Source organism: Microbacterium sp. (genome assembly GCF_049661145.1).
Classification (GTDB): domain Bacteria; phylum Actinomycetota; class Actinomycetes; order Actinomycetales; family Microbacteriaceae; genus Microbacterium.
On the sequence record NZ_JBASZT010000236.1, the window covers coordinates 1 to 49,150 of the forward strand.

The following is a 49,150-nucleotide window of genomic DNA, read 5'->3' on the forward strand; positions in this document are numbered from 1 at the left end:
CGACCACAGCACGCGCAGCGCGACCACGGCGTACGCCGCGACGAGAGGGACGAACGCGAGCATCCCCGGTGCCGGGTGACGCACCCACGCCGGGGTGTGTCCGGCGGTCAGCCACCAACCCGCGAACGCGGCGACGCCGACGGCAGCGATCAGCAGGGTCGCGCGCTGCTCGCTCACCGGTGCGAGATCGGCTCGACGGAGGAGATCATCGAGGCCGGGGGGCGAGTGCCGGATGACGACGAGAGCGACCACGATCGCGGCGATCGCGGCGACCGCGATCACGCCGGCGACGGGCGCCGGCAGGCGCCACGCGCCGAGCAGGACCGCGAGCTTGTCGCCCGGCGAGGTGCGGACGCCCAGTTGTCCTCCCGTGAGCACGAAGGTCTTGGTCATGTGCAGGTGCTCGACGTACCCGCCCGCTCCGAGGGCGAGAAGTGCCGACAACTCGACGAGCACCGTCGGGGCGATCACGAGCGCTGCGGGCACGATCAGTGCACGTAGCCGTGCCCCCCAGCGTTGGCCGGACCGAAGCACCAGCAGGCCGACGACGAAAGCGGGCACCGCGAGCAGACTGATCACCTTCGCCTGGACGGCGAGCCCGACCAGCAGACCCGCGAGCCACCGCCGGCGCCGGACCGCGATGACCGCCCACGCGAGAAGAGCCGCGGCGGGAATCTCACCCAGCACATCCGTCGGGCCCTGGATGGGTGACGGCGGCGCCGACGCGTCGAAGGCGAGCGCGACGGCGACCGCGGCAGCACCTGCCCACCGGCCGCCGACACGACGACTGGCGACGAAGAGTGCGGCAAGCAGCGCCGCGAAGAAGACGAGCGATACCAGTCGGGCCCCGATGACGAGGTCGGCGCCGAGCGCCATGACGGCCGCGACCGGCAGCAGCACGACCGGCCCGGTGGAGATCCGCGGGTCGAACGGTGTGAGGACGCTGCCCGACAGCGTGCCGTCGCTCGTGTAACCGAGGCCGCCCAGGAGATTCACCGGCACGGTGAGGTTGAACGCTTCGTCCTCCCAGAGGGAGGCGCGAGTGAGGCTGGATGCCGCGGCGAGCGCGGCGACGGAGACGAGCGCCGCGGCCGTCACCCAGAAGGCCACGTCGATCGTGCGTCGGAGTGCGGCTGAGGATGCCCCGGCATCCACCGCCATCATTCCGCTCCCCCGGAGCGGTCCGTCCACCCGACCTCGACCTCGCGCAACGGAGCACCGGGGCGCAGCGAGAGCCGCCACACCTCCCCCAATGCCTCGCGCGCGAACGAGCGGAGCCGCTTCGGGGGCAGCTTCGGCTGTCCCTCGGCATCCCACATCGTGCCACCGGCCTCATCACCCCGGCGCGGCAGGCTTCTGACGCTGACATAGCGCACGCGCATTCCGGATCGCGCCTCGGCGAGCGAGAAGTGCACGTGCGGCACGATCGCGCCGACGCCGACAGCGTCGACGAGCGGGCGAAGCGCCGAGGCGCGGTAAGCCCGCAGGGGCGTGTTGATATCGGGGATGGCGCGGCCGGCGAACGGACGCACGAGTACGCGGAGGCCGGAGCTCAGGGCGCGACGGTACCACGGGTCCTCCCTGTCACGGCGCACGCCGTGCACGACGTCGGCGTGTGTGGAGACCAGTGCGGCGACGACCCGCGGAAAGTCCTCGGCGCGGAACTGCCCGTCACCGTCGACGTGCACGATGACGTCGGCCCCGGTCTCGAGTCCTGCGCGATACGCGGCGAGTGCCGTGGGACCGTGACCGCGGTTGGCGGGCTGGGTGCGCACCTGGACCCCGTCGAGACCCAGCGCGGTGACGACGGATGCCGTCGAGTCCGTCGACCTGTCGTCGGCGACGATGATGTCGATCTGCGGCGCAAGAGAAGCGACGGACTCGTGGATCTCGCGGATGAACCCGGCGATGCCGCCGGCCTCATTGTACGCGGGCATGACGACGGCCAGATGTCGGATCGTCACGTCACGCCTTTCCTGTGTCCCGCGCCACCGATGTGTGCACGCGGCCCGGGTCTGCCGACCTCAGGTCGCTGTGCCCGGGAAGCCGACGAAACCAGGGAGATCAGAGCGACCAGGGCAACCTCTGTAGCGTACTCGATCGGCCCGTGGTGCACTCGATCGGACGGGACCACCCTGTACCGTGGAGGATCATGTCGTTGTCCGTGCGCGCCCGTCGCCTGGCCGGTATCGGTGCACGGTTCCTGACGGTGGGAGCCGTCAGCACCTTCATCGAGATCGCCGCCTTCAACCTCCTGTATCTGACCTTCGGGTGGGACGTCGTCGCGGCGAAGATCGCCGCGTCGCTGGTGGCGCTCGTCAACGCCTATGTCGGCAACCGGCAGTGGACGTTCCGGCACCGCGACCGTCGCCGGTTGTGGGTCGAGATCGTCCTGTTCGTCGTCGTCAACGTCGGGTGCACCGTCCTGGGGGTGCTGCTCGTCTGGGGTGGCGTCGAGCTGGTCGCCGTCGCTCTCGGGCGTCCTGCCGGACCCGTCGCCGTCAACGTGGTGAACCTGATCAGCATCGTGGTCGTGGTCGTGGCGCGCTTCTTCTTCTATCACGCGCTCGTCTTCCGCACCCGGGCGCCATCCCCTTCGGTTGCGGACGACGCCCGCGCCTGACATCTGCGGCGACGGGTGGGTGTTTCTGGCGCGGTCAGCGCTCGTGGTGGTCGGCGTTGTAGGCGTCGAGGACCTCGCCGATCCCGGCATCCAGCTTCAGGACTCCCTTGTCGAGGTAGAGACCGCGGGTGCAGAAGCGGCGCAGATCCTTCTCGTTGTGACTGACGAAGAAGAGGGTGCGCCCTTCGGCGAGCAGTTCGTCGATACGCCGATAGCACTTCTCGCGGAACGCCTTGTCGCCGACGGCGAGCACCTCGTCGACGAGCAGAATCGGTTCATCGAGTTGGGACACGACGGAGAACGCAAGACGCACCTTCATGCCGTTGGACAGGTGCTTGTACGGCATGTCGACGAAGTCGGCGAGCTCGGCGAAGTCGATGATGTCGTCGAACCGGCGCGACACCTCCGCTTTGGACATGCCATGCAGCCCCGCCGTGAGGCGCACGTTCTCGCGCACGGTGAGATCGCCGACGAAGCCGCCGGTGATCTCGATGAGAGGCGCCACTCCCCCGTCTACATCGACGGCCCCTTCGTCGGGAAGCAGGACGCCGGCGACGAGCTTGAGAAGCGTGGACTTGCCCTGCCCGTTGCGCCCCACCACACCGATCGCGTCGCCCCGCGTGACCTCGAAGGTGACGCCGCGCAGCGCCCAGAACTCATCAGGTCGATTGCGGCGAGCGGCGCCCGCGAAGAGGTCCTTCAGGCTGCGCCGACCGCGGCGATTGCGGCGGAACCGCACACCGAGGTCCATGACGCGGATCGCAAGCTCTCCCGCCATCACAGCTCCTTCAGGACGGCGGACTCGAGGCGACGGAAAACGAGGATGCCGACGAGGAGGATGCCGACGCTCATGGCGGCGCCGACGGTCACCGCGGGCGCGTCCCACTCCTGCGGAAACAGGCCGATGCGGTAGAGCGTGAAGATCCCGGCGAGGGGGTTCAGCACCGCCAGGTCTCGGAAGACGCCCGGCAGGTCGGCCACGCCGTAGACGATGGGTGTCGCGTAGAACAGCGCGCGCAGGATGAGGCGCGTCGTGCGCTCGAGGTCGCCCCACAGCACGCACAGCGGTGCGACGAGCAGGCCGAGACCCACGAGCAGCACGACCTGGAGCAGCACGGCCACCGGCAGCAGCAGCAGGCCCCAGCCGGCGGTCGCGCCCGCGAACACGGCGAACGCGGCGAGGACAGGCAGCGAGAAGAGGAACTCGACGCCCTTGCTGAGGACGATGCGGTTCACCCAGATCGACCGGGGGATCGCGGTGGAACGAACGAGGCGGGCGTCCTTGCTGAATGCACGCGTGAAGTCCGTGACGGCGGAGTTGAACCATACCCACGGCAGCAGGCCGCAGATGAGGAAGACGATGTAGGGCTGCGCGCCGATATCGCCGCGCTGGAACACCTGTGTGAAGACGAACCAGTAGATGACGCTCATCACCAGCGGATCGAGCACCGACCACAGGTATCCGAGCGCGCTCGTCGCGTACCGCACCCTCAGGTCGCGCGACGACAGCAACCACAGCGAGTGGAGGTAGCGCCGGGCGGAGCCAGGAGCGCCGACGGCGGCGGTGGTCACGTGGTCGAGTCTAGTTGCGGGGTCCACCGAGGTAGGCTTGCTCCCTGGTCCGTCGACCGCACTTTCGCCGATACGTCCGGAGCTTTCCCGTGTCCCACGTCCTGCAGAACGTCGTGCTTCCTCTCGACCGCGATCCCGACCTCCTTCCGCTCTACGTCGACCCGGAGACCTGGACCTCGATCGATGAGGAACCGGTGCGCGTGTCCAACCGTGCCCGGCTCGGTAACGTCCTGGGACGCACGCAGGCACGCATTCTGGAGGGTCGGCGCGTCTCTTTCGGCACCTACTTCAACGCGTTCCCCGCCTCGTACTGGCAGCACTGGACGACGGTCCGCTCCGTCACGCTGACCGTCCGCACGACGGGGCCGGCGACGATCCTGGTGTATCGCTCGACCGGCGCCGGTGTCTCGCAACGCATCGACACGAAAGAGGTCGCGGGAGCTGCCTCGACGTCGTTCGCACTCACTCTCGACCAGTACAGCGACGGCGGATGGATCTGGTTCGATGTCGCCGCCGATGAGGAACCGGCCGTGTTCGACGGGGCCGAGTGGACCACCGAACAGGAGCCGGCGCGTACCGGCAAGGCGAGTATCGGAATCACGACCTACAACAAGCCCGGCTACTGCGTCGGCACGCTACGCGCCCTGGCCGATTCGCCCGAGGCCCTCGATGTGATCGATCGGATCTTCATCATCGATCAGGGCGATCGGCGGGTGGATGCCGAAGCGGACTTCCCCGAGGTGGCCGAGCAGCTCGGCGACGCCCTCGAGATCATCACGCAGCCGAATCTCGGCGGCTCGGGCGGATTCGCGCGCGCCATGGCGAAGACTCTCGACCGACCTGACAGCGACTTCGTCCAGCTGCTCGACGACGACGTGAAGATCGAGCCCGAATCGATCCGCCGGTCGGTCGTCTTCGGTCGGTTTGCGGCGACCCCCACCATCGTCGGTGCGCACATGTTCGACCTGCTCGACCGCCCGAAGCTGCACGCCTGGGCGGAAGTCGTCGACGATCGCCCCTTCATGTGGCGCACGCTCTACCAGGAGCGCATGCCGCATGACTTCTCGGTCGCGAACCTGCGTCAGTCTCCGACGCTCCACATGCGACTGGATGCCGACTACAACGGGTGGTGGATGTGCCTGATCCCCACGGAGATCATCCGGGAGATCGGCCTCGCCCTCCCGGCGTTCATCAAATGGGACGACGCCGAGTACTGCCTGCGCGCGCGAGATGCGGGCTACCCGACGGTGTCGGTTCCCGGCATCGCCCTGTGGCACGTGTCGTGGGTCGGCAAGGACGACTCCATCGATTGGCAGGCGTACTTCCACGCCCGCAACCGCATCGTCGCCGGCCTCCTGCACTCCCGATCACCGGACGGCGGCACGCTGCTGCGCCACAGCCGCCGCATGGACCTGAAGCACCTCATGATGATGCAGTACTACCCGGTGGCTCTGCGTCATCGGGCGTTGCGGGACATCCTCTCCGGCCCGGCACACATGCACGCGGGGATCGCGAGTGCCATGCCCGCCGCCCGTGCGCTCGCGAAGGACTTTCCCGAGACGGTCGTCCACAAGGAGACAGGGGTGCCGTTGCGTTCCCGGCACGGGCGCCAGGTGTTCAAGCGCAGCAGGCGGCACGAGTTCGACAGCCCCACGGGTCTGCGGCTGCGCTGGTTCACGGTATCCACCCTGGTGTCGCACTGGCTGCATGCGCCGCGACCCGAGAATCTCGCCCAACCCGAGGTCGAGTTCGGCAAGGAGGACGCGCACTGGTGGCGCGTGCCCTACTACGACAGCGCTCTGGTGAGCGCCGCCGACGGCTCGGGCAAGAACATCTACACGCGCGATCGCGCCAAGTACCGCGCCCTGCTGTGGGACTCGGTCCGGCTGCACCGGAGGCTGCGCCGCAACTGGAGCACGCTGTCGCAGCAGTACCGATCCGCGGCCGCCGGACTCACCTCGGCCGAGGCGTGGCACGTCACCTTCGGGGATCGCTCACCGCGGGAGGCGTGACGATCAGGACAGCTGGTTGTTCCACATGGCGAGCGCCGACCCGATCGCCATGTGCATGTCGAGGTATTGATAGGTGCCCAGTCGTCCACCGAAGTGCACGTCCTTCTCACCGCGTGCCAGTTCTCGATAGGAGAGCAACCGCGCCCGGTCTTCTGGCGTATTGACGGGATAGTAGGGCTCGTCGGCATCCGACGCGAATCGCGAGTATTCGCGGACGATCACCGTCTTGTCCGACGGGTAGCGGTCCGCGCGCTCGGGGTGGAAGTGCTTGAACTCGTGGATGCGCGTGTAGGGCACGTCGGCATCCGCGTAGTTCATCACGCTCGTGCCCTGGAAGTCCGCGACGTCGAGCACCTCCTGATCGAAGTCGAGCGTCCGCCAGCTCAAGCGGCCCGCGGCGTCGTCGAAGTAGCGGTCGACCGGCCCGGTGTAGACGACGGGGAGCCGGCCCACCGTGGCCGCCTTGTTCAGCGGCTGGGATTCGTCGAAGTAGTCGACACCGAGCTTCACCTCGATGTTCGGGTGGTCCGCCATCCGCTCCAGCCAGGCGGTGTACCCGTCGACGGGGAGGCCTTCCCACGTGTCGTTGAAGTACCGGTTGTCGTAGGTGTAGCGCACGGGCAGGCGGCTGATGATCTCGGCGGACAGTTCGGTCGGGTCCGTCTGCCACTGCTTGGCCGTGTAGTCGCGGATGAACGCCTCGTACAGCGGCCGGCCGATGAGGCCGATGCCGCGCTCCTCGAGGTTCTTCGCGTTTCGCGGGTCGAACTCGCCGGCAAGCTCGTGGATGAGGGCTCGGGCCTGACCCGGTGTATAGGCCGCCTGGAAGAACTGATTGATCGTGCCGAGGTTGATCGGCAGCGGGAACACGACCCCCTTGTGGGTGGTGTACACGCGGTGCACATAGTTCGTGAACGCCGTGAACCGGTTGACGTACTCCCACACCGATGCGTTGGAGGTGTGGAACAGATGCGCTCCATACCTGTGGACCTCGATGCCGGTCGTCGGCTCGTCCTCGCTGTACGCATTCCCGCCGATGTGCGAGCGCCGCTCTACGACGACCACCTTGCGGCCGGACGCCGCGGCACGTTCTGCGATCGTGAGCCCGAAGAACCCGGAACCGACAATGAGGAGATCCATGGTGGTGCTTTCTGTCGTGGGCGCGCGGGCAGGCGGGCGAACGCATCGCGGTCTGCCTTCGGTTCACGACATCCGCCCGGACAACGATCATCTAGACTAACTCACTGTTGTCATCGAGCCCGGAGGTCGAGATTGTCTGAGGCTTGGGCGACGGCGATTCCCTCTGTGTTGATCGGCGTCGCCCTGCTGGCCGCACCGGGTGCAGCGGTCGTCGCCGCAGGCTGGGGCGTGCGCTCCGTGAAGGTCTGGCTCCTCGCACCGGCGCTGTCCGTCGCCATCATCGCCGTCGCGGCCACTGCGGCCCACATCGTCGGCCTCGACTGGTCTCTCGTCCCGGTCATCATCCTCACCGCGCTCACCGCAGCGGTGGCATTCGGCGTTCGCCGGTGGACCGGCCGATCGGCCGACACCCCCTCGTCCGGCGCCTCGTCCCGCGCCTCGGCGGCGGTGACGGTGGCCGGCATCGCCGCCGCCGGGACCGTGATCGCGCTGCAGCTGATGAGCGTCTTCGGCGGTCCCGAGAACATCTCGCAGACCTTCGACAATGTCGTGCACTTGAACGCCATCGCGCTGGCTCTGGAGTCCGGCGATTCGTCCGGGTTCGGGATCGGCGCCACCTCCCAGATCGACTGGTACCCGAACGGCTGGCACAGCCTCGTCACCCTCGTCGCGCAACTGGGCGGCGGCAGCGTCGCGCTCGCGGTAGGCGCCGCGAACATCGCGATCTGCGCCGTCGCGTGGCCGGCATCGATCATGGCCCTGACCGCGGTCGCCTTCCGCGAGCGCCCCGCAGCCCTCGGCGCCGCCGCAGCGCTCTCGACCGGTTTCGGGGCCTTTCCGCTGCTGCTCCTCTATTTTGGAGTCCTCTACCCGAACGCGACGGCGTACGCGATCCTCCCCGCCGGCATCGCGGCGGTGTGGCTGTTGCTGCGGGCGCGCGGGAGAAACGCGCTGCGCCAGGCGCTCCTGCTGTTGGTGATCTGCGCCGGAATCGGGCTGGCACACCCCAACGCCATCCTCGCCCTGTACGCGACGACCGTCGCGTGCGTGCTCTGGTTCCTCGCGGTTCGTGGTTGGCGCGGCGGCACTCGCCGTCACGCCGTGCTGGTGGGCGCGTCGATGCTGGCCTTCGTACTCCTGGGCGCGGTGATGTGGCGCTATGCCCGAACGAACGCCGAGATGTCCGGCTGGAGCGCATGGCAGAGCACGGCGCAGGCCTTCGGCGAGGCGGCCCTGGTCTCCCCCCGCGGATATCCCATCACCGTCACGACGGCGGTACTGCTCCTCATCGGGATCGCGATGGTGATCCGGCGCCCCGCACGCTGGTGGCAGGTGGGACTGCCTTTCGCAAGCGGAGCGCTCTTGTTCATCGTCGCCAGCGGGCTGCCGGTGGGCACGGTCATCCGCGATCTGCTCACCAACCCCTGGTACAACGACTCCTTCCGTCTCGCGGCGCTGCTCCCCGCGGTCGGCGTGCCGGTCGCTGTCCTGGGTGCCGTCGCGCTCGTCGACCTTCTCAGCGGCGGGCTTCGGCGCGTGCGCACATCCGACCTGCTGCGACGCTCGCTGCTCGTCCTCGCCGTGGCCGCGCTGTTCACCGTCGCCACCGGCGCCAACGTCACCGCGGTGATGAAGGATGCTCGAGCCTCCTATCGGCTCGATGCGACCTCGGCGCTGCTCACCGCCGACGAGGCTGCCGTGCTCGGTCGGCTCGACGAGACGACACCTGCCGATGCGCTCATCGTGACCAACCCCTGGACCGGCGGATCGCTGGCATTCGCCCTCGCCGATCGACAGGTCACGTCTCTGCACATCTTCGGCACGCGCAGCCCCGACCAGGAGTACCTCGACGCACACCTGAATCAGATCGACAACGATCCGAAGGTGTGTCAGGCCATCGCCCGGGTGGGCGCCGACTTCGTCCTGGACTTCGGTGACCGTAACGTGTTCGACAGTCCGGACTCCGGGCTGGAGCGCGCGGGCCTCAACGACCTCACACCGTCCTCGCACCTGGTGCTCGTCGACTCCCAGGGCGACGACGCCCGGCTGTTCCGCATCGAGGGCTGCTGATCGAGACATGAGCCAGATTTCCTTACCCCACGGCGCGCCAGCGCCCCTGAAAAGCTGACTCCGCCATGCGATCGAGATCCATCGCCGTCGCTTACGACTGCCTGTTCCCGTACACGACAGGTGGCGGAGAACGGCAGTATCGGTCCTTCGCCCGCTGGCTCAGCGCCCGCGGCGACGACGTCGACTACCTGACATCCCGGCAATGGGATGCCGGCGACCAGCCTCACGACGAGCCGTTCGCTGTCGTGCCCGTCTCGGGTTCGCTGTCGTTGTACGACGCCGAAGGTGTGCGTCGCCCGGCCGCAGCGGTGGCCTTCGCGTTCGGCCTCTTCCGTTCCCTGCTCCGGCGCCGCCGCGCCTACCGTGCGGTGATCGTGAGCGGGCTTCCCGTGCTCAACGTGTTCGCCGCACGAGCGGCTCTGCTCGGCTCCGGCACCATCGTCGTCGTCGACTACCTGGAGGTCTGGGGACGCCGGCAGTGGCTCGCCTACACCGGCACGATCACCGGGTCCGTCGCCTGGGTCATGCAGCGGCTCGCCATCGCGCTGACGCCGATCGCGTCGGCGCACTCGCAGCTGACGGCACGCCGACTGCGTGCCGAGGGGTTCCGCCGACGACTTCTCGTCAGCCCCGGCCTCATCGATCCCGCCGGAACCGCCACCCCGGCGGCGCCGGAGGCCGCCGCCGAGCCGCCGTACGTTCTCTATGCGGGACGCCACATCCCCGACAAGCGCGTGGAGTCGATCCCGGCTGCGGTGGCGCTCGCGCGGGCAACGCTCCCCGAGCTGCGCCTCGTGCTGCTCGGTAAAGGGCCGAGCACACCGGCCGTGGACGCGGCGATCGCAGCCGCCGATGGTGGCGAGTGGACCGACCGTCCCGGCTTCGTGACGCAGGAGAAGCTCGACGCCCTCATGCGAGGCGCGGCCGTTCTGGTCAACCCGTCGCGACGCGAGGGCTACGGCCTGGTCGTCGTCGAAGCAGCCGCGCACGGCACTCCCACGGTCCTCGTGTCGGATGAGGGCAACGCGTCGACCGAGTTGATCACCCCCGGAGTCAACGGTTTCATCGCGCCCTCCGCGCGGCCCGAAGACCTGGCAGCCGCGATCATCGACGCTGCCACCCGGGGCCGCGACCTGCGCCGTTCGACGCGCGCCTGGTACGACGAGGCCGTTGAGACGCGTACCGTCGAACGTACCGTCGATGCCATCCGCAGCGCGCTCGAAGAGCGCACCTCCGCCTGAACGACCCAGCGCGTCTACGCCCGAATACCGAAGGATCATCGTGAACCAGCCGTCTAGCCCCGAGCTGACGATCCTCATGCCGTGCCTCAACGAAGCGGAGACCCTCGGCATCTGCATCCGCAAGGCTCAGGGGTTCTTGCGGCGGACGGGCATCGCCGGCGAAGTGCTGATCTCGGACAATGGCAGCACCGATGGGTCCCAGCAGATCGCCACCGAGCTGGGGGCGCGTGTGTCGCACGCCCCCCGACGCGGGTACGGAGCGGCACTCATCAACGGCATCGAGTCCGCCCGCGGGCGCTTCGTCATCATGGCCGATGCCGACGACAGCTACGACTTCGAGCATCTGGAGCCGTTCGTCGAACGCCTGCGAGCCGGGGCCGACCTCGTGATGGGCAATCGGTTCGCCGGTGGCATCGCCCCCGGCGCCATGCCACCACTGCACAGGTATCTGGGCAACCCCGTCCTGTCCGCGATCGGCCAGGTGTTCTTCCGCCCGGGCGTCCGCGACTTCCACTGCGGTCTGCGCGGCTTCAATCGCCAGCGCATCCTGGATCTGGACCTTCAGACGACCGGTATGGAGTTCGCATCCGAGATGGTCGTGAAGTCGTCCCTCGCGAAGTATCGCATCGAAGAGGTGCCCACGCCGTTGCAGAAGGACGGGCGCTCGCGGCCCCCGCATCTGCGCAGTTGGCACGACGGATGGCGCCATCTGCGGTTCCTGCTGATCTTCGCGCCGCGGTGGCTCTTCGTCTACCCGGGCGTGGCCGCGTTCCTGGTGGGCGCCATCGCCGTGGGGGTGCTCTCGTTCGGCGGCGTGCAGATCGGTGCCGTGGGGTTCGATGTGACCACGATGGTCTACGCCAGCGCGCTGTGTGTGATCGGCTACCAGTCCTTGCTGTTCTTCTGGCTGACCAAGCTCTACGCCACCCAGGAGGGGTTCCTTCCGGCCAGCAAGCGGTACCGGTCGATCGTCGCCGGCTGGAGCGCGGAGCGCGGGCTGCTCGCGGGCCTCGCGATCTTCCTCGTGGGCGTGGCCATCGGTGTGATTCAAGTTCTGCGCTGGGGCAGCCTCGATTTCGGCCCGCAGGACGCCGCCGCGGTCGTGCGCATCGCCATTCCGAGTGCTCTGGGCATCATGCTGGGGTTCCAGACCGTCATGATGAGCTTCTTCTCCGGTGTCCTGGCTATTCCACGGCGTGAGGTGCGCGATGAGGCGCTCATCGAGACCTGAGCGCGCGAGCGCGACGGTCGTCGTGGACCTCCTCTCGTATACGGGAGGGCGCGGCGGTACCGAGACGTACGTGCGTGAGATCGTCACGAGGCTGCCGAATCTGATGCCGGACTGCGAGTTCGTCGCCCTCACCGGCCGTGCCGGCACGGCGCCGATCACAGCGTTCTTTCCCGGCGCCGTACACACCGTGGACTGGGTGGGCTCCGATCGTGTGAGCTGGGCGCTCGGCGCCGTGCTTCGTGTCGACGGCGTCGCGAGATCACTCGGCGCATCAGTGCTGTGGTGCCCAGCGAACTTCGGCCCGATCCACCGCGGCGCCCCCCGCGTCGTCACCGTTCACGATGCGATCTATCATGAAGCCGCGGGTCCACTGCTGCCACGCATCGTGAGCGCGCTGACGTCGTGGTTGGCCGCTCGCGCCGCCACGAGCGCAGATGCCATCATCACCGTCTCACATGCAGCGGCGGAAGCGATCTCTCGGCATATGCGCGTGTCCCCCGACGCCGTCACAGTCATTCCGAACGGCGCCAGTGACCCTGTGCCGCCGCACGAACCGTGGAAGGTTCTGGCTCCCCTGCAGATCACACCGGGTCGCCAGATCCTTCTCAGCACCGGAAACCGCCTGCCGCACAAGAACTTCGCCGGCCTGCTGCGGGCTCTTGCCGAGATCCCCGAGGAGACGCGGCCGCTCACCGTCATCACCGGCAGTCGAGCGGGGGACCCGTTGCTGTCACTGCGCGACTCCCTCGGACTGGCCGGGGATGTCGAGTTGCTCGGCTGGGTCGACGACCCGCAACTCGAGTCGCTGTATGCCGTGGCCGCCCTCTACGTGTGCCCCTCCCTGCTCGAGGGATTCGGCCTGCCCGTCGTTGACGCTCTCCGACGTGGCGTTCCCGTCGTCGCCAATGACATCCCCGTTCTCCGCGAGGTCGGCGGTTCGGCCGCGCGTTACGCGGATGCGTCGAATCCGGGCGCGCTGGCGAACGCGATCTCACATGCGCTCGCCCATCCTCCACAGCCCGCCGAACGCGCCGCGGGACGCACCTGGTCGGAACGCTTCAGCTGGGATGCCGCCGCGGCTGCGACCGCCGGCGTCCTGTACCGCACGGCCCGCGCTCCCCGCCGATTGCGCGCTGCCCAGTGAGCGAGATGACGTTGCGCCGACGCCTCATCGGCTTCATGGTCCCGCCGGTGCTGGCCGCCGTCTCACCGCTGATCGCCCTTCCCCTCGTCGCGCGCTCCGCAGGGCCGGACGGTTGGGCCAGCGCGATCGCCGGCGAGTCGGTGGGAACGTTCGTCGCCATCGTCATCGGCTACGGCTGGGCCGCGATCGGACCGGCGCTGATATCGGTCGCCTCGACGGATGCTGAGCGCGCGCGCATCTACCGCGAATCCCTCGTCGTTCGTCTCGTCATCGCCGTGATCGGGTTACCCGCTCTCGCCGTCATCTGCTGGGCCGTCGCGGCTCCCGGCTCGGAATGGCTGACAGTGCTCATGGGCACCCAGGGAGCGCTGATCGCCCTGTCGTTCACGTGGTACTGCGCGGGGGTGGGTGATCCGCGGACGATCATCCTCTACGACGCGATCCCGCGGGTGGCGATGACGATCGCTGCCACTGCGGTGATCGCGGCGACGGGGCTCGTGGTGCTCTACCCCCTCGCCGGCATACTCGTCACGATCGGTGGCACGGCCTTCTTCACGGCTCGCCTGCTGCGACGCAACGTCGGCCCGTGGCCTTCGGTTCGCGAACTGCCACGGCTGCTGAGAGCAGGTTTCCCGGTCGCGCTCAACGACGCCGCGCTGAGCGCCTACTCGAGCGTCCCCGCACCGTTGGTCAACGTCACCGCGCCGGCGACCGCCGCGGCGGGATTCGCCTCCGCCGACAAGATGTTCAAGCTCGGCAGCGTCCTGCCCTTCACGCTGGCCGGCGCGCTGCAGCGGTGGGTCGGCGAGGTCACCGGGCCTGAGCGCGCGCGGCGCCTGCGCCTCTCGCTGTCGGCTCATGCCGCTCTGGGCCTGGCGGGATGCCTCGGTCTGACCGGCCTGGGTCATTGGGTGAGCCTGCTGCTGTTCGGCGAGGCTGCTGCGGCGACCACCGCCGTCCTGGCCGTCATGGGCGTCGTGTTCCTGTTCCTGTCGCTGCGCACGTGCATGACGCGCCATATCCTGTTTCCCGCGAGCGGTGCGCGGGTCGTGGTACGAGTGACGCTGATCGCATCCGTGGTGGGCGTGCCGGTGATGATCGGCGCGGCGATCGCTCTCGGCCCCATCGGCGCGGCCTCCGGCTACGCCCTGACCGAGGGCCTCGCGACACTGCTGCTCTGGGGACCGTGCGCAGCAACCATGCGCGACCTGCGTCGGAGTGAGCGGGCCGTCGCCGATACCGACCTGCCGAGAGCGAACCCGAGAGATGAAGAGAACCCCGATGGCTGAGGATGAAGCCTCCCGAACTCCCCGCGTTGGTGCTGTCGTGCTGACGTGGCGCGACCGGTCGCAGACCGCGCAGTGCGTCTCGGAGCTCTTGACGAGCCCCGCGATCGTTCGCGTCGTCGCCGTCGACAACGAGGCCGATGGGACCATCACCGCGGCGCTTCCGGCTGACGCCCGCGTGTCCGTGGTGGAGCTGGCGCACAACACGGGGTTCGCGGTCGGAGTCAACACGGGCATGAGGGCGCTACTGCAGGATCCCGCCATCGAGCTGCTCCTCGTCATCAACAATGACGCGACGATCACGCCGGCGGGAATCGCCCTCCTCACCGAGGCGCTGTCCACCACGCCGTCCCTCGGACTCGTGGGCCCGCGGATCGTGACCCCGGAGGGCCGGGAGTTCTCGGCGGGTGGCGTCGTGAATCGGATCACGTGGGGGATCCGCCAGCCGCGTCCCGGTGAAGTGCCGGACTTCTTGACATGGGCATGCGTACTCGTCCGCCGAGAAACGCTCGACACCGTCGGGATGCTGGACGAGCGCTTCTTCATGTACTGGGAGGATGTGGAATTCGGCATGCGCGCCAGCGACCACGGCGTCGCGTTCGCCGAGGTCGCCGGGGCGCGACTCGTCCACGCGGTGTCTTCGTCGCACGCCCGGGCCGGGTCGCGGATCCTGGCCTACTCGAGCCAGGCATTCCGTCACTTCCTTCGTCTGCGCGGGGGCGCCACCCGTATCACGGGATACCTCCGTCTCCTCGCCAAGGTCATGTCGCGGGTGCTGGTCGGCGATGGCCGCGGTGCGCGCTATGTCATCGCCGGGTGGCGGATCGGCCGCCGAACCCCCGACCCTGCCTACCCTGCTCTCGACGCGCTCCCGTAGGGGCCTTCGATGCGACCTCCGGCACAATGACCTCCGGCACAATGGTGACGTGCAACTCGGATTCGTCGTCACCACGCTCGGCCGCATCGAGCCGCTCCGGATTCTCCTGACATCGCTGGAAGGACAGCTCTCCGAGGGAGATGCCGTCGTCCTCGTCGCTCAGCAACGCCAGTCCGAGGTCGCCGAGCTGGCCGCGGACTTCGCCGCTCGCGGCGTCCCGGTGAGCGCGACGGCGTCATCGCGTGGTGCCTCTCGAGGACGCAACACGGGCGTCGCCGCACTGCCGCCGGGACCGTTCGCGGTCGCGTTCCCCAACGACAACACCGTCTTTCCTGCCGGCACAGTGCCCGCCCTCCGGGCCGCCGCCAGCGATGCGGGCTTCATCGCCGGCGGGTTCGGTTCGTGGGACGAAAGGGGTCCGAAGACGACTCTCCCGCTCCCCGGAGCGACCTTCGACCGGTGGAACGCCTGGACGGTGATCGAGATGGGCATGCTCCTTCGTCGCGATCTGTTCGATCAGGTCGGCGGATTCGACGAGAGCATCGGACCCGGAGCCGATACCCCGTGGCAGGTCGCCGAGGGCACCGATCTGCTGCTGCGGGCGCTGGCCGCCCGACCCGAGCTCGCGCAGCGGTTCGTCTGGCTTCCCCCAGAGGTGCACGTGGACGGCATTTCGACCGGATTCGGACTGTCGACCGCGGAGCGACGTCGCAAACTTCGTGCCTATGGACGGGGCACGGGCTACGCGATGACACGGCACCGATATCCGCTGTGGTGGCGGGCAGCGTTCATCGGGGCCGGCCTGCTGTACGGGGTGCGCAATCCGCGGCCGATCACCGTCGGAGACGGATGGCCGATGTTCGTAGGACGGCTCGAGGGCGTGCTGGGGAGGACGTTCGGGCAGCGCCGCTTGGTGTCCGCCACACGGTGACTCGGTGAGAGCCGGTAGGCTACCGGAGTGTCTTCCAGAGTTCTGATCACCGGGGGCGCAGGCTTCATCGGATCCCACCTTTCCGAGCGGTTGCTCGACGAGGGCAACGAGGTCATCTGCGTCGACAACTTCTTCACCGGAAGCCGACGGAACATCGAGCACCTGTTCGGAAACCCTCGTTTCGAAGTGATTCGTCACGACATCACCTTTCCGCTGTACCTCGAAGTCGACGAGATCTACAACCTGGCGTGCCCCGCCTCTCCCGTGCACTACCAGCACGATCCGGTGCAGACGACCAAGACGAGCGTGGTGGGGGCGATCAACATGCTCGGCCTGGCCAAGCGCCTGCGCGTCCCGATCCTGCAGGCCTCGACCTCCGAGGTGTACGGCGATCCGGCGGTTCACCCGCAGACCGAGGACTACTGGGGCAACGTCAATCCGATCGGACCGCGCTCGTGCTACGACGAGGGAAAGCGCGCTGCCGAAACCCTCTTCTTCGACTACCGCCGACAGCACGATCTCAGCATCAAGGTGATCCGGATCTTCAACACGTACGGTCCGCGAATGCACCCCAATGACGGTCGCGTCGTGTCGAACTTCATCGTCCAGGCGCTGCGTGGTGAACCGATCACCATCTACGGTGACGGATCACAGACCCGGTCCTTCTGCTACGTCGACGACCTCGTCGATGGAATGGTGCGCCTGATGAACACCGACCATGACGTGACCGGCCCGATCAACGTGGGGAACCCGAGCGAGTTCACAATGCTCGAGCTCGCGAACACGGTGAAGCAGATCACCGGCAGCGCCTCGCCCATCGAGTACCGCGGACTGCCGCAGGACGATCCCAAGCAGCGGCAGCCGAACATCGCGCTGGCGCGCGACAGTCTCGGCTGGCAACCGACCGTGCAGCTCCAGGCTGGTCTCGAAAGGACCATCGACTACTTCCGCAACGAGCTCGCCGTCTGACGTCGCGACACCGGCAATGGCGACCGGTCAGGTCATGAAAGGATAGGCGGATGGCCTCTCGCGTTCTCATCACCGGCGGAGCCGGGTTCATCGGTTCCCGCCTCGCCAACAGATTCGCCGACGCAGGGTTCGACGTCACCGTCCTCGACGCCCTGATCGCCCAGGTGCATGGCGACGACCCGGAGTCCTCGCCGCTGGTCGCCTCGTTGCACGACGCTGTGACGCTGATCCGGGGGTCGGTGTGCTCCTTCGACGACCTGCGCCGAGCGGCGAAGGACGCGGAGATCGTCGTTCATATGGCGGCGGAGACCGGCACCGGTCAGTCCATGTACGAGATCGACCGGTACACCCAGGCGAACGTGGGCGGTACCGCCAAGCTGCTCCAGGTGCTCGCAGAGGACGGCGGGACGGCGCGGCGGATCGTGGTCGCGTCCTCGCGCTCGATCTACGGCGAAGGCGCGTACCGAACCGCTGACGGACGCCTCGTCTATCCTCCGCACCGCGCGGATGCCGACATGGCCCGCGGCGACTTCGAGGTCTATCTACCGGACGGGCAGGCCGTCGCCTCCGTCCCGACGACCGAGGACGCCACGCTCCATCCCTCGTCGGTGTACGGCATCACCAAGCACGCCCAGGAGGCGCTGGTGATGACTGTCGCACCCACCCTCGGCATCGAACCCGTGACGCTCAGATATCAGAACGTCTACGGGCCGGGTCAGTCGCTGACCAATCCCTACACCGGCATCCTGTCGATCTTCTCCACCCTCATCCGACAGGGAAAGGAGATCAACATCTTCGAGGACGGGGAGGAGAGCCGCGACTTCGTGTACATCGACGACGTCGTCGATGCGACGTTCCTCGCGGCCACGAAGGACGGCGTCGGAGGCGCAGTGCTCAATGTCGGCTCCGGCGTGGGTACGACCGTCCACGAGGTCGTCGCGGCGCTCTTCGAGGCGTTCGGCCGGTCGGTTCCGACACGCGTCTCCGGCAACTACCGGCTCGGCGACATCCGACACAACGTCGCGGACACGACCCGGCTGCGAGAGCGCCTCGGTTTCGTGCCTTCGGTCTCGTTCACCGAGGGCGTGCGTCGCTTCGTCGAGTGGGTCGACGGGGAACCCATCGGCGGTGACGCGTACTCGTCGTCGCTACGCGAGATGGCTTCGCGAAACCTCCTCAAATGATGCTCACGGCCCAGCGGGAGACGGTGGCATCCTCCCGCAGATGGCAGGATGGAGGACTGTGAAAGGCATCATCCTGGCCGGCGGCTCCGGCACGCGGTTGCACCCGATCACGCTCGGCGTGTCGAAGCAACTGGTCCCGGTATACGACAAGCCGATGGTCTACTACCCGCTGTCGACCCTCATGCTCGCCGGCATCGACGACATCCTCGTGATCACCACCCCGCACGATGCGGCATTCTTCGAGCGTCTTCTCGGAGACGGATCACAGTTCGGCATCCGCCTGCAGTTCGCGCAGCAGCCCTCTCCCGACGGGCTCGCCCAGGCCTTCACGATCGGTGCCGACTTCATCGGCGACGACAAGGTCGCACTGATCCTGGGCGACAACCTCCTCTACGGACCCGGCCTCGGCACGCAGTTGAAGCGCTATTCGGATGTTGACGGCGGAGCTGTGTTCGCCTATTGGGTCGCTGAGCCATCCGCGTATGGCGTCGTCGAGTTCGACGACGCGGGACACGCCGTCTCCCTCGAGGAGAAGCCCGCTCGACCCAAGAGCAACTTCGCGGTTCCCGGACTCTACTTCTACGACAACGACGTCGTGGAGATCGCACGTGGTCTCGCGCCCAGCTCGCGCGGCGAGTACGAGATCACCGATGTCAACCGTGCGTACCTCGAGCGCGGCGCGCTGCACGTCGAGGTCCTTCCGCGGGGCACGGCATGGCTCGACACCGGTACCTTCGATCAGATGACCGATGCCGCCGAGTACGTCCGCACGATCCAGCGACGCACCGGCCTGTCGATCGGCGTGCCGGAGGAGATCGCCTGGCGTCAGGGATTCCTGACGGATGACGAACTGCGCTCGCGAGCCGAGAGACTCGTCAAGTCCGGCTACGGAACCTATCTGCTCGAATCCCTGGAAAGAGGCCTCTGATGCGCAGGCTCCTCGTGACCGGCGGCGCCGGCTTCATCGGCTCGAACTTCGTCCACCATGTGATCGAGCACACCGACGACCACGTCACGGTGCTCGACAAGCTCACCTACGCCGGAAACCTTGCCTCGCTCGACGGTCTTCCCGCCGACCGCTTCACGTTCGTGCAGGGCGACATCGCGGATGCGGAGTTGGTCGGCGGGCTTTTCGCCGACGCGGATGCCGTGGTCCACTACGCCGCGGAATCGCACAATGACAATTCGCTGAACGACCCGCGGCCGTTCCTCGACACGAACATCATCGGCACCTACACCCTGCTCGAGGCGGCCCGCAAGCACGGCACCCGGCTGCACCACATCTCCACGGACGAGGTCTACGGCGACCTCGAACTCGACGACCCGGAGCGGTTCACCGAGAACACCCCGTACAACCCGTCGTCGCCGTACAGCAGCACCAAGGCAGGCTCCGACCTGCTGGTGCGCGCCTGGGTGCGCTCGTTCGGTGTGCGGGCGACGATCAGCAACTGCTCGAACAACTACGGCCCCTACCAGCACGTCGAGAAGTTCATCCCGCGGCAGATCACGAACGTGATCCGCGGCATCCGACCCAAGCTCTATGGCAAGGGCGAGAACGTGCGCGACTGGATCCACGCCGACGATCACTCCTCCGCCGTGCTCACGATCCTCGACCGAGGCGTCATCGGTGAGACGTACCTCATCGGCGCCGACGGTGAGAATGACAACAAGACCGTCGTCGAACTCATCCTCACTCTGATGGGGCAGGATGCCGACGCGTACGATCACGTCACCGATCGCGCCGGCCACGACCTGCGCTACGCCATCGACTCCACGAAGCTGCGCACCCAGCTCGGGTGGACACCCGCGTACGACGACTTCGAGTCGGGCCTTGCCGCGACGATCGACTGGTACCGCTCCAACGAGGAATGGTGGGCACCGTCGAAGGACGGCGTCGAAGCCTTCTACGCCCGCCACGGGCAGTGAGAATCCCCCCGGGCGCTCGTCACACCGCTAGAGTTCGCCCGGTTGCATGCTCTGCTCGTCGACCCTTTCCAGCGCCCCACGGAGGGGTGCCGCGCCGTTCTGCTTCGGCGCGTACACGACCAGGGAATGAAAGACGAAGCGTACGAAGAAAGCGAGCACAAGAGTGACGGCGGTCGCAACGACGACCGAGATATGTCCGGTCGCCACCATGAGTGCGACGATCGGGATGCGAATGGCCGCTTCGACGTTGTTGAACGTGAACGATTTCGCAAACCGCCACCACACTCCGGACGCCGCACCGCGCATATCCTGGAAGACGAATCGCTCCAGCAGCAGGAAGTTGCCGATGATGGTCGCCTCGGCGGCGACGATGGCGGCGGCGATGTAGTCGATGCCGAAATGCGTGAGCACCCAGACGAGGGCGATGTTCACGACGGCACCCAGCCCACCGATGACAGCGAACAGGGACATCTTGCCGAACCGCAGCGCCGCGAGCTGGGCCAGGAAGTGGAGCCCCTGACGGAGAGAGGCCTTCGACTGCCCCGCGTGACGATCCGCGAAGTCGAAGGGGACCTCCGCGATGCGGAAGCTCCGACGCACCAGGATCTCCAGCAGGATCTTGAAACCGCGAGGGCGCAGTCCCGACAGGTCGACGGCTGAGCGCGACACGAGGAAGAAGCCGGTCATCGGGTCTGACACGTCTCGCAGACGCAGCGGGAACATCGCTTTGGTCAATGCCGTCGAGGCTCGTGACACCAGCACCCTCGTGCGATCCGCCAGCCCGTGCGCCGTGCCCTCGCCGGTGTAGCGGGACGCCACGACCACGTCGACCCCCCCAGCGTGATATCGCGCGAGCAGTTCCGGAATCTTCTCCGGCGGGTGCTGCAGGTCGCCGTCCATCACGAGGCAGACGTCGGATGCCGCAACGTGATATCCCGCCACGACGGCCCCGCCCAGACCACCCACCGGATCCTCGCGGTGGACCAGCCTCACGGGAAGCGGTGCAGAAGCAGCGACGACGCGGATGACTTCGGGAGTGTCGTCGGAACTGTCGTCCACGAAAATGATCTCGGCCTCGGTGTCCGCGACGACGATGGCGACTCGGCGTACCAGTTCGGCGATGTTCGGCGCTTCGTTGAACGTCGGGACGATGATGGACAGGTCGATGATGCGCTCCCTGATGTCGGCACGGTCGAGATCAATCGTCGCATACGAATCCTGCGCGTTGGCTTGCCGTCGTACCCGCGCGTCGGCAGCGGGGTCGGGATCATCGACGCGTGAACTCCAGAATCTGGGCGCAGGTGAGGTCGACCGATCTGTCCGGTGCGACGGGAAGCGTGTGGACACTCGCTGCACTCTGCTCGGCGCATTCCGCGGCGGCTGTCCGGACCGCCGGCGACCACCTGCCGACCTGATCCCGAATCGAGATCGTCATCGTCGCGCCGTGCCCTAACGAGGCACGCTCGACTCCTGCGGTAGCGGCGCCAGCACCACAGACGCCCAGGCTGACCCCTATAGAATCGCTCTAATGGAGAGCGTAAACGAAGAGGCCGCAGCACGGTTCGAGCGGCTGGCGACGACGCCCCTTCACCCGGCGGGTGCCGCGCGCACCGGGTCAGCAGGCTGGTCGGCGATCCGAGACATCTTCTCCCATCGTGAAATGCTCGGGCTTCTCGTCCGGCGAGACCTCAAAGCACGGTACAAGGACTCGGCGCTCGGGTTCTTCTGGTCGCTTATCCGTCCCCTGATCCAGCTCGGCGTGTACTTCGTCGTCATGGGCCAATTCCTCAGAGCGGCCGAGAGCATTCCCGACTTCGCCGTGTACGTTTTCGCAGGCCTCTCCGCCATCGGGCTGTTCACCGAGATCGTCGTCGGCGGAACCGGCTCGGTGCTGACCAACGGCGGCCTGGTGAAGAAGGTCTATCTGCCCCGAGAAGTGTTCCCGCTCTCCAGCGTGGGCTCGGCACTGTTCAACTTCGGCATCCAGGTCATCGTCCTCCTTATGGCCACTCTTCTGGTGCTCAAGCCGCCGCTGCACTGGCAGTTCGTCTACGCCGTCCCGGCGCTGCTCGTGCTCGTCGTGTACGGCACGGCGCTGGCCCTGCTGTTCAGCGCCGTCAACGTCTACCTCCGCGATACGCAGTACCTCGTCGAGGTCGTGACGATGCTGCTGTTCTGGGCGAGCCCGATCGTCTACTCGTGGGCGATGGTGAAGAGCCTCATCGAGTCGCCCGTTCTGCTCGAGGTCTACACGAACAGTCCTCTGACCCTCGCCGTGCTCGGGTTCCAACGCGCGTTCTGGGTCGCCGGCGAAGGCATCGACTGGCCCGCCCGGCTGTGGCTCCGCCTGGCCATCGCGCTCGTAGTGGGTCTCGTGCTGCTCGTCCTCTGCCACCGGGTGTTCGCCCGGCTGCAAGGCAACTTCGCTCAGGAGCTCTGATCCATGCCTCACCCCGCAACGCTCCCCAGCGATAGCGCGTCGACGCGCCCGACCGTCGCGCGCGTGGAGAACGTCTCCAAGCGGTTCACGATCCGCAAAGACTCCTCGATCAAGGAACGGATCGTCACGCTCGGGCGCGCCGGTCGTCGGCACAAGAAGGATTTCTGGGCGCTGCGGGACGTCTCCCTGGATATCTACGCGGGTGAGACGATCGGCCTCATCGGGCACAACGGCTCCGGCAAGAGCACGCTACTCAAGATGATCGGTGGCATCATCGAACCCACCTCGGGCACGGTGGTGGAACGCGGCCGCCTCGCGGCTCTGCTCGAACTCGGCGCCGGATTCCACCCCGACCTCACCGGGCGTGAGAACATCTTCCTCAACGCCTCGGTGCTAGGTCTGAGTCGTGAGGAAACCGAGGCGCAGTTCGACGACATCGTCGCTTTCGCTTCCATCGGCGACTTCATCGACACTCAGGTGAAGTTCTACTCGTCGGGCATGTATGTGCGTTTGGCGTTCGCCGTCGCCGTCCACACGGACCCCGACGTCCTCCTCGTGGACGAGGTGCTCGCCGTCGGCGACGAGGCGTTTCAGCGTAAGTGCATGGACCGCATCCGCGACTTCCAGCATCAGGGACGCACGATCATCCTCGTGAGCCACTCCCTCGACCAGGTCGTCGACCTGTGCGGTCGCTGCGTGCTCCTGGATAAGGGGAAGGTGCTCTTCGACGGAAAACCGTCGCTCGCGGTGGCACAATTCCGCGATCTCCTGGAGGAACGGCGCCTTCAGGAGATCAACGCGTCGGTCGGGCCCGAGCAGCGACGGCGCGGCGCCGTGACGAAGGTCGTGGCGTCGGCGGTGGGGCGCGGCGTTGGCGACCTCGTCCAGCCCGGTGACGATGTCGACATCCGCATCGGCATCGTGGCCGAGCAGCTGTCGACCTGGAAGTGTCGTGTGCAGATCGACGACACCATGGGGCAGAAGGTCTATGTGACCGGCACCGACTGGCTCGACATGGAACTGCCCGTGATCGACGGCGAAGGCGCGGTCGCCTTCCGGCTGCGCGCCCCGGCGCTCGGCGGCGGGAAGTACTTCATCAACACCGCCCTCCTCGACGGGGAAGGCCAGACCTTGCACAACGTCATGCAGGCGACGTCTTTCAACGTCGAGCCGGATGCCCGCGCGATCGGCTTCCTCCGCATCGCGATCGACGGTGAAGCAACGGCCTCGGAGTGAGGGCATCTCGAATTCGCGGAGAAGGAAATCCTGAGTAGGCTGACCTCTGATGCTAGACGAATCGGAACCCCCAGTGCCTCGCCCAAATGGAACGATCACTAGGCGAGCATTGTTGCTTATCGCGGGGATCGCTCCGCTTCTCGCTGAAGCGTTGAGCGCCGATGTCGCCATGGCGAACGAGCCTTGGTGTTTCCCCCTTGCCGCACGACGTGGGGTCAGCCAGCGCTGGGGCACCGGAACTCCCTACTCACATCTCTACGACGGCGGCATTCATCGTGGTGTCGACTTCAATCCGCCATCCGGAACACCGGTGTACGCCGCTGCTGGCGGGACTTGCGTTACCTACAACGGTACGTGGCAAGGGACATACGTCGCGATCGCTCACTCGTCGGGATGGCGCACCCTCTATGCTCACCTGTCATCAGCATCCTTCCGTCCTGGGGACTCAGTAGCCGCAGGTCAGATGATCGGCCGCGTCGGCAACACCGGCAACCCGACTACCGGCCCTCACCTTCATTTTGAGATGTGGGCGGGTAGCACACGTGACAGCCACATCGATCCCTGGCCCCATATTCAGAACGCCCCCCTACCCGGAGAAGTAGCCACCATGACACCTGAGCAGTTCAACGCCATCACAACAAAGCTCGACCACATCGTCAATCTGCTCCAAGTTCCTAACCAGGGATATGGGTGGCCACAAGTCGCCGGGCAGAGCTCACAGAGCGCTGACGCCAAGCTCGACCGTGTCATCAGCAAGCTGGGCGCGTAGGCACGAGAAACGCAAGACGAGGGTGTCAGCCCTCCGGATAGCGATACCCGTGATCGACGGTGAACCCACCTTCCGAGGCTCCGAAACTCCGGCTAGAGGTTTCGGATGAACCGGGCTGATGCGAGTGAATGCATCGGAATGCTCCATTTCGTCAATCGCGTGGATGCGTCCAATGCCGGTGATCGGGTAGCGAGTCCGCTGACTCACTTCGCCGACTTCTTCACGCGCTACCGGGTCAGGCGTCACGATATCCGGTTCATCGATTTCGACGAGATCCACGCCGGTGACGTTGTGATCGTCGGTGGCGGCGGCCTGTTCGACTACGCGGAATTCACTAACCGCGCGGTGAACGCGCTCTTCGAGACCGGTGCCACGGTCATCAGCTGGTCCCCGGGATTCAACACCCACGACGCGTTCCACGAGTCGTTCACGACGCCCATCGCTTTCGAGCGCTTCACCCTGGCGACGGTCCGCGATTTCGGCAACGACCGCGGTGTGCCCTATCTGCCGGATGTCTCGTGTGCACTTCCGCAGCTGCGCGAGCGACGCGAGACCCGACGCGAGTTCGGCATCGCTCGCCACAAGGACCACCCGATCGGTCTGAGCGGTATCGACACGATCACCAATGCGAGTTCCCTCGATGACATCCTGACCTTCCTCAGCGAGACCGAGGTCGTCGTGGCCAACAGCTATCACCTCATCTACTGGGCGACACTGCTGGGTCGCAAGTGCATCAGCCCGACCGGGTTCTCGTCGCGGTTCGCGCACTTCGCGTATCCGCCCACCTTCTTCGATCCGCACACCGACGACCTCTCCGCCGTCGCCGCCGAAGCACGCGTCTACGACGTGCTGGACGAGTGCGTCACACAGACGGGGGCCTTCTTCTCGCAGGTCCAGGAGATCGTCGAGAGGCGACTCTCCCCTGCCTCGCCGACGCGCCAGATCTACGGGCTCGCCACCGAGTTGTCGATCGAGCAACAGCGTGCGCGGGAGTCACGGCTTTCGCTGGGCAATATCGTCGTCTCGCAACTGCTCGTGGACACCGGCGACGGATTCGACCCCCACCAGGCGCTCAGCGCCGTCAACAACGTGTACGGCGACGAGTCGATGAGTGCGCGTTTCGACCTCTCCGGATTCGCCGGCGTGGAACGCATCCGTTTTCGCCCCCTCGACGGATGGCCGTGCAAGGTCACGATCGTCTCGGCGACAACGGACCTAGACCCAATACCGTTGAATTAGTGGTTTGGGTCGTACGCTGGGGGTATGCCTCGTTCTGGGTGGCGGAAGCCTGAGTCGGATTCTCGGTTGTCGGATGCGGTGTCGGTGGGTGTGTTGACGCGGGTGTTCCCGCCGGAGGTCGTTGATGAGGTGATCGCCGGGTGTGGGCGTACCGAGCAGCGTCACCGGTCGCTGCCGGCGCGGACGGTGGCGTATTTCGCGATCGGGATGGCGCTGCACGCGGACGGGTCGTACGAGGACGTGCTCGCGCTGATCAGCGATGGGCTGGCGTGGGCTGCGCGTGGCGAGGAGCCGGTGCGGTTGGCGGGCAAGGGGGCGATCACTCATGCTCGCAAGCGGCTGGGCGCGGAGCCGTTGGAGCAGCTTTTCCGGCGTGTCGCGGTCCCGCTGGGAGAGCCGGGCTCACCGGGCTCACCGGGGTGCTTCTTCGCGGGCCGGCGGTTGGTCGCCATCGACGGGACATGTCTGGACGTGGCCGACACGCCTTCAAACGACGCTCATTTCGGGCGTCCGGGAGTGATGAAAGGCGAGCGTTCTGCGTTCCCGCAGGCGCGGGTCGTAGCCGTGGCCGAGTGCGGGTCGCACGCGGTTATCGACGCGGCCTGCGGCCCGTACGCGGTCTCGGAGACCGCCGCCGCCGGGGAACTGCTGGACCGGCTGGGACCGGGGATGCTGTGCCTGGCCGATCGCGGGTTCTACTCCTACGCCGCCTGGGATCGGGCGCAGGCTTCCGGCGCGGACCTGTGCTGGAGAGTGCAGGCCAGCCTCCGCCTCCCCGTGCTGGAACCACTTGAGGACGGCTCCTGGATCAGCGAGGTCTTCGACTCCAAGAACGACCGCAAACGTGAGAACGGTGCCCGGGTGCGGGTGATCGAGTACGCGATCGAAGACGGCCGCGAACCGGCAGGCCCGTACCGGCTGGTCACCACCATCACAGACCCCGGCGACGCCCCGGCCGCTGAACTTGCCGCGGCGTACGCGCAGCGGTGGGAGATCGAGACCGCGTTCGACGAACTGAAGACCCACCAGCGCGGACCCCGGAAAGTACTGCGATCAGGAACCCCGGAACTCGTGCTGCAGGAGATCTGGGGGCACCTGTGCTGCCACTACGCGATCCGCGCCCTGATGTTCGACGCCGCCACCCACGCCGGCCGCGACCCCGACCGCGTGTCGTTCGTCGCCGCCCTCCGGGTCAGCCGCCGCTCCATCGCCCAGCAGGGCGCCTTTTCCCCCTCAGCACCCTGACCACGGCCGCATCCTGACCCGACTCTGGCAGCACGCCATCAGCGAGCTGACCCGCAGGCTGCTACCCAAACGCCACCCGCGAGCAAACCCACGCGTCGTGAAACGCAAGTACACCCGCTGGCACGTCAAACGCAACCGCCACCGCGACTGGCCACAACCCGAACGCCAGGGCATCGACTGCGTCCGAATCACCTAACTCAACGGTATTGGACCTAGACCCGCTGAAGCTCGTCGCGCAGGGCGCCGTGTCAGCAGGCGGCGTCGACCAGTTCCCTTCCACCGATCCACAGTACGTATCCGCCTCTCGAGTCGGATCGGCGATCGACATCGAGTTCCGACTGGAGCTGATGTCGAAGACCGAAGCCGAGGAACTGGTCGTCGCGCTAGCAGCCGACCGCGATCGGTACGCGACGGAGTTCCAAGTCACCTACCAGCATCTGATGGGCACCGCGAACGAACTGCGAGAAGCAGAGCAGCGGCTGGCCGAGTCCGAGACGCGTCTGCGGGAGATCGAAAATAGCCTCTCCTGGCGAATGACAGGACCGCTCCGCACGTTCGCAGCCCGGACCCGACGAAGGCGATTCGGTCCGTGGGGACGTCGCTAGTCAGCTCAGCGGCTTGACGTCCGCGAGGCGCGGATGCGCGCGGTCCTTGTCCGAGAGCTCGGCGCGGTCGAGCGCGATCGGCCACGGGATCGCCGCCGCCTCGTCCGCTAGATTGAGGAACGAGTACTCGCCGACTTTGTCCGCGCTCCAGTGGTCGTTCACGAGATACGTGTAGGTCGTGTTCGGCTCCAGTGTCTGATAGGAGTTGCCCACACCGCGGGGAATGTAGATCGCCGTCGACGGATCCAGCTCGGCGGTGAACACCGTACCGAAGGACTCTCCCGCGCGGAGGTCGACCCAGGCGCCGAAGACGGAGCCGACAGCGATGGAGATGAACTTGTCCCAGGGCTCGGCGTGGATGCCCCGCGTGGTGCCGACGGCATCGTTGAACGAGATGTTGTTCTGCACCGGTCCGAAGTCGGGGAGCCCGAGGGCCATCATCTTGTCCCGCTGCCAGTTCTCCTTGAACCAGCCCCGGTTGTCACCGTGCACCGGAAGGTCGAACAGCAGCACGCCGGGGATCGTCGTCTCGTGCGCCGCCAGCGGCTTGCCGTACGTCAGTGCCATCACTTTTCCTTCGTGAACATCGAGTCGGACATCAACGCCCGGATGGCCGTGGCGTCGCCCCAGACCCCGCTGGAATCGTAGGGACGGTCCGGGAAGGCGCCGTAGCGCAGACGCACGTCGAGCCCGTTGTCGCCAATGAACCGCTCCACCCTGCTGGCGAGCGACTCCGGCTCACCCGTGCTCGTGTTGAGCACGCCCGTGACGCCCGGCGTCGTGGCCGCCACCGCGATCTGCTGTCCCAGTTCGGCGACATCGATGAAGTCGTACAGCGTCTTGCCGGTCGTGAAGGGGAACTCCGTCTCACCGCGATCGGCAGCGTCCAGCAGCTTGGCGAAGATGGATCGGTTCCGGCGGTCGTCGCCCAGAATGTAGTACGCGCGGAGCCACACATACTCTGCCCGATCTCCGATGGTGAGCGTGGTGGACCGGCGCAGCGCGTCCTTTGCGATCCCATAGAGCGATGCCGGATTGGTCGGCGTGTCGGCGGTGATGGGGCCCTCCCAGAAGCCGACCTCGTGCATCGTGCCCAGCGCGGCGATCCGCGGCACACCGGCGTCGGCGAGATCGGTGAGGAACCGGTAGTGGGCCGAGAGGTGCTGCATGTGCGACGGCGCGTTGTGGACGAAGCCGTCCTGCCAAGCGAGGTGTATGGCGACTGCGATCGAATCGAGCGGTGCGACCGCCGAGAGCTCGAACCGGGGATCAAGCACGTCCACCTCTACGACCTGCGCCCGCGGATCCAGCTCCGCACGGTGCGCGTCCCGCACGAGCGCCACGGGTTGCCACCCGAGGTCAGCGACCGCGGTGACGACATGCCTCCCCACGTATCCACCGGCTCCGGTGATGATGACAGACTTGCTCACTTCCGTTCTCCCATCCACGCTATCGAACGGCGCCGACGGCGACGAGCGCCGCGCTCGCGACGACCAGTAGTACCAACGGTACAAACCGCACCCGCGCCCATACCCCGACGCCACCGTCCTTGGGTGCGACCGGCTTCCATCCTCCGACTCGCCCCAGCCAAGCCGGCATCCAGTTCTTGAGGTCCATCGCGGGTTTCTCCACCAGGGTCCAACTCACGTACGCGTAGACGTGCACCGCGACCACCACGACGAGCAGATAAACGAACCACCCCGCGGACTGGATGTTCAGCACAGCTGCCAGGAACATGACCGGCCATCCCACGATGTAAATGCCGTAGGAGAGATCGGCGCGCCGATCCCACCCTGACAACGCCGTCACTCTGGTCCCGAACCAGATCAATCCGTAGGCGAACGCGTACTGCCCGACCAGGAACCACCCGCCGCGCCACCAGCAGAGCCCGGCGATGACGAGCATCCCGATGCCGAGCTGATCGCTGAACGGCACCTTCTCGATGTAGAGCTGGATGAGAGCGCCGAATGCGAAGGGCGCAGCCAGGTGAAGCACCTGCGTGTTCGCGAGCACTTCGAACGCGGATGAGAGTTCACCCACGCGTACCGCCTGCAAGGTGCTCAAGAGCAGAACACCGGCGGCGAAGAGACCGCCCACGATGCGCGCCCGCAACGCGCCGACGAATCCCAGCACCAGGACGCCCAGATAGCAGGCGAACTCATACATCAACGTCCAAGCGGAGCCGTTCCAGGTGTTGTACCCGTGCAGCGTGGCCGGGGTTTCGGCACCGGTCCCCGCAATCGACCACTGGCCCAGAATCAGCGTGAAGTTGTTGAAGACGTAGGTCCAGGGGGAGTCGCTTTCGACGGACCCGTAGCCTCCGAGGCTCCCGTGTTCCGCCACCCATGCGATGGGCGCAAGAACGAACGCCGTGACGATGAGCACCAGGAACCATGCCGGATAGATCCTCGCCACCCGATGCCAGAGATAGCGCACCGGAGAACGCGTGCTCATCATGCTGCGCGTGATGAGCATGCCGGAAAGGAAGAAGAAACCCGTGACCGCGACGCCACCCAGTGATGTCTCCGCCCCCCACTGGGCGCCGACGTCGACGCCGCCGAACAGTCCGGCTACGGGTCCCGCGTGGGAGAAGATGACCGCGAACGCCATCAACCATCGGAGGAATCCGATGGAGTTGTGGCGAGGGTCGAACGCGTCCTGAAGGCTCCTCATCGCCGGCTCACAGGCCCACGGGGTAGCCGAACCGTTCAGCTCCCTCCCACGTCGCCGCTTGAAGGTTCGTGTAGATGGGTTCCGCATTCCCGAAGAACGAACGAATGGCACCGAGAACATCGATCGTGTCCGTGTCGATCTCCGTGGTGAATCCGCACCAGTGGGCGGTACAGACCGCGTGAGCTTCAGACCGAATGGCCACCGTGACGGCATCCGCTTCGATGTCCTGCCAATCGCGGTAGGCGTCGATCACCGCGTAACCCTTATCTTCGGCGGCAGCGACGATCAAGGCACGCACCGCTTCGTCCTTGGCTTCGTCGAGAAGGCCGGATCGCAGAAAGCCGTCGACGCCCCAGCGGAATATCGGCGACCGGTGATGGACGATCTGCTGATTCTGCCAGTCCGCGATATCGGCACCGGAGACGACGCCTGCCGCCAGGGTAGATCCCCTTCCCGCGTGATAGACGAAGGCGCCCTGCGCGAGGAGGTGCTCATAGCCCGCGTTCGTTGCACGGGCCGACCAGTCCGACTCCTCACCGTAACCGCGGCCGAACACCGGATCCATGAGACCGACAGTCTCGAGAACACCCACCGGCACGATCATTGCGAACGAGATGCCTGCCGGGATGGCCAACACGCTGGTCCCGAACCGCGCTGAGAGAGCCTTCCCGATCCGATCTGCGACATCTTGTGTCTCGATGTACAACTCAACACCGTTGGGCAACGAGTAGGGATCCACGTTGGTCGACCATGCCGTGACAGACGCCGCGCTCGGCGATGAGGAAACGACCCGGAGCAGCACCTCGAGCGCGCCCTGCGCATAGATGACGTCGGAGTTCGAGACAACGACGTAGTCGTATCCCAAGCGCTGCGCCGTCGCGAGCCCGAGGTTCACATTGCGCGGGATGCCGAGATTGCGCGGAGTGCGGTAGTACGTTGCGCCCACGCGCGCCGAAAGATCGGCGAGATAGTCGCTGAATCCTGGCTCGGGGCTCGCGTCGTCGAGTACGAGAACGTCGAGATCGAAATCCGAGTGATCGAGGCGCGCGATGGTATCCATCGTGCGCTGCGCGAAGTCGCGGCCGTTGTAGAAGGTGACGGCAAGAAGGACCCGCGGCTGACCCGACGCGGTCACCGCCCCGTTATCCGCTTCGCCTGGCGCGCAAGCACATAGAGAGTGTGATTCTTGCGGAACACGTGCTCCATCTTGCGACGCGGATCCAGGAGCCGCTTGAGCTCGACGATCTCCTTCTCGAGCTGCGAGATGCGCTTCTCACGATCGAGCATGCCCTGCGTCAACTGGATGACCCGCAGATTCGCGACCTCTACGTCCTGCAGAGCCCGTTCCAGCGAGACGGAGTCAACCACCGCCGGCGACAACTTAGGGGCATCCCCCATGACTTGAAACCCTTCGTCCTCGATCCGCACCATCCGACAGGCTACCATTCTTGAATATCGGGACCCTCGGTGTCGCGCTCGTCACCGGGTTGCGGAAATCGGTCCGCCCTGGAATGGCTGAGACACGCCGGTACTGTGTTCCGAGGGTGGGCCCGTGGGCAGGCCGTACGTCCCGGCCGCCCCACCTGCCGCATTCCATGAACTGAGAATCGGTTCGACAACCGACCGTGCACCGGTGGACGGCGACCAGATCACGACGCCGCGTTCAAACGGCATCGAGCACCACTGTCCGTTGCACGAGTCCCCTTCCAGCGGCAGCCCCAACGAACCCGTCGGCCCACCCGAAGCCATCCACACGTCCCGATACTCTCCGTTCACCGCGACCACACCGTTGTACGGCGAACCAGTCAGGATACCGCCCTCGAACTCCTGCATGCACGTCACCGGCGAACACGTCGCCTCGGACAGCGGCAGCCCCAGCGGCCCCTGCTCGTATCCCCGCGCGCCCCATGCGTCGAAGAACCACGTCGTGGTCGCAATAGCGCCCCGTGTGGGCGAAGTATCGATTCTCGCCGAGGTAAAGCGCTGGGCGCAGGCACCGGCCGCATCGCAACTCGCCGGTGTCACGGGTGCCCCCAATGCGGAAAGCCCTCCCAGCGACAGGTATTTGTCGGCGATCACGGTCGGCACGGCCTCGGTGTTCTCCCCGGATGAGACGATGATGCCGCCGCCGAACTGCTGCGTGCATCCCGCCGACGTGCAGACCGCGTTGTCCACCGGGTAACCCATCGAGCCGGATGCCTTGCCCGACGCGCTCCAGACTCCGAAGATCGCCCCGGTCACCGAGATCGTGAGGGGCCCCGTGAAGAACGCTCCTCGCGCGAACTCCTGAGCGCAGTTCTCCCCGTCCGAGCACACTTCAGGCCCGCGAGCACCGCCGAGGGCGATCCCTCCGGCATCGAGCCAGGCCGACTCGACATGACGACCCACCAGCGAACCACCGCCCGAGTCCGCGGCGATCGCACCTCCGTCGAACGACTGGACGCACGTGCTGTCCGGATTGCACACGACGACGTCGGTCGGCATCCCGGCCTCACCGTCGATGAAACCCAAGCTCCGCCATATCGACTCGATCGTGGTGGGCACTCCGAACACGCCACGGGCAGGGAACCAAAAGACTGTTCCCCCACGGAAGGATTGCTGGCAATAGCGGTCGTCGATGCATGTCACGTCACCGGTGGGCGACCCCAGAATGCCGTCGGAGCCACCGAGCGCCCGCCACGCGTCCGCGTATTCACCGGTGACCAGTTCGCCAACAGGGTCGCCGAACCAGTCCGTGTACAGGCGCCAGAAGTTGCGGTTGCCGTAGCTGGAACAGAAGTCACCCGTCCCGTACAGGTTATCGAGCGCTGCTTGGTTGGGCGTGTAGGGCGTGTAGATGTACAGCGCGCGCGTCGCATCATTCTGGATGTACACCTGCTTGGTCCCACAGATGCGATCCCAATCCGGCGGCGTAGCCTGGTACAGGATACTGTTCCAGCCCACTTGGTACGCGAACAGTTTCGGGGACTTTATGTAGATCTGGAACTGTCGCGCCGCCCCGTAGACCTGGTAGAAGAACCCGGCATAATTGGGGTCGCATTCCGCGCCATCCGGACAGCCTTGACCGAGCGCTGCACTGTAGTTTCGAGGCGTGGGCGAGGTAGCGGTAACCAGGCCTTGCTCCTTCTGGAGCATTACGAGCATCACCTTCGGGTTGATGTCGCACGCTTGCGAAACACTGACAATGAGTTGCGCCGCGCTCATCGTCCCACCTGCGTATGCCGCGCAGTAGGCGTCCGCCTGCATCGCTGGGGTCGAATGCGCGGTGTAGTCCTTCAAGCACGGCATGCCAGCGGAGGCCGGACACGAGTTGACCTTCGAGCTCAGGAATGACTGCACCTCGTCAGCGGTCATCGATTGCGAATCGAAGAAGTTACGATCCGAGATGAGGTAGCCGGCGTCGAAGTCCCCGGCGCTCGCAGCAACAGCTGCTGGGGCGGCCGGCGGCACAACGGCCGCGAGACAACCCATCACTGCGGCCACCACCACGAACATCGCCAGCATCCCGTGCCTGCGCACCGCGCGCGGCGGCCCACTCATCGCTGCTGCACGTTCGTCGGAGCGGAGGAGGCGCTTGTGGTCTCCGATCGATAGCTGAGGACGAGTGTCCAATCCCCCGCGGTGGCCGGCACTTCGATCAGACCGCAGTTCATGGCGGCCGGAGTGGACTGCGCGTCGAGCTGCGCCGTAAGTATCTCGCCGGTACCCGAGGTAGCCGTCAGGGTGCAGACGCCTTCGCGGCCGGTTTCCCCGGTGGCGAGACCGGAGGCGAACACGCTCTGGCCATCCGCGCCTGAACTCACGATCGTTACTGTCGCTTGACCGGCGTGAGCGGTGGGTTGAGGATCGGGCTCTACGGCATCTGTGGGTAGCGGCGACAGCGTCGCGGGGGGTGTCACGACTCCGGGGGACGAGGGGATGACCGTCTGCGCCGCGAGCGGCTCCGGCGCGCAAGCGGTCAGTGCGACGGCGGCGAGCGTGGCACCTAGAGCGAAACACCCCACGCGGCTCGCGCGGGGCACGCAACTCGATCGGTGAACGCCGACGGCGGCTGCCGGCGAGTTGGTCGGACTGTGACTCACCATCCCAGTATCAATGTGTGCCCGAACTTCGCCAGCGAGCGACACGAACGGAGTTCTGATTTCATCCTGACACGTCGGACGAGCGGCTACCCGCGGTTGGGCTGCTCGGCTGGATGTCGCCGACTGTCACGGAGTCGACGCACAGCGCTCCACCTTGCGGGCTGATCGACAGATCCCCGTCGAGAGCGACGGGGAGGTAGACGGCGATCCGCCCCGACGTGTTCGGTCGATCAAGCATCGTCCACCCGCCGTCGTACAGCAGGGCGAGTGTGTCACCATTGCTCGCCGAGAGCTCGACGATTAGGAACCCGCCTCCAGTCGTGCGGACCTCCGGCAGGGGGATGTTGTTCGCGCCGTCGCTACATCTGCTGCCCGAGAACTGCACGGCGGCGGATGCGATCGCAGCTGGTCCCGCGATGCCGCTCGGTCCCACAACCCACGCTCCGTCGAGCTCCGTCGTTACTCGAACCTCGTCCCAGCCGAGGCTGGGCAACAGCAGAGACACCATGTTGTAAGGATGCAACGCGGGCATACCGAACGAACTCGGTAGCGGCGAGTCGATGAGTGGGGGCGTCGGATCCGGCAGCGTAGCGTGTAGCGACTCGACCCAGGTTCGAGCATCGGGGCCGTCGCCCGCCCGCAGGATGTTGGACAGCGTCACTGCCCAAGACAACCCGGAAAGCGCCAGAACCAGCGCGAGGACACCTGCGATCGCAGCCTTGCCTCCCCGGGCGGACGGGCTCTCTGGCGCACCGGCACGGTCGGCGCGCCATCCGGCGCGCAGCGCTGCCACGAGGGCGAACCCGATCGCGAGCCAGAGCAACGCTGAACTCTCCAGCAGGTAACGGAGCTGCCTGCCTCCGGCCACAGTGATCATCTCACCTCGTCGCGACAGCACGGCGGCGTTCGCCAGGACTGCGATCGCGGCGAACACCCACACTTCGCGGTTCGATCGGACCCGCACGATTGTCCACGCGACGAAGAGGGCGAACAGAAGCACAGTGACGACCACACGAGGATCAAGAAGCGAGGTCGGCTGGTCCACCATATCGATGCCGAACAGCGACGGAATGAGGCCGCCGACGATGCTGTGCACGATGAAGTCGAGCGAGAACGCAAGGCTCGGCGACGCACCCGACTCATCGACGTATCCCCCACCGAGGAAGATGACGACATCGATGAGCGACAGCACTCCCAGACCGAGCCACAGCGGCCACGTTCGTATGAGGTCGTGCAGGCGGTGGCGAAGCGGGCGGCCACACCACACCACGAGAACGCACCAGGCAATTATGTGCAGCGAGAAGAGCAGGTTCTTCTCGCTCATCGAGAGCGCAACGACATACAGAAGCAGCGCCGCAACGAGGTGGGCGATGCGACGGGTTATGATCCAGCGCGTCGCGCATCCCAGCACTGCGAGGCCGAGGGCGAGGGCGAAGGTGTTGTTGAGGGTGGCCGCCCACCACAGTCTCACGGCCATCGGTCCGAGCGACAGCGAGAATGCCAGCCCGGCGATGACGTTCATCCGCACAGGGCCGAGGACGGCATCGAGACAGCGGGAGAACGCCACGAACGCACCCGCGTGGATCATCGCCGCGGCTATGAGTGCCGCCGGCCAGGACAACCCAAAAACGCCCAGGAACGCGACGACACTCGCAATGTAACCGGGCATGAGGTGACCGAACCATGACCGCACGAACAAGTCTGCGTTGATGGGGTTCACTTCCAGGTACTGCGCGAAGAACAAGTCGTCGCGCTGAAAGTAGGAGCCACCAGCAAAGACGAGCGTGATCAACGCGATCACCAGGGTCACCGCGGCGAGTTCCCAGCGCGCACGCCGAGCTAAACAGAACCGAACGACCATCAATCCCGTGTGCCCCACCCTGTCCTGCACTCTGGAATCCTATGCGGTGAAGACGAGGGCGGTGACATCAGACTGCTACGGTTCACGCATGACTGGGACTGCCTTGATGTCCGCCGTGATCGCGCGCGCAAACAGGTCCTGGTGTCTATTCCTCGATCGCGACGGCGTCGTCAATGCACGGATCATGGGCGGCTACGTCCGCAGCTGGTCCGACTTCGAGTTCGTCCCCGGTGCCTTGGATGCGCTCCGGACACTCGCACGGTGGGCGCCGCGCATCGTGGTCGTCACCAATCAACAGGGTGTGGGCAAGGGTCTCATGACCGAGAACGATCTCTCGCACATACACGATCGGATGCTTCGGGCCGTCGCCGAGTCCGGCGGTCGTATCGATGCCGTGACATCGTGCATCCATCTGGCGGAAGATCGCTGCGACTGCCGAAAACCGAGGACGGGCATGGCCAGGGCCTATCTGGACGTCAATCCCGAGATCGACGGGTCGCTTTCGGTGATGGTAGGTGACACCGACTCCGATGTCGAGATGGGGCGGCGGCTCCGGGTCGTCACCGGCGGGTGCGCGGTCTTCAGGATCAGTGCCATCGACGATCCCCTCGCGGACGGCACATACCTGAGCCTCGCCGCTTTCGCAGCGGCAATTGCGCCGCTGTTACCATCTGAATAGCGGTCGCGACTACTTCGCCGAGTATCCGAAGCCGTCCTCGATGGCCTGCATCAGGGAGTGGATCACCACGAGTTCGGCCTCCTGGATTCGGTCCGCCCAGCGGCTCCTGCCCAGGACGAACGACGCATCTGCCAAGTGTCCGAGCGGCGTCCCCGCCGTTCCGGATGAAGCAACCACGATGCCACCCGCGGCCTTCATCGACTCCGCGGCTCGCAACACGTTCGGCGACTTCCCACTGGTACTCAACGCGAAGAGGACATCACCGGGCTTCGCGAACGCATCGAGGAACTTCGAGAACACGTACTCGTAGCCGTAGTCGTTGGCGACACAGGTGAGGTGCGACGGGTCGGAGATCGCCATAGCGCGAAGCGCAGGACGATCGCCGCGAAAGCGGCCCGTCAACTCTTCCGCGAAGTGCTGGGCGTTCGTCATGGAACCACCGTTGCCGCAGGCGAAGATGGTGCCACCTTCTCGCAGACTCGACACCATCATCCCGGCCGCTCGATCAAAGGTCGCACCGAACTCCGCGTCTTCGGCGAGCGCCGTCATGCGCTGCGCGTTCTCGAGGAGGTTGTCCTGGACGATGGTCATGGTGGGTCCTTACTTCGTTGTGAGAGACGGCCTCAGCCGCGGCGTACCTGCTGCCCCTGCGCAAGCCGGGTGGTCGAGACGCCGTCGAGCAGGGTGACGATGTGAACGCTACCGCCCCACGCCTTCGCGTCGTCGCCGCCGACGACCTGGTCGGGGCGATAGTCGGACCCCTTCACGATGACGTCGGGCTGGATCGTTCGGATCAGCTCCCGCGGCGTGTCCTGCTCGAACACGGTGACGAAGTCGACGTAGCGCACGGCATCGAGCACGGCCATGCGATCCGACTGCGGCTGCAGCGGACGCGTGGGCCCCTTCAGCCGCGAGGTGGAGGCATCCGAGTTGACACCCACCACCAGCACGTCACCGAGCGATCTCGCCTCGCGCAGGAGCGCGACGTGTCCCGCGTGCAGCAGATCGAAGACCCCGTTGGCGAACACGACGCGTTTTCCCGCCGCCTTCTCGATGGCCACGAACCTCGCGAGCTCCTGCCAGTCCTCGACCATCCCCGGGCGCCTGTCGGGAGACACCTCGATGAGCATCTCGTTGAGCAGATCGACGCTCGTGACGACGGCCGTCCCCGGGCGACCGCACGCGATGCCCGCCGCCATGTTCCCGGCCTGGACCGCTTGGAGCGTCGTCAGGCCGCTCGCAAGGCCCACGGCGATACCGGCGATCATCGAGTCACCCGCCCCCGACACGTCGGAGACGAGTCGGGCACGGGTCGGAATGCGGGTGCGCGACGCGCCCTCGATCAAATCCACCCCGACGGCCGAGAGCGAGATCGCCAGCGCCGCGACCCCGTCCACGAGAAGTCGCTCTGCGATCACATCGAGGGTGGCCTCATCGGGCGAAGAGGATGCCGGCATCCGCGCCATCTGGATGGCCTCGGCGAAATTCGGCTTGACGATCGTCGCTCCGCGGTACTTCCGGATGTCGGACGACTTCGGGTCGACCACCACCGGTATCCGGTGGTCTCGCGCGGTCGCCATGATCGCTTCCACCAGCTCGGACCCTACGAGCCCCTTAGCGTAGTCGGAGATCACGATCGCGGCGGGCACGCCCGGACGGATCGCCTGCTCCACGGCTGCGACGACGGCGGCTCTGCCGGCCTCATCGAGGTCCACGGTGTCTTCTCGGTCCACCCGCACGATCTGCTGCTGACCGGCGACCACCCGCAGCTTCTCGATCGTCGGCGCATTGCCGCGGGCAATACGGACGGCGCTGACGTCGGACGCCGCGAGCAGCCGCTCCAGCTCGCGACCGGGCTCATCCTCGGCCCACGAGGCGATGAGCGTGGTTGCCGCCCCGAGTGCGGCGACGTTCATGGCGGTGTTGGCCGCTCCGCCGGCGACACTGCGATCGCGTTGCACCTGCAGCACGGGGATGGGAGCCTCGGGCGAGATCCGGTTCACGGTGCCATCGACGTACCGGTCGAGCATCGCATCTCCGACGACGATGACCTGTGTGGACTCGAAGCCGAGAACATCGTGCGGGCTCAGGGGCGACACAGTCATGGTGATTCTCTCCGTGGTCGGGGTGAGGCGGCGACCCACTGTGCGGACGGGGCGGACTGAACAGACGAGGTGGTCATTCAGTCGCCCGGTTCGCTGAGCAGCTGTTCCGCCGCTGCCGCCACGTCCGCGGCGTGCACGGCGCGGATGCAGTGCGGCTGGGTGGCAACGCATTCGTCCATGCACCCCGCTGCTGGAGCCGGCGGCTGAAGCACGCGGGACCGGCGGGACCAGGGACCGAAGCGCTCCGGGGCGTTGTCGCTCCAGGGCGACCCCGTCGCCGGATGACAGGTGACGACGACCGTCGGGATGTCCAGGCTGCTGGCGATGTGTTGGAGGCCGGAGTCGTTCCCGAGGAACAACTCGCAGCGCGCGATCGCCGCCGCGCTCTCGCTCAGGCTGAGCTTTCCCGCGAGGTCGATGGCGGTGAGATGCCGTTCGCGAAGGATGCCAACCAGTTCTGCGCCCCGTGCCCGGTCGACATCACCACCCAGCACCAGCACCGTGACCGGGCGCGTCTCGGCGAGCTGAGTCATGACGTCGGCGACATCGGTCACCGGCCACTGCCGCTTGGCGTCGCGCGCTCCGATGCCCACGCCGACGACCAGTCCGCGATCGGCCGTGAGTCCCGTGAGACCGGTCACCCGCCGCGCATCCTCTGGGCCGAACAGACCCGTGCCGACAGCCGGACTATAGTGCTCCGACCAGGTCACGCCGAGGCGCTGGGCCACCCGCCGCAACTGGTTCACCGTCAGCAGCGGCGTGCTCCCCCGTTCGATCACGTCGGTGAGCAGCTGGCTCTGGTCTCCCAGCCAGACCGGCTCCCGCTCGGGCACCGGCGCGAACCCGACGACGGATCGCGCCCGAGAGGCCACTGCGAGGTACCGGACCGGTGTGTCGTCGAAGTCCCAGCGGGGAAGGACGGCGAGGTCGTAGCCGCGCACTCCGAAACGGCGGAGGGCCTGACGGGCGGTGAGCACCTGACGCTTCAGCGCCGAGCCTTCGGTGATCGGCGCCCACGGAACGAGCCGGTCCACGGTCGGGGCCGCGTGGAACATGGTGGCGGGACCAGGCTTGACGACGAGGTGGAGTCTCGCGGCCGGCCATTGTGCGCGCATGGCGGCCAGCAGCATCAGCGTCGTCGCGGTGTCGCCGATCTCGTCGCTGCGCAACACGACCACACGCTTCGGAACCCGTTTCGCATTCCAGGCTCGGCGTCGGGGTGCGCCGAAGATCCGGGTGAAGGTCCGTGGGGAGAGCGGGTCACGGTGGCGGATCGCGTTGATCTGCCACACGAACTTCCGGAACAGGGTTCTTATCTTGTTCATAGGCCCCCACGATCCTACCGGCGAGGGTCCGCCAGACCCAGTTCAGAACGCCGGCGAGACCTCCGCCGCCGCAGCCTCGAGAGTCGCCGCCCGGGCATCGAAGGAGTGATCGCTTCGGATCCGCTCCGCGATCCGCGCGAGCTGCTCGTCGGCGGGGAACAGCTCCGCCGGGTCGGTGCGCAGCAGTTCGATGAGGTGCTCGGCATCCCGGTAGACGACCACCGCACCCCCGAAGAGCTCTTCGATCTCCTCGACGGCCTCCGAGATCACGCGTCCGCCGACGGCGACGGCGTCGAAGGGTCGCATCGCGATGAAGCCCTCGCGCTGCATGACCGGCCACTGGTCGTTGAGCACGATGGATGCCGTCTCGTAACGTGCCGGGAGCTCCGCGTTCGGGATGGACTGCGCCGCGATCGCCGACTGCGGGACGAACGGCCGCCAGTCGGGCCCGTACACGCGCACCGGAATGCCGGCCGCCAGCGGGGCGACGACACTCGGCCGCGGGATGCCGCGAGCGGTGCCGACGAAGACGATGTCGGTTCCGCGCTCGAGCCCGTGCGGAAAGAACTGATCCGTGTCGGTGGCCTCGAGAAGCGGATCGATGCGCAGCCGCCACCGCGCAGAGCTCCGCCGCGACCAGCCCGCGGATGCCGCGAACACCCGGTCGAATCCCGCCGCCTCGTCGCGCGTGATCTCGTCGGGGTGGCTGATGATCCACTGCAGGCTCACACCCCAGCGCGGCGCATCGATGCGGTAGGGCCCGCGCACCACGACGCTCACGTCATCCAGGTATCCGGTGGCGCGATCGCGGGCGTCGTAGGCGTCGATCACGACGGTGTGCCCTCTCCGCCGCAAAGCGCTGGCGAGACCGCGCGCGAAGTGCGTGTCACCCCACACCGCCCCTTGACGCCCCGCCGGCGCGCAGATCTTGATCGCCCACCGCTGCGCACCAGGGTGGGGGCATCGCCACGCGAGCTGCGGAACCGGTGATCTCCGATCGGAGAAGGACCAGCCGCGCACCTCGAAGCCGGCCCATCCGATGATGTCTTCGGCGCGACGCCGATCCGACGCGCTCGGCTTCGCGCGCTCCGGCATCGCGCGGCGGTCCCGACGGAAGGCAAGCTCGGGCTCCTCCAGGACGGGCGCCACATCCAGCAGGACGCGAGAAGGGATGCCGAGGCCGGCGAGCCGTCTCGAGAACCCCTCCAATTCGTCCCCACCGTTGGTGCGCACACCGCCGGCCTCGCGGTACGCCGACCGATCGATCGCGAAGCTCCGACCGGTCGCGAGAGGCACCCCCAGAACGCGATCGGGAATGCGCTCGATGTCTTCCGACGGATGATCGCTGAGGATCCGGTACGCCCGCCCCGCGCCGATCTGTGCGGCGCCGAGACCGGCGAGCGTCCCATCGAATGCTCGGTGCGCGGGGATGGCGAGCGCCCGGCATCCTTCGGCCGCAAGGGCTTCGATCTCGGTATCGGCGAACTCCGCGCGGGCGTCGAGCACGACGATCGTCGATCCCGCCTCCCGTCGTTCGGCGAGCTCCGCCGCGACCGCACGCGCCCACGTGATCCCGGCGGGATGCAGCCGCACGGCGACCGCCGGATCGACGGCGGCGAACATCGCGGCAGAGATCCACTGCGAGGCGCCGGGCGCGACCAACGCGATCGATGCGACCGCCCGATCCGACTGCGCGAACCGGGCCGCCTGTTCGAGCTTGAGGTGGTAGCGGCGATCCCGGGCCTGGACGAACCGGATCAGGGCGAGGGGCGCGCCGGAAGGCGAAACGGGCGCGCCGTCGACGCGCGGGTTGCGGCCTCGAGCCGACCAGGTGCGGGCTGCGCTCATCGCGATCCCCCGCAGCGCGGCGAGTGAGACGGCATCCTCGCGGTCACCCACGCGCAACCGGAGCTCGGTGGAGGGATCCGCCCAAACCCGCTCCAGGGCGGGCTCGCCGCCGAGCGACTGGCTCATGGCGACGGCGTCCCACCACGGGTGGACCGCGATCGTCTCACGCTCGCCGACGAGGTAGGCGTAGAGGGCGGGGACGCGGAAGACCTCCGGCAACCCGCCACCGGCGAAGACCTCATCGAACAAGGGGTTCAGGCTGAGTCCGCGGCGGAAGCCGCGGGCGACATAGTGCCAGATCGCGACGTCACGCGGGACACGGCGGGCGCCGAGCTGTGCGGCGTAGAACTCCGCATCGGCGAGACCGGAGCGCCGGATGACCCGGAACCACCATGCCCGGTCCGCGGCGCGGACCACGGCGCCGAGGCCGGGGATCTCGCGGGACGCGCGGACGCGAGCGCGGATGCCCGACAGGTTCACGAGTGACCCGGTGCGTGCGACCCGTCCGGTCGTCGGCGGAGCCTGCGCAACCGTCGCCAGATCGGATGCCGGTCGTAGATCTCGCGCATGATCGCCTCGCGTTGGCGCTCCAACTGCGCGCCCAGCTCACGCGCGAAGTCTTCGCGGAGACGCTTCTCGACCTGCGCGATGTACAGCGGAAGGCCGGGCCCGTTCAACGCGACCCACTCGCGCAGCGCGCGATCTCGCACCACTGCGTCGTCTCGCTCGTGCTCCGCGGCGAGCTGGAACATGCTGTTCGCGTCGGCACCGCGGACACCGGGACGCTGGGTCCAGAAGGCGAGCGCCTGCCCGGGAAGAAATCCGAGGGGATAGCGAGCCGCGAGGCGGAGGTAGAACTCCCAGTCCTCGACCGCTTCGAGGGACTCGTCGTAATATCCGACCTCCTCGTGCACAGCGCGGCGGTAGAGGAAGGAGATCGGGACCGCTCGGTTGACCTCGAGAAGGCTCGTGAACGACACCGCCGACAATCCAGCCCAGAACGGCACGCGGCCGGTCTCTCGCCAGCCGTCGCCGTGGGGCTCCTCGTAGACGATCTCGGTCGGCACCATGACGCCGGCGTCGTCCGGGTCGGCGTCCAGGAGGGCGACGGCACGCGCGAGGAACTCCGGATGCCAGAGATCGTCGTCATCGTGCAGCACGACGAACTCCGCCGTCGAAGCGCGGATACCGGCGTTCGCCGCCGCGCACCGGCCTCCGGGAGCCGTGGTGTCGAGCACCGAGATGCGACCGGCGATGGCGGTGGCCGCGACGACCTCCTCCACTTCGGGCCGGGGCCCGCCGTCGTTGACGACGAGGACTTCCGCATCCGTGTAGGTCTGGTTCGCGATATCGGCAAGAGCGCGAGCCAGGAACCGCGGTCGCTGCTTGGTGCGCACGACGATGCCGACTCGATGACTCATCCGACCAGCCTATCCACGTCGACTCCGTTGATCCCCGGCGCCACGGTCCTACAGGTCCGCGTGCAACTGCCAGACCCGTTCGGCGGCACTGCGCCACGAGAAAGCGCGCCCGCGGTCACCCGCCAGCACGGCATAGCGTTCCACCGCCGCCACCGAATCGAGTATTGCCGCCAGCCCCGCACCGAGTTCGTCGGATGCCGCGAGCAATCCCCCATCGAGGATCACCTGGCGGTGCGTGTCGCTGTCTGCCGCGACGACGGGCACACCGACCGCGAGCGCCTCCACCACCCGCCACGGAAACGCGGTCAGCTGCGACGGCGCGATGAGCGCGACCGCCCCAGCGAGCACGGCGGCGCGATCGGCATCGTCCCGCACCCGCCGCACATGCACCCGTCCCGCTGCGATCCCGGCTGCGGCCGCGTGCTCGAGAACGGCCGGCTCGTCATCCTCGGGCGCATCGATCACGACGACCGGCAGGTCCGACCCGGCCCGTGCGATGGCGACGAAGGCGTCCGACAGCCGCGCCGACGGCGCGGCGGTTCCCGCGATCACCAGGCTCCCATCCGGCACGGCAAGGCCACGCCTGCGCCCCACTTCGTCGGTCGGCACGCGGAATCCTGCCGGCGCCGCTCCCGCGATCACGCGGATCCGGTCGCCGAAGGCACCGAGCTCACCCACTCGTGCCGCCGCCGCGTGCGTCGGGACTACCACGGCATCCGCGTGTTTCACCGCCCGCTTGAGCATCGCCTTGTGCCAGCCGACGGCACCCCGCGCGAGCTCCTCGGGTCGCTCCCACGCGTCCAGATCCCAAAGCGTCACGACGGTCTGATCGTGATCGTGCACCCTGTCGTGTCTGACCAGCGGAGCCAGCAGCGTCGGTGAGTGGATCATGCCCCCGCCGATGCCCGGGGTGATACCGAGCTGCCACGAGGCCGCCAGTTCCCGCCGCGCCAACGCGGAGCGCGTCACCTCGGCGAGCCCCGGCACCGCCCGTTCGAGCGCGTCGTCGGCATCGGCGGGCGACGCCGCTGCGGGGACGATCGCCGCGACCTCGCAGTCCTTCGGCGCCGTCACGACGAGCGCTCGCGAGAGCTCGCGCGAGGCCATGGCCAGGTCGGCATCCGTCGGCCCCACGAGCTGGTCGAGGACGACCCGGAGGACAGCGGTCATGACTGGGGTGTCGGCGATGGCGACGGCGGATACAACGCCTGCTGGATCAGCTCGCGCACGTGGGCGTAGGCCTCGGGGCTCGGGTTCTCGATGTCGATCCCGGCGCCTTCGGGGGTCAGCTCCAGCGTCTGCACCGGCTGCTCCTTCGCCTTGACCGCCAGATTCACGAAGAACCCGAGCAGGCTCTGCGGGATGTCCGTCTGCACGAGGTCCTCGCCGGCGGCGGCGACTTCCTGGAAACGCAGCAGCACGTTGGCCGGATTGGCCTGCGCGAGGATCGCCTGCTGCAGCTCGCGCTGACGACGCATCCGGTCGGCGTCGCTCGTCGTGTACCGGGAGCGCGCGTACCACTGTGCCGTGTCGCCGTCCATGTGCTGCTGACCCGCTTCGATCCAGCCAATCGCCCACTCCTCGGCGGACTGCCCGCTGTACGCCGGCCCGCCCCCCTTCGGAAGCCGCTCCTGCACCGTGATATCGACGCCGCCGAGCGCATCGACGATGTCGGCGAACCCCTTCATGTCGACGAAGGCATAGTAGGGAATCTCGATGCCGAGTATGCCTTCGGCGGCATCCTTCGTCGCTTCGATCGCCGGTGTGGAACTGCTCGCGGCAGCATCCGGATACAGTCCCGTGCCGCTGTCGTCGCGACAGATCTCGACCGCGTTCATCAGCTGGTTGATCCCCGGTCCCCAGCCGCACGTGTTCGACACGTGGCCCTGCAGTCCGTTCGGGTACAGGTCCTGCATCGGCCCCGCCGCGAACGGCACATACGCGAGATCGCGGGGGATGCCGCTGATGTGCACCGCACCCGTCTCGGCGTTCACCGAAACCACCGAGATGCTGTCGAAACGCATCGAGTCGCGGCCGAGCCCGCTGTCGGCGCCCAGCAGCAGGATGTTGTAGTACCCGTTCGACGGCGGCACCGGCGGCGCGTTGTTCGTGAAGATGGATGCCAAGGCCTCGCGCGCGGGCGCGAGAAGCTGTTGCGCGGCATACACGGCGCCGCCGGAGCCGACGACGAGACCCGCGATCGCGACGAGCGCGACGAGCGGCCGCGCCCCGGGGCGCACCTTCACCAGACGCACGAGCCTCAGCGCGTCGACGGTGAGCACGACCCACAGCGCGGCATAGGCGAGCAGCAGGATCTGCACGAACAGGAGCACGAACCCGTTGGTCCCCAGGTCGTAGATCACGGTCGGCCACACCAGCGCCACGACCACAGTCGACACGACGAGCACCCACATGATCAGGGTCGCCGCCAGCCCGAACCGACCGAGTCGTCGGTTGCCGGCGAGCACCTGGGCCGAACCGGGCACGAGGAAGTTCAGGACGAGCAGCCACCACGCCCGTCGCGTCATGACCCGCGGCGACCGCGTGTCAGGACGGCGGATCGGCTGGTCGCCGAGGATGACGCCGCTCTCCGCACCGTGCGCCGGCGCCGGCGGCCGGGGCGGAGCCGCGACACTCACAGCGAGCCCTTCAATCGACGGTTCTTCTCCTCGACCTGCTCCTCGAGGGAGCGCGCATACTGCTCGACGCGGTCGGCGAGACGGTCGTCTGCGGTACCGAGGATCCGTGCGGCGAGGAGCCCGGCATTCTTCGCACCGGCGATCGACACGGTCGCGACGGGAATGCCGGCCGGCATCTGCACGATGCTCAGCAGCGAGTCCAGTCCGTCGAGGGTCGCGAGGGGCACCGGGACACCGATGACCGGAAGCGCAGTGACCGACGCGAGCATGCCCGGGAGGTGCGCCGCCCCTCCGGCGCCGGCGACGATGACCTTGAGACCGCGCTCACGCGCTTCGCGCCCGTAGCGCAACAGCTTGTCGGGGGTGCGGTGCGCCGAGACCACCTCGACCTCGTGCGCGATCGTGAACTCGCTGAGCACTTGCGACGCGTCGCTCATGACGCGCCAGTCGGAGTCGGACCCCATGACGACGCCGACAAGAGGGGATGCCGAGGAATGGAGGGGCCGTGTCACCAGACCAGGCTAGAACGGCCGCCTGGAAGATCGCCGGAGCGCCACGCGCCCCCGCCCGCCCACGGCGTTTCGACTCGCGGAGCGCACGGGCACGCGCTCCCGGTCCCGCGAGGAGCAAGGCGACGAGGCGAGCGTCACAACCCCCGTCAGTCGTCGAAGAAGGCGGCGGCGGCGCGGGCCTCGTACACCACGGCATCCAGGTCGTCGCCGGCGGCGGTGACGTGCCCGACCTTGCGGCCGGGCCGCGGCGCCTTGCCGTACGTGTGGACCTTGACCGCCGGGTGCGCGTCGAGCACCGCGGGAAACCGACTGTCGAGCGAGTCCGCCGCGGGCCCCCCGAGGATGTTGACCATGACGGCCCACGGCTGCCGCGGCGCGGGATCGCCCAGCGGCAGGTCGAGCACGGCACGCACGTGCTGCTCGAACTGACCCGTCACCGCCCCATCCTGGCTCCAGTGCCCGCTGTTGTGCGGGCGCATCGCGAGCTCGTTGACGAGCAGCCGGTCGTCCGTCGTCTGGAACAGCTCGACCGCCAGCATCCCCGTCACTTCGAGCCCCTCCGCGATGGCTGTGGCGATGGATGCCGCGACCTCGGTCAGCCGTGCCGATGCGTGCGGTGCCGGGGCGATCGCCTCCGCACACACGCCGCCGCGCTGCACGGTCTCGACGACCGGATACGCGACGAGCTCGCCGGAGGGCCGCCGCGCCACTTGCTGCGCGAGCTCGCGCGAGAAGTCGACGAGTTCCTCGGCGAGCAGGTCGCCGTCGTGGAACCAGTCGGCGACCTCGTCAGGGTTCGCAACGACCCGCACACCCTTGCCGTCGTACCCGCCGCGCGGCGTCTTCACGACCGCCCGACCGCGGTGCTCGTCGAGAAAGGACTGGAGGTCCGCGGCATCCGTCACCTTCGCCCATTCCGGCTGCGGCATGCCGAGCTCATCGAGTTTCGCCCGCATGAGCAGCTTGTCCTGAGCGAACTGCAGGGCGCCGGGACCGGGATGAACCACGACGCCGTCCGCGACGAGCGCGCGAAGGACCTCCTGCGGCACGTGCTCGTGGTCGAACGTGAGCACGTCCACGTCACGCGCGAACGCCCGGACCGTTTCGAGGTCGCGGTAATCGCCGGTCGCGGTGGCGGCGAGCGCGGCCGCCATGCCGGGCTCCTCGGCCAGAACGCGGATGCCGACACCCAACTCCACCGCCGGGGCGATCATCATGCGAGCCAGCTGACCGCCCCCGACGATCCCGAGTGTCAGCGTCATGGTGCTTCCTTCCGTCGCATCCATCCTCCCAGGTCCGCATGCGGCGTTCGCTCCCACCCGTCGATGCGTGCGGCCGGGGGATGCCGCGGTCAGGGCAACGGTGGTGGGTCGCCGATGGCACCGGCCGCGTGCGAATCCCACGGAGAATCCCGTTGGGAGTCTCGGTGCGCGAGGATCTGGCCGACCTCGACCTGGTCGCTGAGCACTTCGTGCACGAGGCGCACCGCAGGGATGTTCCTCATCTGCAACGGCACGTCGGCACCGCTCGTGAGCGTGAGGGTGCCGGCGCCCCACAGCCGCTGCAGGGGTCCGCGGCGCTCCGAGATCGTGTATCCGCGGGCGTGCAGCAACTCACGGCGGCTCCGCCCGAACACGCCGCGCTGTTCGATGACGCGTCGCGTCGTCACCGTATAGGTATGCCCGAGCCACCGCAGAAACGGCAGCACGACCAGCAGCAGCACGACGACACCGGCCACCGCCCAGAGCATCCAGTTCTGTATCCAGTTCGGGAACGACTCCGGCAGATTGTCGGTGAAATATCCGACGGCACCCGCCGCCGCGATGAGCACGAGCGCCGACCAGAACAGCCGGCGGGCGTGCGAGCGCACGCGGGCGATCCGCAGTTCCGGAGTCGGGACGCCCGACGCGGGCGCTGCGGGGCGGCCGGGGTATGCGGTCGGCTGGCTCACCTTTCCATTGTGGGGCCGGTCCGGTCGCCGTACCCGTTCGCAACTCCGGAGATTTGCCCGGTACCGGGGCGCTATGCCCCCGACACGCCGAGGCCGCCTCCGTTTCTCCGGAATTGTGAGCGCGGGGGCGCCGGAACGACCGCGTGTCGGCCGGAGCTCAGCGCACGTGCACGACGTCGCCCGCCGCAACGACGGCCTCGACCCCGTCCGAGACGACGACCAGTCGGCCTTCGGGGTCGAGGAGGCGGGCCACGCCGTGCAGCGTCGTGCCATCCGGCAGGGACACCCGCACCTCCGCCCCGAGGGTCGCGCAG

43 protein-coding genes and 2 pseudogenes are annotated in these 49,150 nt (G+C 67.3%); 20 read left to right on the forward strand and 25 right to left on the reverse strand.

What is annotated here, in order from left to right:
* Positions 1-1,191: hypothetical protein (locus WBP48_RS09875; protein ID WP_424439660.1), on the reverse strand; the 1,191-nt coding region annotated here is incomplete at its 3' end.
* On the reverse strand, positions 1,161-1,964 hold the full coding sequence (locus WBP48_RS09880) for a glycosyltransferase family 2 protein (RefSeq protein WP_424439663.1): 804 nt from the start codon (positions 1,962-1,964) through the stop codon (positions 1,161-1,163). The genes WBP48_RS09875 and WBP48_RS09880, both read right to left, overlap by 31 nt.
* Before the next feature lie 188 nt (positions 1,965-2,152).
* Between WBP48_RS09880 and WBP48_RS09885 the strand changes: the two genes are divergently transcribed.
* Entirely contained in the window at positions 2,153-2,623 is a 471-nt protein-coding gene (locus WBP48_RS09885; RefSeq protein ID WP_424439666.1) for a GtrA family protein, read from the forward strand.
* 34 nt (positions 2,624-2,657) lie between these two features.
* On the opposite strand, the gene WBP48_RS09890 is transcribed toward WBP48_RS09885, so the two are convergent.
* Together WBP48_RS09890 and WBP48_RS09895 are read right to left on the reverse strand one after the other, a co-directional pair.
* Complete coding sequence (locus WBP48_RS09890) at positions 2,658-3,401, reverse strand: ABC transporter ATP-binding protein (RefSeq protein ID WP_424439669.1); 744 nt, start codon at positions 3,399-3,401, stop codon at positions 2,658-2,660.
* Entirely contained in the window at positions 3,401-4,195 is a 795-nt protein-coding gene (locus WBP48_RS09895) for an ABC transporter permease (RefSeq protein ID WP_424439672.1), read from the reverse strand. The genes WBP48_RS09890 and WBP48_RS09895 overlap by 1 nt, the downstream gene beginning before the upstream one ends.
* An 89-nt stretch (positions 4,196-4,284) precedes the next feature.
* Between WBP48_RS09895 and WBP48_RS09900 the strand changes: the two genes are divergently transcribed.
* On the forward strand, positions 4,285-6,207 hold the full coding sequence (locus WBP48_RS09900; protein WP_424439675.1) for a glycosyltransferase: 1,923 nt from the start codon (positions 4,285-4,287) through the stop codon (positions 6,205-6,207).
* Positions 6,208-6,210: 3 nt separating this feature from the next.
* Here the strand turns inward: WBP48_RS09900 and glf are convergent, their stop codons facing one another.
* Entirely contained in the window at positions 6,211-7,347 is a 1,137-nt protein-coding gene (gene glf, locus WBP48_RS09905) for a UDP-galactopyranose mutase (protein WP_424439678.1), read from the reverse strand.
* 165 nt (positions 7,348-7,512) lie between these two features.
* Between glf and WBP48_RS09910 the strand changes: the two genes are divergently transcribed.
* The 11 genes from WBP48_RS09910 (at position 7,513) to rfbB (ending at position 20,206) form a co-directional block, all read left to right on the forward strand.
* Positions 7,513-9,417: a DUF6541 family protein gene (locus WBP48_RS09910; protein ID WP_424439681.1), complete on the forward strand. Its 1,905-nt coding sequence runs from the start codon at positions 7,513-7,515 to the stop codon at positions 9,415-9,417.
* A gap of 65 nt (positions 9,418-9,482) precedes the next feature.
* Positions 9,483-10,658: a glycosyltransferase family 4 protein gene (locus tag WBP48_RS09915; protein WP_424439684.1), complete on the forward strand. Its 1,176-nt coding sequence runs from the start codon at positions 9,483-9,485 to the stop codon at positions 10,656-10,658.
* Between the two features lie 40 nt (positions 10,659-10,698).
* Complete coding sequence (locus WBP48_RS09920) at positions 10,699-11,889, forward strand: glycosyltransferase family 2 protein (protein ID WP_424439687.1); 1,191 nt, start codon at positions 10,699-10,701, stop codon at positions 11,887-11,889.
* Positions 11,867-13,033 (forward strand): glycosyltransferase family 4 protein, encoded by a 1,167-nt coding sequence (locus tag WBP48_RS09925; RefSeq protein ID WP_424439690.1) that lies wholly within the window; start codon positions 11,867-11,869, stop codon positions 13,031-13,033. Before WBP48_RS09920 ends, WBP48_RS09925 begins: the two co-directional genes overlap by 23 nt.
* Positions 13,034-13,038: 5 nt before the next feature.
* Complete coding sequence (locus tag WBP48_RS09930) at positions 13,039-14,322, forward strand: lipopolysaccharide biosynthesis protein (RefSeq protein ID WP_424439693.1); 1,284 nt, start codon at positions 13,039-13,041, stop codon at positions 14,320-14,322.
* Positions 14,315-15,196: a glycosyltransferase gene (locus WBP48_RS09935; RefSeq protein WP_424439696.1), complete on the forward strand. Its 882-nt coding sequence runs from the start codon at positions 14,315-14,317 to the stop codon at positions 15,194-15,196. The genes WBP48_RS09930 and WBP48_RS09935 overlap by 8 nt, the downstream gene beginning before the upstream one ends.
* Before the next feature lie 49 nt (positions 15,197-15,245).
* Positions 15,246-16,127 carry a glycosyltransferase family 2 protein gene (locus WBP48_RS09940; RefSeq protein ID WP_424439699.1) on the forward strand — a complete coding sequence of 294 codons (882 nt, stop codon included), beginning with the start codon at positions 15,246-15,248 and terminating at the stop codon, positions 16,125-16,127.
* Between the two features lie 27 nt (positions 16,128-16,154).
* Positions 16,155-17,096, forward strand: coding sequence for a UDP-glucuronic acid decarboxylase family protein (locus WBP48_RS09945; RefSeq protein ID WP_424439702.1), 942 nt, complete (start codon positions 16,155-16,157; stop codon positions 17,094-17,096).
* A gap of 50 nt (positions 17,097-17,146) precedes the next feature.
* Complete coding sequence (locus WBP48_RS09950) at positions 17,147-18,280, forward strand: NAD-dependent epimerase/dehydratase family protein (protein ID WP_424439705.1); 1,134 nt, start codon at positions 17,147-17,149, stop codon at positions 18,278-18,280.
* 58 nt (positions 18,281-18,338) lie between these two features.
* On the forward strand, positions 18,339-19,208 hold the full coding sequence (gene rfbA / locus WBP48_RS09955) for a glucose-1-phosphate thymidylyltransferase RfbA (RefSeq protein ID WP_424439708.1): 870 nt from the start codon (positions 18,339-18,341) through the stop codon (positions 19,206-19,208).
* Positions 19,208-20,206: a dTDP-glucose 4,6-dehydratase gene (gene rfbB, locus WBP48_RS09960; RefSeq protein ID WP_424439711.1), complete on the forward strand. Its 999-nt coding sequence runs from the start codon at positions 19,208-19,210 to the stop codon at positions 20,204-20,206. The genes rfbA and rfbB overlap by 1 nt, the downstream gene beginning before the upstream one ends.
* Before the next feature lie 27 nt (positions 20,207-20,233).
* On the opposite strand, the gene WBP48_RS09965 is transcribed toward rfbB, so the two are convergent.
* Complete coding sequence (locus WBP48_RS09965) at positions 20,234-21,373, reverse strand: glycosyltransferase (protein ID WP_424439781.1); 1,140 nt, start codon at positions 21,371-21,373, stop codon at positions 20,234-20,236.
* 361 nt (positions 21,374-21,734) lie between these two features.
* Between WBP48_RS09965 and WBP48_RS09970 the strand changes: the two genes are divergently transcribed.
* From WBP48_RS09970 to WBP48_RS09995, 6 genes are all read left to right on the forward strand, one after another.
* Positions 21,735-22,646, forward strand: a complete 912-nt coding sequence (locus WBP48_RS09970) for an ABC transporter permease (RefSeq protein ID WP_424439714.1) — start codon at positions 21,735-21,737, stop codon at positions 22,644-22,646.
* Positions 22,647-22,649: 3 nt separating this feature from the next.
* Positions 22,650-23,882: an ABC transporter ATP-binding protein gene (locus WBP48_RS09975; RefSeq protein ID WP_424439717.1), complete on the forward strand. Its 1,233-nt coding sequence runs from the start codon at positions 22,650-22,652 to the stop codon at positions 23,880-23,882.
* A gap of 112 nt (positions 23,883-23,994) precedes the next feature.
* Positions 23,995-24,651 carry a M23 family metallopeptidase gene (locus tag WBP48_RS09980; protein WP_424439720.1) on the forward strand — a complete coding sequence of 219 codons (657 nt, stop codon included), beginning with the start codon at positions 23,995-23,997 and terminating at the stop codon, positions 24,649-24,651.
* A gap of 138 nt (positions 24,652-24,789) precedes the next feature.
* Complete coding sequence (locus WBP48_RS09985; RefSeq protein ID WP_424439723.1) at positions 24,790-25,890, forward strand: hypothetical protein; 1,101 nt, start codon at positions 24,790-24,792, stop codon at positions 25,888-25,890.
* A 24-nt stretch (positions 25,891-25,914) separates the two neighbouring features.
* Positions 25,915-27,135 carry an IS4 family transposase gene (locus tag WBP48_RS09990; RefSeq protein WP_424439726.1) on the forward strand — a complete coding sequence of 407 codons (1,221 nt, stop codon included), beginning with the start codon at positions 25,915-25,917 and terminating at the stop codon, positions 27,133-27,135.
* Between the two features lie 206 nt (positions 27,136-27,341).
* Positions 27,342-27,740 carry a hypothetical protein gene (locus tag WBP48_RS09995; protein WP_424439728.1) on the forward strand — a complete coding sequence of 133 codons (399 nt, stop codon included), beginning with the start codon at positions 27,342-27,344 and terminating at the stop codon, positions 27,738-27,740.
* A 6-nt stretch (positions 27,741-27,746) separates the two neighbouring features.
* Here the strand turns inward: WBP48_RS09995 and WBP48_RS10000 are convergent.
* The 8 genes and pseudogenes from WBP48_RS10000 to WBP48_RS10035 all read right to left on the reverse strand — a co-directional run.
* Positions 27,747-28,307, reverse strand: a pseudogene (locus WBP48_RS10000) (dTDP-4-dehydrorhamnose 3,5-epimerase family protein); the annotation flags it as partial.
* A complete protein-coding gene (locus WBP48_RS10005) occupies positions 28,307-29,170 on the reverse strand; it encodes an NAD-dependent epimerase/dehydratase family protein (RefSeq protein ID WP_424439731.1) in 864 nt (287 codons plus the stop codon). The gene WBP48_RS10005 and the pseudogene WBP48_RS10000, both read right to left, overlap by 1 nt.
* A gap of 19 nt (positions 29,171-29,189) precedes the next feature.
* Complete coding sequence (locus WBP48_RS10010) at positions 29,190-30,413, reverse strand: acyltransferase family protein (protein WP_424439734.1); 1,224 nt, start codon at positions 30,411-30,413, stop codon at positions 29,190-29,192.
* Between the two features lie 7 nt (positions 30,414-30,420).
* Positions 30,421-31,548 carry a glycosyltransferase family 2 protein gene (locus tag WBP48_RS10015; protein WP_424439737.1) on the reverse strand — a complete coding sequence of 376 codons (1,128 nt, stop codon included), beginning with the start codon at positions 31,546-31,548 and terminating at the stop codon, positions 30,421-30,423.
* Positions 31,545-31,781 carry a hypothetical protein gene (locus WBP48_RS10020; RefSeq protein ID WP_424439740.1) on the reverse strand — a complete coding sequence of 79 codons (237 nt, stop codon included), beginning with the start codon at positions 31,779-31,781 and terminating at the stop codon, positions 31,545-31,547. Before WBP48_RS10020 ends, WBP48_RS10015 begins: the two co-directional genes overlap by 4 nt.
* Positions 31,782-31,892: 111 nt before the next feature.
* Positions 31,893-33,917 carry an LGFP repeat-containing protein gene (locus WBP48_RS10025; protein ID WP_424439742.1) on the reverse strand — a complete coding sequence of 675 codons (2,025 nt, stop codon included), beginning with the start codon at positions 33,915-33,917 and terminating at the stop codon, positions 31,893-31,895.
* 32 nt (positions 33,918-33,949) lie between these two features.
* Entirely contained in the window at positions 33,950-34,216 is a 267-nt protein-coding gene (locus WBP48_RS10030; RefSeq protein ID WP_424439745.1) for a hypothetical protein, read from the reverse strand.
* A gap of 340 nt (positions 34,217-34,556) precedes the next feature.
* Entirely contained in the window at positions 34,557-36,386 is a 1,830-nt protein-coding gene (locus WBP48_RS10035; RefSeq protein ID WP_424439748.1) for a hypothetical protein, read from the reverse strand.
* On the opposite strand from WBP48_RS10035, the gene WBP48_RS10040 reads away from it, so the two are divergent.
* Entirely contained in the window at positions 36,364-37,035 is a 672-nt protein-coding gene (locus tag WBP48_RS10040; RefSeq protein WP_424439751.1) for a D-glycero-alpha-D-manno-heptose-1,7-bisphosphate 7-phosphatase, read from the forward strand. The two genes, WBP48_RS10035 and WBP48_RS10040, sit on opposite strands and share 23 nt — an antisense overlap.
* 9 nt (positions 37,036-37,044) lie before the next feature.
* Here the strand turns inward: WBP48_RS10040 and WBP48_RS10045 are convergent, their stop codons facing one another.
* From WBP48_RS10045 to WBP48_RS10095, 11 genes and pseudogenes are all read right to left on the reverse strand, one after another.
* Positions 37,045-37,626, reverse strand: coding sequence for a D-sedoheptulose-7-phosphate isomerase (locus WBP48_RS10045; RefSeq protein ID WP_424439754.1), 582 nt, complete (start codon positions 37,624-37,626; stop codon positions 37,045-37,047).
* A gap of 32 nt (positions 37,627-37,658) precedes the next feature.
* Entirely contained in the window at positions 37,659-39,140 is a 1,482-nt protein-coding gene (locus tag WBP48_RS10050) for a PfkB family carbohydrate kinase (RefSeq protein ID WP_424439757.1), read from the reverse strand.
* Between the two features lie 77 nt (positions 39,141-39,217).
* Positions 39,218-40,465, reverse strand: coding sequence for a glycosyltransferase family 9 protein (locus WBP48_RS10055; RefSeq protein ID WP_424439760.1), 1,248 nt, complete (start codon positions 40,463-40,465; stop codon positions 39,218-39,220).
* Positions 40,466-40,507: 42 nt separating this feature from the next.
* Positions 40,508-42,793, reverse strand: a complete 2,286-nt coding sequence (locus tag WBP48_RS10060; protein WP_424439763.1) for a glycosyltransferase family protein — start codon at positions 42,791-42,793, stop codon at positions 40,508-40,510.
* Complete coding sequence (locus WBP48_RS10065; protein WP_424439766.1) at positions 42,790-43,734, reverse strand: glycosyltransferase family 2 protein; 945 nt, start codon at positions 43,732-43,734, stop codon at positions 42,790-42,792. Before WBP48_RS10065 ends, WBP48_RS10060 begins: the two co-directional genes overlap by 4 nt.
* A 48-nt stretch (positions 43,735-43,782) precedes the next feature.
* Complete coding sequence (locus WBP48_RS10070) at positions 43,783-44,904, reverse strand: glycosyltransferase (RefSeq protein ID WP_424439769.1); 1,122 nt, start codon at positions 44,902-44,904, stop codon at positions 43,783-43,785.
* Positions 44,901-46,373: an LCP family protein gene (locus WBP48_RS10075; RefSeq protein ID WP_424439772.1), complete on the reverse strand. Its 1,473-nt coding sequence runs from the start codon at positions 46,371-46,373 to the stop codon at positions 44,901-44,903. Before WBP48_RS10075 ends, WBP48_RS10070 begins: the two co-directional genes overlap by 4 nt.
* Complete coding sequence (gene purE, locus WBP48_RS10080; protein ID WP_424439784.1) at positions 46,370-46,837, reverse strand: 5-(carboxyamino)imidazole ribonucleotide mutase; 468 nt, start codon at positions 46,835-46,837, stop codon at positions 46,370-46,372. The genes WBP48_RS10075 and purE overlap by 4 nt, the downstream gene beginning before the upstream one ends.
* Before the next feature lie 194 nt (positions 46,838-47,031).
* Positions 47,032-48,147, reverse strand: a complete 1,116-nt coding sequence (locus WBP48_RS10085; RefSeq protein WP_424439775.1) for a 5-(carboxyamino)imidazole ribonucleotide synthase — start codon at positions 48,145-48,147, stop codon at positions 47,032-47,034.
* Between the two features lie 89 nt (positions 48,148-48,236).
* Positions 48,237-48,836, reverse strand: a complete 600-nt coding sequence (locus WBP48_RS10090; RefSeq protein ID WP_424439778.1) for a PH domain-containing protein — start codon at positions 48,834-48,836, stop codon at positions 48,237-48,239.
* A 157-nt stretch (positions 48,837-48,993) separates the two neighbouring features.
* A pseudogene (locus tag WBP48_RS10095) lies at positions 48,994-49,150 on the reverse strand (biotin--[acetyl-CoA-carboxylase] ligase); the annotation flags it as partial.

Excerpts from the sequence above, each read along its gene's own strand:
- WBP48_RS09885 (WP_424439666.1), top strand. The coding sequence starts at position 2,153 with ATGTCGTTGTCCGTGCGCGCCCGTCGCCTGGCCGGTATCGGTGCACGG.
- WBP48_RS09890 (WP_424439669.1), bottom strand. The coding sequence starts at position 3,401 with ATGGCGGGAGAGCTTGCGATCCGCGTCATGGACCTCGGTGTGCGGTTC.
- glf (WP_424439678.1), bottom strand. The coding sequence starts at position 7,347 with ATGGATCTCCTCATTGTCGGTTCCGGGTTCTTCGGGCTCACGATCGCA.
- WBP48_RS09915 (WP_424439684.1), top strand. The coding sequence starts at position 9,483 with ATGCGATCGAGATCCATCGCCGTCGCTTACGACTGCCTGTTCCCGTAC.
- WBP48_RS09925 (WP_424439690.1), top strand. The coding sequence starts at position 11,867 with ATGAGGCGCTCATCGAGACCTGAGCGCGCGAGCGCGACGGTCGTCGTG.
- WBP48_RS09930 (WP_424439693.1), top strand. The coding sequence starts at position 13,039 with ATGACGTTGCGCCGACGCCTCATCGGCTTCATGGTCCCGCCGGTGCTG.
- WBP48_RS09935 (WP_424439696.1), top strand. The coding sequence starts at position 14,315 with ATGGCTGAGGATGAAGCCTCCCGAACTCCCCGCGTTGGTGCTGTCGTG.
- WBP48_RS09950 (WP_424439705.1), top strand. The coding sequence starts at position 17,147 with ATGGCCTCTCGCGTTCTCATCACCGGCGGAGCCGGGTTCATCGGTTCC.
- rfbB (WP_424439711.1), top strand. The coding sequence starts at position 19,208 with ATGCGCAGGCTCCTCGTGACCGGCGGCGCCGGCTTCATCGGCTCGAAC.
- WBP48_RS09970 (WP_424439714.1), top strand. The coding sequence starts at position 21,735 with ATGGAGAGCGTAAACGAAGAGGCCGCAGCACGGTTCGAGCGGCTGGCG.
- WBP48_RS09975 (WP_424439717.1), top strand. The coding sequence starts at position 22,650 with ATGCCTCACCCCGCAACGCTCCCCAGCGATAGCGCGTCGACGCGCCCG.
- WBP48_RS09985 (WP_424439723.1), top strand. The coding sequence starts at position 24,790 with ATGCTCCATTTCGTCAATCGCGTGGATGCGTCCAATGCCGGTGATCGG.
- WBP48_RS09990 (WP_424439726.1), top strand. The coding sequence starts at position 25,915 with ATGCCTCGTTCTGGGTGGCGGAAGCCTGAGTCGGATTCTCGGTTGTCG.
- WBP48_RS10010 (WP_424439734.1), bottom strand. The coding sequence starts at position 30,413 with ATGAGGAGCCTTCAGGACGCGTTCGACCCTCGCCACAACTCCATCGGA.
- WBP48_RS10025 (WP_424439742.1), bottom strand. The coding sequence starts at position 33,917 with ATGCTGGCGATGTTCGTGGTGGTGGCCGCAGTGATGGGTTGTCTCGCG.
- WBP48_RS10045 (WP_424439754.1), bottom strand. The coding sequence starts at position 37,626 with ATGACCATCGTCCAGGACAACCTCCTCGAGAACGCGCAGCGCATGACG.
- WBP48_RS10050 (WP_424439757.1), bottom strand. The coding sequence starts at position 39,140 with ATGACTGTGTCGCCCCTGAGCCCGCACGATGTTCTCGGCTTCGAGTCC.
- WBP48_RS10055 (WP_424439760.1), bottom strand. The coding sequence starts at position 40,465 with ATGAACAAGATAAGAACCCTGTTCCGGAAGTTCGTGTGGCAGATCAAC.
- WBP48_RS10065 (WP_424439766.1), bottom strand. The coding sequence starts at position 43,734 with ATGAGTCATCGAGTCGGCATCGTCGTGCGCACCAAGCAGCGACCGCGG.
- WBP48_RS10070 (WP_424439769.1), bottom strand. The coding sequence starts at position 44,904 with ATGACCGCTGTCCTCCGGGTCGTCCTCGACCAGCTCGTGGGGCCGACG.
- purE (WP_424439784.1), bottom strand. The coding sequence starts at position 46,837 with ATGGGGTCCGACTCCGACTGGCGCGTCATGAGCGACGCGTCGCAAGTG.
- WBP48_RS10085 (WP_424439775.1), bottom strand. The coding sequence starts at position 48,147 with ATGACGCTGACACTCGGGATCGTCGGGGGCGGTCAGCTGGCTCGCATG.